The sequence below is a fragment of the Candidatus Marsarchaeota archaeon genome (assembly GCA_023485295.1).
Classification (GTDB): domain Archaea; phylum Micrarchaeota; class Micrarchaeia; order Micrarchaeales; family Micrarchaeaceae; genus Micrarchaeum_A.
Window position 1 is genome coordinate 57672 of sequence record JAMCZQ010000001.1, and the last position, 57671, is coordinate 115342.

Sequence of the window (57671 nt, forward strand, 5' to 3'; positions counted from 1 at the left end):
TTAAAGTGATTAATCCATTTAAGAAGCAGGCAATTTGAATTAATAATATAGTTTTAGAATTTCTATGAAAGTATTAGAATAGATAATCTGCAGGATGTTTGCTAAAAATAATTCTCTCGAAGGCTTAAACTAGCTCGATTGCCAAACGATTCGTATCATTTTCCATAAAAATAAAATATCATGTGCAATGGATGGCAAAAATTGTAATTCCATTTTTTTGCAACAAAAACACGGTTTGGAAAAAGCTTGCATTTCAGATTTATGGAAAACTGGCCATCCTGGTTAAGCAATGGGTATTGCGCGCCAAACTTGTTTAAAAAATTGTACTTTTCCTCGAGAGGCATTTTTTAGCTCAAAAATATGAAATAAAAATAACGGTTTTCGTTTTTATGGAAGCACATATTTTTGGCATAGGAACACACAAAAATACAGGTTTTTGGCAAGGTTTCATTGAAAAAATGCCCTCTTATTTAACGCATAACGTTATAAAAAAGGCCTTCCCATGCAATTATATTGGCGAAGGCCGCAAGCGATTATAAGCAAAAATTAAGCGATTTATAGAATACCTAACATAATATTAGATATTCTAATAATTAGTTAGGTATATTATGCCGGGCTATGGCTTTTCATGCCTGTTTGTTGGCATTATCCTTCTTACCGTATAGCACGGTATCTGCCTCATGCATGTCACCTATAATCCTCGTGAAGTGTACTGCATATGCCGCAACGGCCCCGGTATCCAAAAGCTTCTTGGGAATCTGGCTTATCACTTCGTTCTGTGTGGGCTTGAAGAAGCCTTCGTAGCCGTAGGGATAGTATGTTGTAATTCTTCCGATTTCGACTAAGCCTTCAGCAACTGCTGTAGGTTTTGGGGCCCAGCCGAATGCATTAGTGGATGGATCTCCGGCCTTTATGTAATAGAGTTTTCTGTCTTCTTCAGATGTAGTTATTCTTTCGAATGTATAGGTTTCGCTGCCGTCTTCTTCCACGCGCAGCTTTACTGGCCTGACAGCAGTTTTATCAGACACAAACTGCTTGCCGTGCAGGAACTCTGCAAGAACCTTGGCGTCTATGTCGCTGCCGAGCATCACTGGCATTACCCTGTCGTACAGCTCCGTTGTCTTGCTTTTTCCAATAGACTTTTCGTTCGCCATCGTATCGCCTATAAATTTGCAATGCTTTATCGCCTTTTATAATATTTAATGCTTTGCTGCGCCAGTTTTTCATAGAATATGTTAGATATTCTAACAATTATTTAGGCATAGCCCGTATGCCATTAATCAATAGAATAAAGCCTCTACTAGAGTCGTATTAGGTAAATTTGCAGCGCATCGCCATTGGCCAAAGACAACACAGAATGCAATACGTGGAATTAGATGTCCGCCTTTTATTACCTTTTCTTTTTGTTGCCTTTAAAGGCGTAAGTGACTACTGCAGCTATTATTATGATAATTAACACCACAAGAATACCTATTGTTGAATTTGAAGATGGTACCTTCTGCGGTATTGTTGTTGGAATGGTCGTAGTTACTGGTGCTACTTTATTTGTAGCATTTTCGTAAAGTGCTATTATAGGGTCTGAGCTGACTTCGAAGTTTATGGTGCATGACAATGGATATACGGTATAGTTGGTTATCTCTACCGGTGTTCCGTTCCTAAAGATGTACGGGGCCACAGCGTAGTGTGAACTGCAGTTGTAATGCATCGTTATGTTTGCTGTTATTGTTGCGTTGCTTGTGAAGTTTAGCATTAGTGCTTTGTAGAGTATATGGCCAGGGAAATACGGAAGCGTTTTAGTATAGTTGGATATGGTAAAGTTCGCCTTGACTGTGCTGTTGGATTTTGAGACAAACTTTATGAATATTCCTTCGTTGTTGAAGCTGATGTTGTAAGGTGCTTTGTTCGAAATGCCAAAATTTCCTGAATACGAATTATCTGATGGGCTTATGTTCAATATCCTCTGAGGTATGGTTGTAGTCACTACGCTGGTTGGAGGTATTGTGGAATATGGTGCCGTTGTGGTAACAGTAGTAGTTGTTGAAGTTGAAGAACTGCTTCCGGAACTTGGGCTGTGTATGTTATACGGGTATGATATCGAATAGGCAGAGTAATTCTCGTTTCCAGTAGTGTTGAATACGATATAATACGTGTTTATCGCGTTTGAACCTGTGTATGTTATGGTGTTGGAAGTGCTTCCTACAAGCGTGCCGTTTACGTAGAGCCTTGCGGTTATCTGGCTGTTGTATGTATCGATAGATGCAATGGTGTTGCATGAGAATCCATCAACAGTATAGCTGCTGCATGACTGCGGGAACGACATTGTCGGAGTTGCTTTATATATCGAATAATTCCCAATTGAGAATCCTTCACCGTATAAGACGTTTGCAGTGTTGTAGAACTCGAAAGAATAGTTGCCTGCAACAGCTGGCGCATTGAACGTAATGGCGTTTGAAGAATAGGTTGTTGAGTCTACCTTAACATAATTCCCGCTGTCAACGGACATGTATAGGTTGCCTATCGCGTTCGAAGGCGATATTGAAGCGGTTATAATGGCATTCGATCCGTTATATGCGAAGCTGTGCGGCACAGAAATGGAAGTATGCGCAGCGGCGCCAGATATCACAAAGCTCTCCATAACATTTGCAGATGTGTAGTTTGCGTTTCCAGTAGTTTCGAATTCAAGGACGTAGTTGCCAAGGCTTATCGCGTTGATTGGCACCGTCTGCACATGGCCCAATGCATTGGCAGCATATGTTGCAATAACGTTGCCATTCAGCGTAAGCGTTCCGCTGAGAGGTTGCATGGTGTTTGATATTGAGAATGTTGCAGTTGCATTTATGGAGTTGCCGCTGTATATGAAACTCGGGGCTATGCCTGACAGGTGCATGTCTGGCGTTGCCTTTGATATCGTGTATATGTCATTTGCAACGCCTATTCCCGTGTAGTTTGAATCTGTAGTCTGGAAGTCTAGCGTGTAGGCACCTGCAGCTGCAGGAAGAGAATATTCAGTTTCAGGTTTTATTGGGTTTATTGCTACAATCGTATAGTTATTTGGCTCGCTTTCGTATCCATAAGGCCCTATAAGGTAAACTGTCCCGTTTTTGCCAGTAAAAGCGTAGTAAGGATCTTCGTAGAACGGCACTCCCTGAAGACCAAAAACTTGCGTGTTGGTTGTTGTGTTCAAAACCGTTACGCCGTATGCGTATGCTCCATCATATCCTTTATAATACGGGTAATAGCTGAAAAGGTAAGCATTGCCTCCAGATACGGCAGAAATATATGGATAATATATAGAAATATACTTTACAGGCGATCTGGTGATGGTATTGTACATCTCGACATATTCAGAGTCGTATACAGGTATATACAGATATTCACCATTGGACGATACAGACATTTCGCCAGTATAATCGTTTGTAGGTGTTGTTATTTTGTATTGCAATGCGTCTGTAGTTGTGTTTATTACTGAAACGTTATCGTAGTATCCTGAAACATAGAGATGCCTTCCGCTGGGCGAAAGTACCATATATTCGGGATAGGAATCAGAACCAAGGCCTATCTGTGTTATTGCATTCGTGACAAGGTTTATGGCGTCTATGCTGTTTGTACCATAGTTTGACACGTAAAGAACGGAATCATTCTTGCTAAGAAGGTCGTAATAAATTTCAGATTCGCTGTATGGGAGCATTATGCTGTTTAGCAGCGTGTTGGTTGCAAGATCGAAGACCTGTATCGTATTGCCTTCATATTGTGATATATAAGCATAGTCAGTGGCATTTGATATCGCGATGCCGTAAGATTCAAAACCGCCGGGCAGGTATATTATGTCGTTGCCGAAGGTCGAATCTGGAGGGTAATAATAGACAGTATTGGAATCCGTAGTGAAATATGCAGTTCCATTTTTGCTCTCTGCACCTGCGTAGAAATCCAAGGTTGTTATTCCGTTTGGCTGAAGAGAGGGCACCTTGGCTATTATATTTCCGTTTAGGGTTGCACTGAGGCCCAATTTCATCGCGTTGGAATTATACTCCGTTACAGTAAAGTTCGCTCCGTCATAAACGGAGTTTGACGGCAAGGCACTCAATGCTTTGAGAGGCACAGGCGATATGGTGAGCGTAGACACAGCATTTGACGTAACGTAATTGCCAGATATAACGGGAACCGCTTTCAGGGAATAGGTGCCGGCTGCTGCAGGCCCTGTGTAATAGAAGTTGAACTTTGCAGGAGCTGATGTGTCTTTTATTATATTGATATTTTTAAGCTCGGTTATATTATATTCATAGTTAATTAGGTATATATTGCTGCCGACCGCAATGGAATATTTGGCTTCATATGAGCCTGTGTGAATCGATCCTATCAGGCTTCCAGAATAACCGTTTACAACATAGGTAATGCTACTTGTATAGTCGTTGCTTATGTATAAATATCCTCCCAGTTCAGAAATTGCAATCATTCCATCTGGAATTCCGGATACGCCGCTTACTGCGCCAGTAGTTGTATTGTATATAACAACTCCTGTGCTGCCCTCATATGCAGGTATGTATAGATTAGAACCGACAAATGCCATCTCTGAACCTGCATGTGTTAGGTAGGGGTAAAGCGATACAGTTGTTACTGCATAGGTGCTCGTGTTTATCAAATACAGCGAGCTGGTTTCACTTCCCACATATATGGTATTTCCGTTCTGGGACAGCGCTATTGAGTATGGGCCCGATGCGCCTTGAAGCTGCACGGTTTTTATTACAGTGTCTGTGCTTGTGCTTACAACTGATATGTTGGCAGTGCCTGAGTCAGTTATATATAACAATTTCCCATTTGGCGAAGCGGCTATGTAATATGGCTTTATTGAAGAAAGCATTAAAGAATTGGCGCTTAACGGTATGTCCTTTTCAACAGTTCCTGTAGATAGGTTAAACACTGCCAGAGTGCCGTTAAGGTAGTTGGTTATGTATGCATTGCCTGTGTTGTTTGGAATTACGATTCCAGTGGGCCCGTTCAGAAGATTTGTGCTAACGTTTTTTACAATTGCACCGGTCTTAGTGTCGACTATTGATATTAAATTATCATAATATGATGGGGCGTACAGGTATGTGCCGTTTTGCGATACTGCAGCGCCATAATAGCCGTAGTAGCTGCCTATGCTTATGTTCTTTAGCTGCACATTTACTAGATTTTCGGTGCTGCTTTGCACTAGGGCGTTGTTCACGTAGAGGTTCATTCCGATGGTGTTGCTGTAATATGTTGTAAGGCTGTAGTTTATTATTGCGTTTGAGCCGTCGTACGCGAAGCTGTCGGACGGAAGAACTGAAATGCTGGGCTGCGGGTTGTACTGGCTTATTATGTAGTTTGCAGTGGTTGTTCCAGCACCATAGATTGAGTTTGCATCGGTAGCAAGGGTAAACGAATACGAACCTGCACTTGCAGGGGCGTTATAAGTCAGCGTATTTGATGTAGACGTAAGCGCAGCTACATCTACTCCAGTGCCTCCATTTACAGACATTATCAGATTGCCAGTAAGGCCTAGCGGGTACACCGATGCAGTTACAGTCGCATTTGCACCGTTGTAGGTGAAACTTGAAGGCACATCAAGTGCCAATATGGGGGATATCTTGCTTATCAAAAATGCGTTTGATGAATAAACTGTAACTGCAGGGGACGCGCTGTCTGTAAGTATCACGTTTGCAAAGTAGGAGCCAGGAGCAAGAACGTTCGTAGGATATGATGCAATGTTGTTTGCTGCAGTCAGCGATATGGAGTTGCTTTCGACAACAGACCCTGTGGCCTGATTGACTATGTTTATTGTAACGGAATATGGAGATATTCCATTCGCAACCTGCAGGTTAATAGTTGGGTAATTTGGGTATGTCAATGAGTTCGATGAAAGAGTTTCTGTTATTTCGGGGCCTGCAGCTATTATGAAGTTGCCTGATACAGCTGAATTCGTTTCGGAACCAGTGCCGCTTGAATCCGTTACTGCCGCCTCCAGGTAATAAGTTCCCGGCATGAGCTCATTGCTCTGTATTGGAATGTTTGCAGTATCGGAAGAAATTCCGCTAATGCCAAGGCCTGTGAGGCCAGTTACTAGCGCATTCGATGTTGCATTATAAACGTAAACGTTGGCGGTATACGGCTCCGTGCCGCCGGTCCACGACAGCGATGCGCTGAAAGGCTGGCCCTGCTCAACTCTGCTTGAGCTCAGGGATATTGATGGAACTGACAATGTTGGGTTTACTGTGTATTGGATGCTATCCGGACTGCCTGAAGACTCAAACGTGTAGGGATTTGTGCCGCCATTGTTCGTTTCCTCATCTATCACTTTTACATAATAGTCGTAGCTGCCTGTAGTATCTGGCACGTTAAATGTAAAGCTGCCCGATGAGCCTGGCGAATCCAATGTCAAGGTGTTCCCTATTTCGGAGCCGTTTGACGCGGATATTAGAGATACGTCAAACGGGCCCATACCGTTATTAATGGCGAATCCGAAGGTAGCTGGCTGGCCTTGATCATAATTAAAATAATCGACTGACAATCTTATTGTTGGCGTTGCCGCAACATAGAGAGGCATTATAGTAGAATTTTTAGTTTGTGCGCTGTCATAAGAGCTGTCAGTCACAACTGCACAATAATATATAGTGCCTGTAGTGGTAGGAGCCACAGTAAACGATTTTGAGTAAGTAGTTATGTCATTTGATGAATCTACAAGTGTAGCGCCCGATCCCCCACAGGAGCTTGTGGAGCTTGAATACAATTTAACTGTGAATGGAGGAGTTCCTGTAGGTAATGGATAATTAAGATACTCCCAGTTGACATTCATAGTAACTGATTGGCCAACATCCAATGCGTTTGTGGAAAGAGAGAGTGTTGGAGTTGCAAGATTGTAATTTACATTATATATTGCGTTGGCAGATGCGATTTCTTCGCCATTACCGGTGTCGTTGTATGTAGTGAATGTTATATTATATGGGCCGTAAAGGGGTGCAAATGTCAAAAATCCGTTATCCTGACAACCACTACTTAAAGTTCCGTTAGATGTTAGATTATAAGCATATGATTGATTGTTTTTTTCAGATGTTACGCTAATAAAACATTCGCCACCAAGACTTGTTTGGGCTTTTATTTGTATATTGTATGCCATGGTTGGCGTTCCGCTTTCATTGGGAAGGAGGCCGACCCCACTCCCTGTAAATGTGAAGGTGGTTATTGTGGGGTGTGCGATGCTTCTGGTATCCACACTGACGTTCTGGGGGCTTATTGTGGCAGTTCCTGCATGGGCTGCACCACTGACAAGCAATACCAAAAACAGGAATACTGCCATATTTCTCATTGGAGAGACTGATTTATGCGCCATATTACAGCACTTTATTAAAAGTGGTTAAACATTTTTCCAAAAAGTATATCAGTATGAACCTAGTATACTGCGATATACTTTTGTTTAAAATATAACAAATATATTTAAAAACCTTATTATTTTGCACTATTTTTCCATAAATATGGATATAAATCTACAAAGCGCTCTGTAGTTATATTCTAGTTTACTTTTTTCATCTAATATTTATCAACTTACAAAAGGAAAGCGTAAAGTTGATCAAAAGTAGTTTAGAATCGGCTACAGCCATTCATGCTTTTATCTTTATAAGGAACTTTTGACCGGATTCCAAAAGGTCTTTGTCTAGCATTTTCATATATGCTTCAAACTTTCTTTTGTCGAGCCTTTTTGATATTTCTGGATAAAGCTCTTCCCTTATCGGAACCTTCAGATATAACATGTCTATAACAGTCTTTTCCAGGTCAGATACAGGCACCATGAAACCACCCACTCTCATTGTGCTAAAACCGAAAAGAAGCTCGCTTTTTATCCTAAGTATCTTGTAGTTCCTGCCTTGAAAAGATCTTATTCCTGTCCTTACGTTTCTTGTAGTCATGACTATGTTGTTTGAGGCCTGAGTCGATACGCCAAGGATGCTCAAGGCGCTTTCAAGCCCATAATAAAATGGCTGGAATGCAAAGCCTGCGACTATTGCATCATCGTGAAACGTGTATACCCCCTTTGTTATGCGTTTTATCCTCCCGGAAGCATAATACTTGTGCATCATTAGCCTCAAGTACCTGGCAGTTATCCCTTTTTTCTTGAGCGCAAGCTCTGCATCCCTGAACGTAAAGACCGGATAATCTATGCTGTTGAATGTGCTTTCCAGCATTTCTTTATATTTCATTTTATCTCGTCTTTTATGTAATTGACAATTGTATCGAAAGTAGGTGCAACGCCTTCGTATATAAGCTCTTTGAGCTGTTTTTCGTCTTTAGGAGGGGTCATCGATTTTAAGAATGCTGCTAGCTTTTTCTTTGTGCTCTTGTCCGGCTTTTCATGTAATGACAATAAGTGGTATATATCGTAAAGGTCCCTTGCATAGCCCCTGCTTTTGTAAGCTTTTATTTTTTCTGCTATGAAGTCTGTCTCGGAAAGCGTATTGATAAACATTTTTGTTCCGTCAGCTCTCGCGTATTCCTTCTGGACGCTTCGCTTGCCTGCGGGCTTTTTGAGAATTTCGAGCTTTACGGAAGCCTGGGCATTATGTACGCCTATAACACGTTCTGCCGAATGCTGGTAATCCATGGTTATCCCCCTCTTGCTGAATTCCCAGGTCAAATTTCTGGTCAATTTTTTAAGCTGATTATCGGAAGCGTATAAATCTAAATCAAACGAGAATCTCTTGCCGCCAAAGCATCTCCATATAGCAGTGCCTCCGTGAAGGATTGCCCCTTTTTCTATGGCTAGGACTGCATCCATGGCAAGATCCTGGAGCCTTGCTATCGCTACCTGCTTTTCCGACTTTAAGCTTTTTTCTATCGGTTCCAATTAATTACCTAAGTTATATTATAGTATAACATAGGTAAAATATAAAAGGATATCGATTGCAAACAATAGTTTGCCTTTTAAAAATGAGATAGCCATTGATTCTTACGTTAATGTGCTGCCCTATTTGCCGCCTCCATCATCGTTTTTATATCGGGCTCTCTTCCTGTAAAAAGCTTGAACGCTACTGCCTGATTGTAAACCAATAGTTCCAAACCGTTTATTGTTATGCATCCCTTCCTTTTTGCGTCAGACAAGAACTTATTGTTCAAAGGAACATAGTTCGCGTCGAAAACCACCATGTCCTTTCTAAGGAGCTTTGCAGGAACAGGCGTGTTTTTGCTGTTTTCCAGGGTAATATTCGTAGCGTTAAATATGTACTTTGAGTTCTTTATTGCAATCTCGGCCCTTTCGGATCCAAGCTTTGCGGTTTCTATATTCATCTTCGGAAAGTGCTTCTGCAGGTCGGATTTAAGCTCTTCCGCATGCTCCAAGGTCCTGTTTATTATGTGCAAGGATTTTACGCCTTTATGAGCAAGGCCGAACGCTATAGCTCTTGCTGCTCCTCCTGCCCCGAACAAAGCACAGCCTGCCTCTATGTCCAATCCGTGCTTTTCCAGGGACATGATTGAGCCTGGCTCATCGGTATTGTAGCCATAAAACTTGTCGTTTTTTATCACTATTCCATTTACTGCCCCGAGCTCTTTCGCAAGCGGGTCTATGTGGTCCATGTATTTCATGACCTCCTGCTTGTGCGGACTAGTAAGCGTCATTCCCCTTATGCCATATGCCTTCATCCCGTATATTGCTGCCTTGAGCTCTTCAGGAGCCACGTCAAACGCCAGGAAAACGGCATCCATTCCGAGCTTTTTGTACATCGCGTTGTGTATTGTAGGAGAGAGCGAATGATGGGCGGGCATGCCAATTATGCAATATAACAACGTATTCCCAGTTATTGCTTTTTCATGCACCATAATACCACGCACATATAATAAATCACGATAGAATATTGTCTCCTGCGGGATTTAAGGCTTTGCTGATTGTTCTGTCACCATCAATTCGTGGGATTTTGGGTATTCGAAATCGATAATATCCTTTATCGCCTTTTTGAGCGCATTTTCATCGACAGTTAACCTCTCTTTTTTAAAGCCGTCTTCATATATTTCAAAATTGTTTCCTGCTCTTTTTATTGTAACAATCCTGTCTTTCTTGAAGCTTTTCACAGTAATTGAATAGCCGTCATTCATTTTCATGGCCATTTTGTATAAGTGCTTGTCGACGCTTCTTATTAGAATCCATGGCATTTTATCGCTGGAATAATAACGCAATATAGCCTAAAACTTGCGTACGCACGCTATGCCTTTGCCTTCCGTAAGCGTATTCATGCCGTTTTTGTATTCTATGCCTGACTCGAATGGCTGCTCCTTCAAGAACTGGAATCCGTCAAGGTCGTAGAACATTACGTTTTTTGAAGAGAGTGCAACCGCAAGGCTTGCTGCTATCCCGAGCTTGCTTTCTATCATGCATCCGACCATGGCCTTTATCCCATATGCCTGTGCAGTGAAAAGCGTCTTGAGCGCCTGCCTAATGCCTCCGCTTTTTGTCAGCTTTACGTTTACGTAATCAGCAGCATCAGCCATTATTGCATCTATTACGCTTCTTGGGCTGACTATGCTTTCGTCAAGCATTATCGGGATTCCGGTTTGTTTTCGCAAATATGCCATTTTTCTAAGGTCCCTGTAGTCCATAGGCTGTTCGAAGAATGCAGCACCTACGTCGTTAAGCACCTTGCCGACCTTTATGGCATCCTGCAACGAATATCCCTGGTTTGCATCGACATAAAATTTTTCGCCTTTGAGCCTTTCCGACACCGCTCTTATTCTGGCCATGTCGAGATTGGCGTCAACACCTATCTTCATCTTTATGTCCTTCGGCTTCTTCTTCTGTATCGATTCCAATTGCTTTAATGCATCATTAACGCTGCCGAGCGTTATTGTCACGCTGGTCTCTGCAGGCTTCATTGAGCCTCCAAGCAGCTTGGTAACATGGATAGAATTGGATCTTGCGTACAGGTCATGGGCAGCCATCTCTATTGCATTCTTTACTGCATTGCTCCCGTGTATTATCTTTGTAATGCTCTCCGAAAAGTCTTCAAGGCTCTCATAAGCCTTGCCGTTTATGGATAGAATTATACTCTGCGCTGTTTCCATGGCTGCACCAGTATACTCGCCTGTTATTTCGGGTATGGTGCTGCATTCGCCATAGCCCTTTTCTGATTCTCCATCAAGCTCTACGAAAAGGCCGTCAAAGTCATACTGCGTGCCCAGAGATATCGAGAAAGGCTCGATCATAGGAGCGCTGACCCTGTATAGCGATGCACCTTTTACCTTGACGTCCCCTATCGAAAACGCACATTTTAGGATCTTTTTAGTATTATTCATGCTATTCGCCCAATACTTCCGCAATCTTATCTATTCCCTCGTCCAATATCCTTTCTTCTATATATGGAGGAGGAGTTATCTTTATTATATTGCTTTTCGCACCTACCAGCGAGCATACTACGCCTTTCTTCAGGAGCTCTGATCTTAGCTCGTATGAATAATCAGTCAAAGGCTTGCCTGACTTTGTAAGTTCAACTCCTATCATAAAGCCTATCCCCCTTACGGACTTTATTTTCTCGTTGGTTATTGAGCCCAAGCGTTTTACTATCTCCCTGCCCTTTCTCCTAACGAAAGAAAGCCTTTTCTCTGTAAGGCCGTCAATTGTTTTAACGGCAGCCCTTGAACATAGCATGTTTCCGGACTGCATGCCGAAAGCGCCGTTGTAGGATATATTCCAATCGCCATCATACAGGACTGCTGACAGGGGCAGCCCTGCAGCCATGCCTTTGCCGATGCATATCATCTCTGGCTTCAATCCCTTTTTTACTGATAGCAGCACCTCACCGCTCCTTCCCATGCCGGTATACACTTCGTCTATTGCCACGTGCATATGGTGCGCAGATGCAATCTTTTTCAAGCCGCTTATAAAATCGTCGGATAGGACATTTACACCGCCGTCGGACTGGACAAGCTCAAATATAATTGTAGAGCCGTCAACCTCAAACGATTTAGACGCCTTCCTGATCAGGTCTTCGTTAAGGCTTTGCACATTATCGTCTTCCAAAGAATCCTGTGGAACCCTTAGGTGCACAATCCTGTTTTTTGCGTCTATCCCTGTGCCGTTCGAAGCCCTATATGTTAGATATCCCTTCCCATGGTACGCGTTCTCCAATGCAATTATCGGTTTTTTATATCTTGAAAGCGCAGTCTCGCACGCTTCGGTTCCAGAGGTGCAGTATACGACATTGCCCTTCCCTGAAACGAGCTTTAGCCTTTTTGTAAGCCTTTCGTTCCATGCGCTCCTGAATACCAAGGTGCTTACTGGCGATATAAAATCCTCTTTATCCAGGAAATCGTAGCCAGTTGTCATTGCTGAGCCTGAGAAATCTAGATACTTCCTGCTTCCAGCCACTACGTAAAAGCGGTCTGTGCCGGTGACGATGAAAGGAAAGCCTCTGAACTCCGGCACTACCATTTCACTTACCTTATGCTGTCAGTAGGATGTGCCTTCGTAAGCAGCGGCTCCATTTTCACCTTATCGCGCCTTACATATATCACTGCAAGAGATATTATTATCCATGCGGGAATCATTACCAGCACTGCCTCAAGCGGTCCGGTGAGTCCCTGCAGCGAATAGTATATCGCCACAGCCATTATAATCGAGCCAAGTGTCGGAGCCACAATGTGGCTCACTATGTTCATGTGCTTCAGCCTGTGCATCATTATTGGCAGCGATTCGTTTGTGGCTATGTGGTATATCAGGGTGAATATCGTTATTGCGGTTCCCCATATTACAAACGAGTCAAACAGGCCGTTCGACTCGCCGTATAATGCCACAAGTGGAACCATAGTCACGATGACGCCTATTACAACGACCGCAAATACGGCAAAAACCGACATGTATGGGCTGCCATATTTTGGATGCACTTTTGTAAGGGATTTTGGAAGAAGCCCGTCCCTTGACAAGGCAAATATCGTCCTGGCTGCGCTGTTTCCGAACAGCACAGGGGACATTAGCTGGGCTATCTCAACTATCGCGAACGCTATTAGCGTCAACGCTATCCCGAAGTAGGCCTTCGTAAGGTAAAGCCCAGGTGCGAAGAACTGCAATGCCGTCCCAAGGTTGGGGCCCGAAGCAGCTTCGAGTGCATACACTACGAAAGTATCAAAAGCAACCATTATGAGCAATGCGGTTACTATTGCCTTCTTCAGCGTATGCTTGGGGAGCTTGGCCTCTTCTCCGAATGACACTATCGAGCCGTAGCCGCCATATGCCAGGAATGCGCCTACTACCATAGCCAGGAAGAACCCGTAAAGACCATTGGTAGAGTTTCCTATGTTGAAGTACTGCGCTCCGTTGTACGGAGCCTTGACTATTAGGGCTATTGCCAGAAGCAGGAAGAACGCTATCTGTATTATTCCGAATATAAGGGCGAGCTTCTGGCTCACTTTTATTGAGAAGAATCCTACGAGCAGGTATATTATTGGGGTTATGAATGCTATAAGAAGTACGGCAATCAACGGCAGCGAATAGCCGGTAAGAGTCACGAGCCCGGTCCAGAGGAACCATCCCACTATTATGCTGGCAGCTATCATGTCTCCTATTACCCAGAAGAGCTGGTAGAGCCCCATGCTTTTTGAAAGGTATTTGTTGTGGACGCTGGATTCAACGTATTTGTAGTAGCCTCCTGCGTTCGAAACCTTGGAACTGAATATGTATATTGCTATTATCGCAAGGAAAAGCGTAGCCCCGCCTATCAAGAAAGCAAGCGGCGCTGTTTTACCCGCATATGTCATTGCCGTAACGCCTGTAACCGCGAACGCACCCGCAGGAAATATTACGCTAACTGCGTAAAATACAAGACCCCAGAAACCAAGAGAACCCGACTTAAGCTTCATGCCTGCCATTTTAAAACCCTCTCATTTTATTCCACTATTCAATACTAACATATAAATAGGTTATTTTGATTTTGATAGGGAAACTCGCAAGTTTATTCTATGGCTTTTAGTTTTATTGCCATCCTGATTATTATTTGAAGAGCTTTGAAGTCAAGACTCGAAAAAGGCCGAAGCTTCCCTGGGCAACTGCAAGCTTCTGGCCGATGAGGCAGGCCTTGGTATGCTTCCTTGTAACACTTCCTCTCCCAAAAATTTCTTCAGAGAGGCCAGTGCTTTTGCGCTCCTGGAAAAGAACACCAGGCTAGGCCCTGTATCTGCGCTCATGAACACGCGATTATCAGTTTCCTTGAAATCCATGAATTTCTTGATCCTTTGCAGGCTCCTGTCATTATGCACGAACATTCCTCCTGACATTAGTACTGCATCTAGCCTGAACGTGTCCCTCTCAGCTGCTTCCAGCAGCTGATCTATGCCAGAGAATTCAACCTCGTCGAGAAATCTAGAAAATTTGCCAAATACCCAATGCTTGTAAAAATCGGATTTCTTTGCGGCGTCGTGTGCGCCTATCGTTTCTATTTTTGATTTCTCAGGAATTGCAAAAAAGTTAATATTATTTTGCTTTTCATTCAGCCGCTCTGCATAGCATTGGCTGCTTTTTATGCCTGGATAAGACAGCCACATCGAAACGCCCCCTGAAGAAGACCTTGTGCCTGAACCCGAAACCAGCCTTGCATACATAGAAACAAGCCTCCTGTCTTTTGAAGCTTCTTCTCCGTAAACGCATTTTACCAGAGCTTCTGAAGCTGCCGATGCAACAGAAGCCGACTCTCCGAGCCCCTTGGCATCCTTATACCTTTTCTTCCTTGCTATGTAGAACCTGAACGAGCCGCTTATTCTGTTTTCCTTCTTGAAAAAGCCCAGGGCCTTTTCCATCCTTTTTGTGTACTTGTCGCTTGAAATTCCGTCAAGCACCACCTCATCCTTGCCGCTGCGCAGATACTGGCAGAAAGCCTCTGCCATGCTGAAATCTGTGGTGAGCGATATCGATGGATTATACGCTATGTTCATGCTGCTATCGTAATAGCCAAGGAATTTTTCTATGCCAATTATCGGATATCCTGTGCCGTTTGTTATCCTGCCTTCTTCCAAGCCCTTTTCGTGCTTTTTGACCTCTTTGAACATGCCCTTTTTGTCAAGCTTGGAATGCACCTCCCTGCCGAGCTGCGAGAGCTTCAGGATATCAGATTTTGTCATTTCCATAGAATCTCCCCACAGAATCTATTATCTTTTTTGCGGTTTCTTGAAAATCAAGATTGTCGAATGTGTCTATGCCTTTTTCCCTTGCTAAATCAGTTGAATATTCCATTATTGCGCCATAGACATCAAGCTGTGCAGAAAGCCTCTGCCCCGGGGAATTGAAATGGGTGTACAGCTGTCGCTCGTTCAGCCTCTTTGTATGCGTAGCAAAATCCGAAATGTAGATGTACGCCGCACAGACCCCCTTCTGCTTTATGGTTTCGGCCAATGGCCCGTTGAAGTACAGGGATTCTATTATGAGGTTTTCGCCATTTTTCACTGCCCTTTCTATTGCAGCATTTATTCCGCCGCATATGTAATCAGATTGCTTGAGATAGCCTTTTATGATATTTTCATTGCTCTTTTCTCCGAACTTTCTCCATGCTTCGTATACGCTAACTGAAAGTATATCGCGTGCGTCCTCATCCTTTACCAACGGCCTTACAAACTCCCTCAGGTAATCGGTAGAAAGCATTATGTCTATGCCAAATTCCCTAGCCAGCATTCCGGATATGCTGGTTTTCCCAACCCCTGGAACTCCGCCTATGAATATTATTTTATTTCTCTGCACGGGACCACAACTTGATTTTTCAGCTTTTAGATTTTATCCTTGCGGCTGGAGCTACCTTATACTCGATCGGCTTTTGGCCCCTTTCTTTTAATGCCTCAAGCACTTTATCGCCATAAGGCTCCCATGAGAAGGCGTTTATTATTTTTCCGCCTCCAGCAGTCCAATATACCGGAAGGCCTGACGCCCTTATCTCTTCCACGTCTATAACTGCATTCATCATTTCCTTTTTCCTTGCCCTTGCGCCGGAACTCTCTATTAGATAATGCGCGTTTGAGCAGTTGTCTTCAGCATTTGAAAATACCATGTTCCAGTCCTTTCTCAAAAGTCCAAGCTTTATTTTTGCTTCCCATTGCGGCAGCATCTTCAGCCTGTATTCGTAGAATGGGTTGCTTCTGGTGAGCTGGAAAATCTCAGCGGCGGAAAGCCTGGAGTCATATTCAAAACCCATGGCAAATATCCTTATGTCCTTCAAATCTTCTTCGGAGGCAAGCTGCTTTCCATACGGTGCTCCTGGGCCTTCCACAACAAGTGTATTCAGCCCTCCATATACCGCCCTTATTGCAGATTCGGATATCGAGTTTGCAAGCATCGCTATCTGCCCTGTCTGGAGTTTTGCATTAAAGAGTTCGTTGAGCCCTTTTACGTAAGCTGCGGCCCCTGCATCGCTGCTCCCTGAAAACACCTTGTAATTATTCGATTCCGCAGATACCCCGTAACTTTTGCCAGTCTCCCTTATAAAGAATTCCAACACTTCATTCATCGAAGCAAGGCGCTCCTCAGGCAGTTTCTCGCCGTTGAGAAGAAATCTGTCTATTTTCCCAGATTCAGTGAGCGTAATTTCAGTCTCAACTCTGGTCTCGTTGTTCTTGTCCGTTACAGAAAGGCCCATCGAGTTATGCAAAGGCAGCCTGTTGTCCCTGGAACTTGATACGAATATTATAGGAATTGTTGGGTAGGCTTCAGCCACCACAGTGTTATAGTCTGTTTTTTCTACTGCCTCCATTTTAAGACCTTTTTACATTTAACTGCAGACCTTATAGTTCATTGCAGCAATGAAAGCTGCAATAGGTCAATCCTCAGACCGCTTATTGTTTGAATATAGGTTATTTAAAGATAACAATAGCTATTGACAAAAGACGAATGCAAGGATAGCATTCCGGGATTCAGGTTTGGGCGGGGCATTGACGCAATCAGTAGGATCGGCATGCGTTGCTAATGCTCTTTTATGGTTATTGAAACGCCGTCTTCATCAGCCCTTATCTTGGCTGTGCCGCCTATCGGGAACGTTGCAATAGGCGTTGTGTGCCCAAAGTCTGCATTGCTTATGATTGGTATGCCATCAAGCTCTTTCTTGGTCTTTATTATTTTCCTTAAGAGAGCATCGCTCATTTGGGTTTTGAGCTGGAACCTCCCTATTACTATGCCTTTTACGCCTTCAAACCCTGGCTGATGTATTACGGACTGCAAGTCCCTTGCAAAGTTTGCCGGAGTGGTTTCATCGTCGTCCTCCAGAAATAATATTGAATCTTTAAGGTTTGGCATGTACTCGGTCCCTTGCAGCAGATTGAAGGTGCAGAGGTTGCCTCCTAGCACGGTGCCTTCAGCAGAGCCGGAATTTATGGCCCTGCAACCCTCATTCCTAAGGAATTTCCTGTTCTCTTGGTCCTTATACCATGAGTCGTCGCTCCATTCCTTTGATTGGACGATATCATATGGCTCTTTTGACATCAGGCATTTTTTGAAATATTCGATTGTATATTCGTTTCCCTTCAGCATGCCGAAAGTGGAGAAGTGTGGACCGTAGTAAGTAACTAGCCCTGCTTTTGCAAATATTGAATTGTTTAGTATTGTTGCATCGGAAAAGCCGCACAATGGCTTTGGATTTTTTCTTATAAGACCAAAATCTATGTAGCTAAGCATTTCATTGCTGTTGAAGCCCCCTATTACAGTAAGTATTCCCTCTATATTCTTGCTGGAAAAAGCCCATTCCAAATCTTCGATCCTTGATTTTACCGAAGATGAAGAAAATTCGTCGATTTCTGCTGCATGCTTGGCTATTTCGACCTCAAGGCCAAGCCTTCTAAGGCTATTGATGGCGTATTGCTGCGTTTCGCTGCTTATCAGGGACAGGCTCCTTGAAGGAGCTATAACTGCTATCTTATCCCCTGGCTCAAGCTTTTTTGGGATTGTCACAATAGGCACCGCTATATCTATGCATTAAGCTATATTTATCGCTTTCGTACAGATGTTGCCAATAGCATAAAAACCAAAAATAGGAGAATAGGATGAAAAAGAGAACGATTAATCGTTCTCCGCAAATATCTCTTCTGCGAGCTCTTCCTTTGCGTCCTCGTACTCCTTGTTCGCTATTATGTCGCTGGCGCTGTCGCTCTTTACAAGCGCATACTTTATGCTTCCCTGCGACATCATGTAAGAGCCGGGGCACATTACGCCTTCCTTTACTGCTATTACGTCAGGAGCTTCCCTCAGGACCATGGACATCGTAGCCTCCTTGCTGCCGTATCCAGGGTTCTCGTTCTCGACTATGCTCTTATCCTCGTCATTGTAGAGCACTATGAGCTCTGCCTGGTCCAATGGAACAAGCATCTTTTCCTTATTGCAAGGTATTGCCACTTTCATGCATATCACACTCGTTTATCCATTTATAAGATATTTAATATGCTTGGTAGTATGCATTGACATTTGTAAATTATCTGCGGTTTTTTCCCTTGGATTCGGTGTTTACTGCCATTTTAGGGATGCCATCCCTCAAAAGCGTTTTAAGCTCCGAGGCGCGCTCACTTGTGAAATAGTCAATAGGAAAATCCGCGGCGTAGATCAAGAATTCCGCATCCCTAAATCCACTTACCTTAGGTACGTTTCGGCTTACGAAGTTCTTCTTTTCCTCATCCGAGCGCCAGCTTATTAGGTTTAGCACATTCGGAAGCATTTCAGCTACTGGAATATTACCGTCGTCGTCTAGGACGAGGCCAAGATATTTTTTTGCCATTTCTTTCAATGCGCATTGCACCTCCGCATCTTTCAGGTATTTTTTGTACTTTTCCCTGACCACATAACTTCCGTTTATTTCCACTGTCGAAAGATATTCCTCTTCGTCCCGGTAGTAGTTCCACGGTTCGTTATTCGCCGTTATGTGGCGCTCTAGCTCGAATAGGATTATCGGAAGCGCGAGTTTTGACGCATTGACAAAGTCCAGTTTTGGTTCTGCCTTCTCGAAAGCAGCAATGTAGCCAGATGAAACCCATTTGTAGCCGCTAACTCTACGACTGCCTTCAAATACCTCTCCAGTGCTTGAAAGGTCCAGATAAACGCGAAAGTAGCTGGAAAAATTCCGCATACTGTTTATGTAACTCTGTGAAAGAGGCGGCTCATAGTCCATAATTTCCCAAAAAGCCCTTGTTGTTATTTTTGCGAGAAGGTCTTCATTAATCACGTCGCGGAGTTTGCCTTCGTAGTGCATTTGCAGGACGGTAAAGAACGGGTGTGAGTAACCTGGAGCCGAAAAACCGTTTTTCTTGTATCTGTCTGCCCTAGCAGCAGTTTCGATCACGAGCTTTTTTGCAGTCTGCATTTCTTCAGTTGAAAAAAGGTATTCAAGATCCTCCTCCCTATCTAGGGCATGCCAGAAGCAGCCTTCTTCCACAAGGTTGCGGTATAAGCTCAATTCAGGGTGCTTCATGGTTTCCGAGGAGTAGATTAAATAGGATGCTTTTTCTCTAGTTCCGAATTTCCTGCCTTCCGACAGTGCACGGCGTTCAGCGCTTGCGTACGTTTCGTCGCCGCTTTTAAGCTGCGACCACAGATCGTCCACGAGCTTCGAATACTTAACGCTCATCTTCGATATCTCAAGCTCGTAATCGATATCTGTAAACGCCATCTAAACCACGTTTCGGCTATGTCTTGTTCTTATATTTATAACGTTCGGCATGTGGACATACCGAAATCATCAGCCTTTTCCCTCCACCATGCCAGTGCTCCTGAAGCCCCTTCCGCCCCTGGAACTTTGCTGTGCTGTGGATCCTAAAGCTTTCTTGTACCCGTGCTTGTAAGCGGCATGCACCATTATGGCGGCTATCAACGCGGCCAATAGCACTATCATGAGGCCATTGCCCTGGCTTCTCCTGCCTGTGCGCCTTATCACGCTTAGGGATTCCCTGAAAGAAGTAACGTATATGTAGATATCAAAAGCGATTGCAAAAGAATTGTAAAGTGCTATGAGTATGCTCCACACACTCCTGCGCTTGGCCGCTATTATTATAGACTGTATTGTTATTATGAAGCCGAATCCTATTATCAGAATTCCAAGGAATATGAAGTCAAAGCTCAGGACGAATTCCAGGGTTGAGAGCGATATGTAAGCCAGATAATAAGCTATGAAGCCTATGACTATTGCCATCACGTATGTCGCGCCAACGAGCCCCAGGCCAACCGCAGCATAAGCGGATACCTTCCTGAACTTTGAAGGATCCCCGTTTTTCTTCATCATTCCCAGGCTGTAGCCCCCGGCATAGGCATCCCACATTGATATCAGGAAGTCGAAAGCTATGATTATTATCGTTATTATTAAGCCCAATCCCAAGCAAATCATCAAAGCGTCAATCTTATACTGTAGATTTTGAGCCTAAAGAATATTAGCGTTACCGCAACTCTTCACTTTTTGCTTGCGGATTTTGTAAACGTATAAAAACGATTTTATGAAAAGGCTAAATATTAAAAACGCAGATATTGGCATCATGAGAAAAGAGCTGGAAATGACCATAGAAGGGCAGTATTCCTATGATGGCGCTGGGGTAAAGCTCAGGAGGATTTTCGGAGGGCAGAACGCCGCAAGGTACACAGACCCGTTCCTGCTTCTTGACAATTTCGGGTCCAAGGACCCGAAGGACTATGAAAAAGGCTTCCCATGGCACCCGCATAGGGGCATAGAAACCGTAACCTACGTATTGGAGGGCAAGGTCAAGCACAGGGACAGCACAGGCGTTTCTGGAGTTATAGGCAGCGGCGAGCTCCAGTGGATGACCGCTGGAAGCGGCATATTCCACGAGGAGATGCCGCAGGTGGAGAAAGATGGCAACAGCGGGCTGCAGCTCTGGGTAAACCTGCCGAAGGAGCGCAAGATGACGCCGCCAAAATACAGGAACCTAAAGGACAAAAACATGCCCACAGTAACAGACAGCTACGGGAACAGGATAAAAGTCATAGCAGGCAGGCGTGCCGATGCCATAGGGCCGATAAGCGACCTATCCATACCAATAAGCTATTATGTAGTCGACATGAAGAAAGATTCGCAATTCGTGCAGGACGTCCCGGAAGGCCATACTGCCATAGCTTACGTGCTCAAAGGCAGCCTGAACGTTGGAAAAGACGCAGATATAGAAGAGGGCTCAGCTGCAATTTACAAGCGCAGCGGCGACTCCGTAGCTGTAAGCACAGGGAGGGAAGCTGCAAAGTTCATGCTGATCTCAGGGAAGCCCCTTAATGAGCCCATTGCTTGGTACGGGCCCATAGTCATGAACTACAGGCAGGAGCTGGTAAAGGCTTACGAGGAGCTTGAGAATGGCACGTTCATAAAGGAAAGCGCTGACGTACAGGATCTTTGAATGCCAGCACATTTGCTGGTGCATCTGCATGCTTATTTTTCCCTCCAGCGCATTAGCTTTATCCCTATAAGCGAGAATATTATTATCTCTATTATAAGCACCGGTATGGCGTAGTATGCCATTGGCGCAAGCCCGAATGAGCCCTGCGCAAGCATTGCAACAGAAGTTATCGGAGATATCATGAATACGTATAGCAGCGCCTTCGGAAGTATCGTGTATGGATAAAACGTCGGTGGGAGCACAGTGAGCAGTATGCTTACTATGCCGGCTATGCCCCAGATGTTCCTTACGTGCTTTATGAATCCGAATATGGTGAACGAAATTGCCATCGTGCCCAGAAGCACAGCCAAAAGAAGCACTATAAATGCAAGGGTGCTCGCTACTCCGAATATGCCCAATAGCGCGCCTATCACGGCATACACCGCAAGACCAGGGAGCGATGATGCCAGATAGCTTAGGCCCATTGCCAGCATGTAATCCGCAGGGCCTATGCCAGTCGCAACGAAGAGATCCTGCGTCCTGAGCTGCAACCTTTGGAATGCCATGTCGCTTCCGCTGTATATGGCGTTCATCGATACTATGGATATGAAGCCGCCTATGACTGCGTAGTCAATGTATTTGCCTGCAGAGAATATCGTAATCAGGAACAGGAATACTAGAGGGTAAAGTATCGAGGATATTATGTATGACGGGCCCCTCTTTATGGACCTTATCCCGTAGTACCAAGTGAACGTTCCTATGAATTTAAGATTCAATGTCAACACCCTGCATTATGAAAAGGTCGTCAAGCGTTATGGGCTTTATTGCATAGCCTTCCTTTGCGTATTTCTCGGCTTCCGAGAGCTTTATGTACGTTATCCTTGTATTGCCTATGACGTACTTTGACTTTGCGCCTTTTGAAGTTGTCTCTGCCCTGACCATTCCCTTGAAGCGCTTTAGAAGCGAGCTTTCTGTGCCCCTTGCCAGCACCTTACCGGATTCGACCATTATGACATCTTCGGAAAGCTCAGCGGCCTCTTCCATATAATGGGTGGTAAGCACTATGTTGCCCCTCAGCATCTTTATGGCTGACCACACCTCTATCCTTGAAAGAGGGTCCAGTCCGGTAGTAGGTTCGTCTAGGAAGATCGTATCTGCGTTTGCCGCAAGCGCCATGGCTACGAATATCTTGCGCTTCATGCCTCCGCTGAGCATGTCTGCGGGAGTGTCCCTTGCATGCCAGAGCTCAAGCTCCCTCAGCGCTCTGGAAGCTTCTATGGTGGAATCTCCAAGCGACATTCCCCTGGCGCACAGGTACATCTTAAGGTGCTCCATCGGAGTAAGGTATCCTATCGGGCTTGCCTCCTGCGGTATGCTCACTATCCTTTTCCTTATCTCCTTTGCGTCGGCTATGTTGTCAAGGCCGTCTATCCTTACTGTGCCTGAGCTCTGCAGCAACTGGGTTGAGAGTATCCTCATTAGTGTGGTCTTTCCCGCGCCGTTCCTGCCTATTACCGTAGTCAGCCTTTTGTCGATGTCAAAGCTAATGCCCTTGAGCGCATGGTTGCCATCGGCATATGTTTTTTCAAGCTTTTTTATCTCTATCATTGTAGTGTTTTTTTACTTACTGGTTTATAACCTGTGCGGTTTGCATGCTGCGCATTGTATATAAGCTTGCCGAAGATCTTTTATGAAGCTAAATTTTTTAGAGAGAGCTAAATCGCATTTATAGAAAGCTTTAAACAGGCTCCCGAATTAATAAGCATGTGATTTTATGCCAAACGCAAAAGAGCAAATAGTAGAGAAGGGCGACACAATAGAGGTTTTTTACACAGGCACGCTTGACGATGGAACCGTGTTTGACTCAAACGTGGGTAATGAGCCATTGGGCTTTACTGTAGGCTCAGGCGAACTCATAAAGGGGTTCGACGAGGGAGTGATTGGAATGAAGCTTAACGAGACCAAAAAGATAGCCATAAAGGCAGCAGAAGCTTATGGCGAAAGGCGAAGCGAGCTGGTGGTAAACGTACCGTCAGAAAATTTTGGCGAAGCAGACATAAAAGAAGGCATGGGCGTCAGGACAGAAGACGGACATGAAGGCACGATAGTGAGCATCGGCGAGAATGCGGTAAAAGTCGATTTCAATCCACAGCTTGCCGGAAAGGACCTCAACTTCGAGATAAAGGTTGTAAAGATAAAAAAGCGCGCATGATGGCGCTTCATTTCTTTAGGGCGTATTTGTGCATATAATGGATTTCAAGCTCTGCTGAAGCCGCAAGCTTGAACCCGGCTTTCTTTAGCATGGATTCAAGCTCACGCTCTGAAATGCGAATGTGGACCGGCGGCCCGAACTCTGCATCCTTTTTGAACTCTATGAATATGGCTTCCGAGCCGCTTTTCATGGAATCGGACATGCGCTTGAGCAGCTCGTCCCTGCACTCAAGGTCGTGAAAAACATTTGAAAAGAAAACCTTGTCGTAGGGACCGTATTCGCGTACATTGCATGCGTTCTCTTCTATGACCTTTATGTTCTTTATGCCAGAAGCAGAAACCTGCTTCTTTATCATAGCCGAGCCGTTGCGGCCAGATTCAAGCGCAGTTATTTTGGAATCGGGATTGGCTGATGCAAAGGCGATAGCGTATGAGCCATCGCCTGCGCCCACATCTATCAGGCTCTGGCCGTTTTTCAAGTTTACAAAGGACTTCACAGCATCTATTGGTACGAACCTTTCCCGCATTTCCTTGGTTCTTGAATAGTCGAAATCATCCCATTCCATACCATCACCGTATTGCAAACGCTCCTGGCCTTAATACTTCTCGATTGGGATTAATAATTGTTTCGGGCAATAGAGAAATGCTAAAAGCCTGTTGCAACATAATCGTTATTGTGGTTATTATGGCAAGCCAGGAAAGCGTTGCCGCAGGAACGGAAGGGATCGCTAGCGTGACCGCTGACAATATCAGGCTTATAGAGAAGTTTGGCGCAGGCAGGATATCAGACCTTGACGAGATACCTGATTTTTACACATTTAAAAACGGCCTGATATATTCGCACAGGGATTTTGACAGGTATATGTCGAGCCTGAAGGGGAAAAAGAAATGTGCGATAGTATCGGGCTTCAACGCCAGCGGGCTGCCGCATCTCGGCCACATACCTGTATTTGACACAAACCTTTTCTTCCAAAGGGAATACGGGGTAAATATTTTCATGCCGATTTCCGACGATGAGAGCTATGTATCAGGAAAGGTTAAGACCCAGGAGGAGGCGATAAAGAATTCGTTCATGCTTGTAAGGACCATGATAGCGTATGGCTTCGACCCTTCAAAAACAAAGTTCATAATAGACCATATCTACACAAACATTTACAACTTGGCAATAAGGCTTTCCAGGGGTTTAACGCTGTCTGAAGTAAAGGCAGTCTATGGCTACACGGCAGACCAGAACATAGGGCTTCAATTCTATCCTGTTGTGCAGTCGGCCCACATAACGTATCCGCTTACGATAGGCTACGACGACGTTATGGTGCCGATAGGCTCTGACGAGGATTCCCATATGCGGGTCTGCAGGGACCTTGCAGGCAAGTTTGGCATGGTAAAGCCCGCAGCCTTGCATTCCATATTCATGCCTGGCCTTGACGGCGAAAAGATGTCCAAATCCAGGAACAACGGCATATTCCTGAACGAAAGCGAAAAGGAGGTGAAGCGCAAGATCATGTCAGCTTTCAGCGGAGGCCAGGTCAGCGTTGAGGAGCACAGGAAGCACGGGGGAAACCCTGATGTTGACATGGCTTACTTCTACCTTAAAAGCTACTTCCTTGACAAAAAGGAAGCCGAGGGGCTTGCAGAAGAGTACAGAAAAGGCAGGGTCCTCAGCGGAGAAATGAAAAACATGCTTTTTGAAAAGGTTATGGACCGCATCAGCAGGCTAAAGGCAGCTTACTTGAAGGTAAGCGAAAAGGATATGGAAAAGGGGATAATGCTTGACGAAGGGATAGACCTGCGCAGCATGATGGAAAAATATAATGTCTTTGAGTGAAGGCATGGAAAAGCTACTTATAGGCACAAGAGGGAGCGCGCTTTCTATCGCGCAAACGAATATAGTGGTAAAAAAGATTGCCTATGCCTATCCGGAAATCGAATGCGAATTGGTAAGGATAAAGACAATGAATGAGAAGATAGACAGGACTAAGGAAAAGGCAACAGACAAAGACATATACACTAAGGAGATAGACGCTGCGCTCTTAGACGGGTCAATCGACATTGCAGTCCACAGCTTAAAGGACTTGAAAAACGAACTCGACAAGGGCATTGCGCTGGCAGCAGTCCCAGACAGGGCAAGCCCGTTCGATTTCCTGGCAATAAGGAAAGGCATTGATGAAAATGCGGTTACAAAAGTCGGAACTAGCAGCATGCGAAGAGCTGTACAAATAAAAAATATTCTGAAAAATGCAGCGGTGGAGGAGATGCACGGGAATGTGGATACAAGGCTGAAAGCTTTGGAAAGCGGAAGGGTTGACGCATTAGTACTAGCTTCAGCGGGAATTGCAAGGCTTGGCTACGAAATCAAAGGCAGGGAGCTCGGCATTGGAGAGATGGTTTCAGCCATAGGCCAGGGCGCGCTAGCGATAACCGCAAGGAGTGCAGACAAGGATGCCATTAGAATTGCCAAGGGAATAAATGATCCGAAGGCCGAAGCAGAGGCAAAGGCAGAACGTGCTTTTGGAATGGTATTTGGAATAGGATGCAACGTGCCTATAGGGGCGCTTGCCTTGTCTGGCAATGACACGATTGCCATTACTGGGTTCCTATCCGATATGCGCGGCAGGATGCAGATAAAGAAAAGCATTAGCGGCCCGGCAGCCGATCCTGAAGCGCTTGGAAGAAGGCTCGGAAAGCTGATGGCTGAAGATGGAGGGAATGACATAATCGCCGAAAGCGGCAAATGACTGCAACCTGCTTTTTCACAGCGCTCAGTTTATTAATTTTGGCTTGCATTACTTATCAGCGAGGTGCGCGAATGCCATTGGAAAAAGCAGACATGGAGCAGGAGCACAAGTGCCTGCTGTGCGGCCATTCGATGTTAAGGATGCAGGCATGCCACCTCAAATGCCCGAATTGCGGAGCTGAGATGGACTGCTCTGACAAGGGCTTCATCTGGTAATGCTATTCGTCAGAAGAATCGCCCATGCCTTCGCCAACCTTTGCGCCCTCTGGGATATTGCTGTCGCCTTGCTTCTGGGCTTGCTGCTTCTTTTTCTGCTTGGGCTGCTGCATGTCAGGCTGGCTCTTTTGCTGGGGCTTTGGCGCCTGAGGCTGCTGCGGCTTGGCGCTCTGCTCATTTGGCGTGCTGCTGCCTTCTGCATTTCCAGTATCTCCTATTCCAACCAGTTTGTCAATCCCTAGGACGCCGATCGGCGTTGGTATGCCCAAGCCGCGCGATTCCGTCGGTATGAAGATAAGATGGTTCCTTCCGCTTATGCCTATTTCATAAAGCATGTTAAGCGCCCTTAGCTGCATTGCGTAGATGTTTGAGTTGTATGTTTGGGCTGCTGCGACCATGTTTGCAGCTGCAAGCTTTTCCGATTCAGCCAATATTACCCTTGCATCGCGTTCCCTTGAGGCTATGGCTATCTTGGCCATCGCATCCTGCAGGTCGTCAGGTATCTTCACGTCCCTTATCTCTACGGATATGACATTGACGCCCCAGGGCGTGACCCTTTGGTCTATCAATTCCTTCACGCTTGCAGCTATTTCATTCCTGCCCACTATCATCTGGCTTAAGTTTACCTTTCCTATCACGTCCCTCAGAGCGGTCTGGGCTGCCAGCGACACCGATTGGTCGACATCGTTTACCTGCAATGCAGTGTTCTCAGGGTTTTCTATCCTTGTGAACATTATGGCTTCTACATCCACGCCGACGTTGTCCTGCGTAAGCGTTTTTTCAGCAGAGAAAACTGTCGAGAATGTCCTGAGGTCGAATTTATACGGCATGCTCTGTATCAATGGTATTATGAAAAAGAGCCCAGGGCCGTATGTGCCTTTGTATTTTCCGAGAGTGAGTATCGGCGCGCGCTTCCATTCCTGGAGCACCTTTACGCTTAGCGCAAGATATATCAGCAGCACCACTATGAAAACCGCTGCGCCTACAATAGCGCTAAGCGAAGCGTAATACCCCAGCACAAAAAACAGCGCAGCTATTATTATCCCTATTATCAAGGCCAGCACTGAATTTCCATGCATGCCCTGCGTGCTTTTATATGAATATAACTGTGCAGCCATTCATTCGCCCCCGTGCATATGCGCCAGGCATTGGCGCATTGATATGCATATATGTCATATAATCTCTCGCAAGGTTTAATATCATTTGCAATGCTGCGCATGTTTTGGCGCACATCCGTTATTGCCAGATTAAACATTTTGTTTTTAGCCTTTTTGTATGATAAAAATATGCGACCTTCATGTACTACAGCGAAATTATGCGGATAAAGAGAATAGAAAACATGCTCAGCAAGCTGGCATACTTTTCAGTGCTTCTCGACATGCTGGTCGCAGTCGGCTCTTTCCTAGCGCTGCACAATCTCAAATACGCGAGCACAATGCTTACGGTGAGCGATTATGCAATAAGCGCGGAGATAATCCTAGCATGCGTGCTATTTGCGCATATAGTTGCGTTGAAGCACTTCAACAACCTTTTCCAGGCATTGGAGATAAACGCATTTAAAAGCGCGCAAGCCAGAAAGTCCGGAATTGCAAGGCTTAAGCCTTCAGTCCACTAGGTTTTGCAGCATAACTGTTGCATGATAGCGGTTACTGGATTGCCTTTTTGCCTTCTTGCAAGCGCATCGACCATTTGGCAAGGCTTTCCACAAGCTCCTTTATCATGCCGCTTGTAGCCTCTTCGATTATGACGCCGTTTGCTATCTTTTCAGATGCGCCTGCGATGAAGAGCATTGGCCTTTCGAGAGGGTGCGCGTTCAAAAACGCAAATATCTGGCGAAGGTGAAGCTGCGCCGCAGAGGTGCCTACAAGCGAGCCGCCAGTGGCTCCGAAGGTAGCAACAGGCTTGTCCTCGAAGGAATTGTCGCCGTATGGGCGCGATGCCCAGTCTATTGCGTTTTTCAGTACGCCTGGAATTGAGCGGTTGTATTCCGGGGTTGCTATGAGCACAGCATCCGCTTCTTTTATCTTCTGCTTGAACTTTTTAACCGATTCAGGCATTTTTGCCTCTTCGTCCTGGTTGTACAGCGGTATCTGCGATATGTCAAGTATCTCTACTTCAACGTTTTCAGGGGCCACGCGCTTCGCCGTGTTTACCAACGCCTTGTTGTACGAGTCGCGCCTAAGGCTTCCGGCAAATGCGGCTATCTTTATTTTTTTAGTTTCTCCGTTCATGGGTTTACACCTGCTTCTAAGTTTAAAAACGATGCAGCAAATTATGCATAAAGTTTTTTTTATTTGTTTTGCTTTTAAGTGTGTAGGCAACTACAGCATTTTTCACACGCACGCCAGTCCTGCATGCCTATTGATGCTGCCTCTTTATGCTTCTGAGCAGCTCCATCAGCTCCTGGAAGTTCTGCACTGCATAATCACTGCTTTTGAACTTTGTGCCGTACGATACCGTAAGCATGCCTGCAAGCTTTGCGCCATCAATCTCATATTTTTGGCTAGCTATGAATACTGCATTCTCCGGCTCGGCCTTGTAATAGTCTAGCACGGCCCTGTAAGCTCCGATGTCTGGCTTGGCATATCCTGTCTCGCTTGGCACGAAGACCATGTCGAATATTCCATCAAGGCCAGTCTGGCGCAGTATGGCTTCGATGTCGCTGTGCGAATGCATCGTATTTGTTAGGACTGCCATGTAGAACCCTAGCCTTTTCACCTTTTGAAGGGCGATCCTCTCGTTCTGCTCTACCATGGAATAATGGCTGTAAGACTTCTCGCATATCCTTTCATAGCTGCCAAGGAGCGAAATCGGGATGTGCAGCCTGCTGAAAAGCTTAGCGTGGTAGGAGCGAGCGTCTGCTGCGGCGGAATCGGTGCTGTTGATGGCCTTTTCCAGCTCCTTCTCAAAATCTTTTCTCGTTATTTTTAGGCCGTTTTCGGAAAAAAGCCTTGCTGCTTCTTTGCTTATGTAGTCTGCTGCCGGCTGCGGGTCAACCAGCATGCCCTCAAAATCAAAAACCGCTATATACAACTGCATGAATCCCGGTAAGGATTTGTTGCATACCTATTAATGCCTTTTGAGCCGTTATTCGCTCCTCAACGCAATTATCGGGTCGACCTTCGAGGCTTTCCACGCAGGATAAAGCCCTGCGGCAACGCTTATCAGTATTGCTATCCCAAATGCAAGCAGCAAAGTCTGGATGGTTATCACAGGCGAAAAGCTCACCGAAGAAGATGATGAGCTGAGGCCGGAACCGCCAGCGCTAAAACCGCCAGACGCACTTCCAAATGATCTGTGTGCAGCGAAGCCGCTGCGGGCTGCGGTTGGGGCTGAAGATCCTGAAAAGCTTGAGCTGTGCGAAGAAAGAACTGCAGGCAGAACGTAAGAACCGGCAGCACCTGCAGCCATGCCAACCATGCCTCCTATGACGCCGATCATCATCGCCTCCGAAAGGAACAGCAGCATTACGTCGCGCTGCTTGAAGCCTATCGACTTCAATATTCCTATTTCCTTTGTCCTTTCAGATACCGAGACCATCATTATGCTGAGTATGCCTATCCCTGCAACTATAAGCGAGATCCCGCCTATCGAGCCCAGAAGCAGGCTCAGCGTGCCAGTTATGGATGATACCGTTGAAGTGATGCTCTGGACGGACAATATGATTGCGCTGTTGCCGAATATGTCGCTCAGGAGCGTAGAAAGCGCAGACGTGGAATTTAGGCTTGTTGCCTTTATTACAAGGACATTGTATGAATATTTGTCAATAATGCCCTCTGCCTGCGTAAGGGGCATAAATATGCTTGTATCAGGGTCTACGAAAAACGACGTCCCGTATTCCCCAAGAACGCCCGTCGGGACTATTGGAACTGTTTTCACTCCGGTAGAAGTCCTTATGCCTGAAAGGTATAGCGGCTGGTCGAGCTCTATGCTTGGGGGCGTGCCAGAAGTCGGATTCACTATGCTGTAGCCCAGGTCTGCCTGGCTAAGCCCGGAATCCGAGTACAATGACCCAGAAGCAAAATCGAGCTTGCCCAAAACTGAGCCTAGGCTGGAATTCTCTATGCCCAAGACTGTCGCAGAGCTCGAGCCTGTGCTGGTGGTTATGTTGGCACTGAACCTGAGCATTGGTATTACTGAGCTTACGTTGGGCAGCGACTCTATCTCGCTTATCTGGGCGTTTGTGAAAATCCCATCTGGCCCTGAAGCTGACATGTATATTGTGGTCGGGCCTATGGTGTCTAATGACTGCGTTATGCTGGCAGTGACTCCAGCTACAAGCGATATGAGAGCGATTATTGTTGCTACGCCGATCATTACAGTAAGTACCGTCAGGCCCGTTCTCAGCTTGCGCTGTGACATTCCCTGTATGCTGAGTTTTATCACGTCTTTAGGGTTCATCGGCTGCGCCTGCTATTTTGCCTGCCTTGTTCTTTTTGCATGATGCTTGCGCCTATAGAACAATCCGCCAATGACTGCAAGTACAACGATTATCGCGATTACGTAAAGCAGCGTGCTGCTGCCGTGCCTGTACTTTGCTGCGATGGGATACCCGCCAGCAGTAAAGGCCGTCGAATTTGCAGCAGAAACCGCGAGAGGCAGCTCCAAAAGCGCGCTCTCCTTCTGGTTAAGGTTGTTTATGTATGCAACAGTTACTGGAATTTCATATGCGCCGGGCTTTATGCTCCTGCTAAGCGTAACGCTTATTGTGAATGCTGTCGGCGAATACGTGCCTATGCTCCCAAGAAATGTGGAGTTCTGCCCAAGCACTTCTACGCCATTGGTCGAATGGGTTATAAGCGTAACGGCGCTTGCCGGTATTGAGCCCGTATTGAGCAGCGTGCCAGTAAGCGAAACGACAGAACCAGGGGTAGCTACGTCCGGAAGCTGCGTTGTACCTGTATTTGTTATGTTCACGTAACCTGGCGACAGAAGGCTCAGTGACCTGCTTACGGAATACGGCTGGCCGTTGAGCACATAGCTTAGCTGCGCATCCAGGGTTGCAACGTTTGTGGAAGATGTGATGTACAGGCTAACCGGCACTGAAAAGCTTTTCATTGGCCCTATAGAGCCTATTGAGTAATAGCCGTCGCTGCCTATTATCGTCAATGGCGACGTGGCCGTCAGCTGCAAGGAAACATTGGATATGTTTGAGCTGTCGTTGTTTATTATGTACAGCGAATCGTTCTGCAGCTGCCCTATTGTTATCTCGTTCGATGAAAGCCCTATCGACACCTTATTCGGAGGCGATACGGCGTACATCCCAAAAGTCACTGGCATTGTCTCGTTGTAGCCGTACGCATTCACATATGACACATCAAAAGTCACAGGCACTGTCGTAGACGCAGCGGACGGCGATACGTAAACCGGAACAGTTACTGTTGCGGTAGAATTTGGCAACAGCGTGCCTATCGATGTTGCAGGCCCTGCCTGGCTGACGTAAGTGGTCGTTTCAACCGAAGGCTTTATCGCATATCCGTAGCCGGAGCCCTCATTGCTTACATTAAGCGTTATATAATTTACCTTGCCTGCGGTAAGCTGCTGCGTGGTGTTGAGGTAAAGCTCTGTTGAGCCTTTCAGAGGCACGAAAAACTGCGTGCTGTATTCATAGCCCTCATTGCTGTTTGTATAGTTCCAATACAGGTTGAGCTTTTCATAGGTGCCGCCACTAGGGCCTACGGGCGTGCTGTTGGCTATGTCGAGGTAGTACACGACATTGAAGAAGGAATACGGCTGCACGCTCTGGATGTTGTCGACTGCATATGAAGTGGAGCCGTTCTGGGCAGTGAAATAGCCTACAAGTGGCATGCTTGCCTGCACGTCAACGAGCTCGCAGTTGTTATTGTTGTCTACGGTTATTGTCAAAGGCACATCCTTCTGCCCAGGCCCGGCAGATATGGAACTTATTTGCGATGATTGGTTCTGCTGGTTCAGTTGCGAGGGATAACCCCATTTCACTCCCACTATGTTGAAGCTTGACACAGTATTTGGATTCACGCATGATGAATTTGTAGGGGAAGCCCCAGACATGCCAGAGGCCATTAGCAAGACGGCAAGGCCGAATACTGCCATTGCAGCATATTTTCGCATTATTAACACCTATAGCATGACAAATTTAATTAACACTTCATTGCAGCTGACTGCTTGGCTACAGCTTTTTGACATCGCTAAGCTTTGCCATCATATTTTCCTTTGTTATTAATCCGTCCCTTATGAATATACGCCTTTTTGCAAATATGCCCACTTCCGGATCATGCGTACTGAGCACGATCGTTGTTCCTAATTCCTTGTTGATCCTTTCAAGTATCTGCAGCACAGATATTGCAGACTTCGTGTCCAGGTTCCCTGTGGGTTCATCAGCAAGAATAACCTTTGGATTGTTTACCAAAGCCCTTACCACGGCAACCCTTTGCTGCTCGCCGCCGCTGAGCTCGTTTGGCTTTTTTTCAAGCTTATTGCCCAGGCCGACTTCTTCCATGAACTTAATGGCATTTGCCATTGCCTGCTTGACGTTGCCCTTTGATACCATTGTCGGCAGCATGACATTCTGTATGGCAGAAAGGTAAGACACCAGGTTGTAGGACTGGAAGACGAATCCTATTTCCATATTCCTTAGGTCGGCAAGCTCAGAGCTGCTCATTTCATTGACCTTTCTGCCGGCTATCGTTATTATGCCTGATGTTGGCGAGTCCAAAGTGCCTATGAGGTCAAGAACTGTAGTCTTTCCGGATCCTGAAGGGCCCATAATCGCAACAAACTCGCCTTTTTTAATCTCAAAGCTCACGCCCCTTAGCGCCACGTACGCCATGCCTGACTTGTTCGTATAAACTTTCTGCACGTTCTCGAAGCTTATTATTGTTTCGTTTTTTGTTGCCATTGACAAACGCCTTGAAAATCATCCACACCCGGTTGCATTCCTCTCATTGTAGTATACGGCAATGCCTTTGGAGGTAAATGCTATAATTCTATAATTGCCATTCTTTGATACGGCATTGAGCGCCTGGCCCTGAATCGAATTTGAACTTGTAGAGTACGTGAACGTAGATTCGGAATGCGGAGCCATTTGGTAGCCCTTATTTTCACGGATTGCAGGCATTTCCCACATCGCAGGGCTAAGGCTGCCGTTTTCAAGAACTCCGAAGGAAAGCCCGAAAACCTCCTCTGGCTCATACATTTCAGGAGTCTGCTCAAGCCCGTACGATCCGTGTATTATTACAATCCTGCTTATTCTGTGTGTAACATTTATTTGCATGCGCTTTTGGCTCCAGTTCATGCCATTGTATAACTTTGACACATTTATGGTTAATGTTCCATCGCTGGAATTGTACTCTTCCGCTTCTGCAGAATTGTTTGCTTCGCTGAGATTTGCCTGCATAGCAACCCTCGGACCAAAAATGCATGACAACACTGCAATCCCTTCAAGCGATATTGTGCCATTCCCTGTATTTATCAATGAGGCTTCGAATCCCATAACGCCCTTGTTTGAAGCTATGGATGTATTTTCAATCATTACGCTAGGCCGCCTGAAAAGATATATTATATTCTTGCCGAATAGGCCTATTGGCATTGTGCCATTTGCCATGCTGCTGTTTTCCAAATTTTTCAAAGATGCGTCTTCTGCATGCCTGCTGTTTATGCTGCCCAGCACGCTTGACAGCTTTGGAAGGAATGCGAACGATTCTGCACCTGTAGAGTTCGCAGAAAAATATGGGACGACAACGCTTGACAGATCGATGAGTATTGAAGTTGAAGAGTTCACATTTCCGTTACCTATAACGCTTGTGTAGAAGTGCTTTACCGGTATGGTAAGCTGGTATGTTGCATTTCCTATTTGTATCGAACCTGAGCTTATGTTTATTGAAACGCCCTTTATAACTGCCCCGCTTCTTATTTTTGCCATGGCTATGATTCTTGTCACGTTCACAAGGCTAAGAGCATTTATTGTGCCTGAAGAATTAAGCGTTGCTGTCATGTTAACCCTGTTGTATGTGTAATTTATTATTATTGAAGAATAGTTAAGCAAAACGGAATTAGTTCCTGCGGGAATATAGGGCGGGTCGGTTATGCTGACTGGAACAGACTCAACGCTTCCGGCTGCATGAAGGTACATCAGTAGACCAGCTATTGCAACAATAGAGGCCAGCAAGAAACTTATATACTTTGCCTTTTTATACTTCATATTGCTTGTTGCAACTGTTTCTGGACCCGATACCTTTGCTACATCTGTCAAGGTGTAATGCTTCCATTTTTTGGCATAATCGCTATCCACGAGCCTTATGATGCCCATTTCCGAAAGCTCTTTGAGGTGCTTGTTTATTGTTGAAGGTGCAAGGCCCAGCGCCCTGCTTATTTCGCTAAGCGTATCGCGCCGCTCCCTGATAAGGCTTATTATCTCGCTTTTCGTTTTTCCATACTGCGACATGAAATACAGGGATTAGTTTGTTTTTAATCTTTATATGACTTCCGCAAAGCTTCGCTTTTTATTTCACTTTTTATTTCACTTTTTATTTTGCACAGAAGAGAATTAGAAAGGTATTGTTTTGCTTTTGATGCAGTTATTTCGTCGTATATTTTGAATTTTTACACTAAATATGTTATTTAGCTTTTTATATCACTTTGCATTTTGCACTGCAAGCCTTTAAGCCTGTTTTGATGCCTATTCGGCAGCATTCTTCAGGCTTTCTATTACCTGGTTGATAAAGTTTTGCGCTGCATTTTTTATCATCTGACTCCCAAACGTGGCAGCCATGCCCCCAACATTCACCACAGCTTTCCATGAAATCTCAGAGCTTGCCTTTGTTATGGCTTTTATGTCAAATGTTGCGGTAAAGTCTATTGAGCTTCCAGCACCTGAGCCTGAGCCCTTCAACTCTACATGCGACGGATTATCCAGCTTTAGTGGCTTTAGCTTTACTTTGAATTTTCCCTTTATGAATGACAGCCCAACCATTACATCCATTTTTATTTCATTATTTTCAATCGAATAGTTTTGCATTCCGGGGATTAAGCTTGCCATTTTCTGCGGAGCAGACAAATATTCAAAGATTTTTTCCCTAGGGCTATTCACGTCTATTTTTCCTGAAAATTCCATTCATCCACACCCTTATGCTTATTTTACAATGCCTATCTAATAATCAAACAACAGCTTAAATATGTTTTTCAATAAATCATATATGGATCTGCAGGGTGTGCGTGTGTTTCCTAAAAAATTTGATTATTATTCGCCAAAAACGATAAGCGAAGCAATTGGTCTTATTGATGAATTAAAAGACGCAAAAGTCTTAGCAGGCGGACAGAGTCTTTTGCCTATGATGAAGCTTAGGCTGGCCACGCCTGCTGCCTTAATTGATTTGTCTAATATAAATGGCGAGCTTGGCAGCATAGTGCAAGATAAGTCCTCAGTTGAAATAGGGGCCATGGCGAGGATAGCTGAATTGGCCAAGTCAAAGGCGGTGCAAAAGAGCCTGCCCGCACTGTATGACGCTTCTTTGGTTATTGCAGACACGCAGGTAAGGAACATGGGCACCATAGGAGGAAACCTTGCCAATGCAGACCCTAACAATGACATGCCAGTGGTAGCGCTTGCATTAAACGCCAAAATGGAAGTACGTAATAAAAATGGCAAAAGGCTTGAAAGCGCAGACGGCTTTTTTGTAGGGCCGTATACTACAAAAATAGCTGAAAACGAACTGCTGACAAAAATAATCTTTCCTGTAGAGCATGGCAGATTCGGCAGCGCGTATTCGCGCATAGAGCGCAGGATAGGCGATTATGCGCTGGCTGCTGCAGCCACGTCGATAAAGCTTGAAAGCTCGGGCAAGGTAACCGATGCAAGAATTGCAGTTGCAGGCATATCGATGAATGCAATAAGGCTTGAAGCGGTAGAAAAGGCACTTATAGGAGCAAAGCCGGATCAAAAAACTACAAATGAAATAACGCTGAAAACCGTGAAGGACATTGATGTAGAAGACAGCTACTATGCCACGGCTTCTACAAAACGCATGGCTGTTGCTTATGCTGTGCAAAAATCTTTGGACAAGGTATATGAACGTGCAAAGGCGAAAAAATGAAGGACATAGAAGTTTCGATAAGAATAAACGGATCGCTATACAAGAAGCGCATAGAGCCAAGGCTGCTGCTTGCGCATTTCATACGCAACAAGGTCGGCCTTACGGGAACCCATATAGGATGCGATACGACAAACTGCGGCGCATGCACTGTGCTTCTAGACGGGAAGCCAGTGAAATCCTGCACTGTTCTTGCTGCGCAGGCAAATGGGCATTCGATTACAACGATTGAAGGCCTTTCAAAAACCAAATCATTGACAAAGCTCCAGAACGAGTTCGTTAAGGAGCAAGGCCTTCAGTGCGGATTCTGCACTCCTGGAATGATAATGGAGGGCACTTACATAATAAATGAGTACAAGCATCCAACAGAAGAACAGATAAAAGAGGGCTTGTCAGGCAATCTGTGCAGATGCACAGGCTATGAAAGCATAATCAAGGCCATAAAAAATGCATCTGGCTCGGCAGGTCGAAAAAGGTGAGATATTGGAAAGGCTAGAGCGTTTTGTTGCAGGAGAAGGAAATTATGTAGATGACATATATGTTGAAAAGCCTTTGTACATGGCTGTCCTGCGAAGCCCATATGGAAGGGCAAAGATAAACAGCATAAAAGGCGGGATGAATTTTCACGACATCGACAAGGTGCTGATGTCTGTCGGTGAGGGCGCATCAGAAGGCAGAAAGGCCATAATGCACCCAGTATTTGCAAAAAGCACTGTCAATTATGTCGGCCAACCGGTTGCTGCGGTTTTTGCAGAGGATCCTTACGAGGCCGAGGACATGCTTGAGACTGTAGAAGTGGACTACGAGCCTTTGGATGCTGTCGTAGATCCTGAAGCGGCCATAAAGGCAAAACCCATACACGAAGGAATGAAAAGCAATGTGCTGTCCGACAGATATATAGGCAAAAAGTTCAACATAGACGCAGATATTGTATTGGAGGACCGCTTGGAGAACCACAGGATAGCGACAAATGCAATCGAGCCGCGCGGCATACTTGTCAACTACGTATCCGGCAATCTGGTTATATATGCCTCAACGCAATCAGTGTTCAGCATGAAAAATGGCATATGCGGCACGCTTGGGCTCGATGGCGACAAGGTAAGGGTGATACAGGCAGACACTGGCGGCGGCTTTGGGCTAAAAGGAGGCGTGCAACCGGAATACCCTATCGCGGCTTATGCTGCGCTGCATTATAAAAGGTCGGTCAAGTGGATAGAAACGAGGAGCGAACACCTTATGGCGGCTAATCAGGGCCGTGGCGCAATAGGCAAGATGAAGCTTTATGCAAACAAAGATGGACGCATGCTCGGCATAGAGGGCGAGATCGTAGTAGACGCTGGCGCATATGCCGGAGGCATGGCCGAATTCGGGCCTGGCTTCATAGCAATGCAGCTTACTGGCCAGTATGGGATAGAAAATGGCTATGTGCATGCGATTAGCGTGCTTACTAACAAGGTGCCATACGGCCCTTACAGGGGTGCAGGAAGGCCTGAAGCGGCATTCTTCATGGAGCGCATGGTCGACATGCTTGCAGACAAGATTGGCATGGACGATGCAAGGATCAGGCTGCTTAACTCTACCAGGACACAGTTCAAATCTCCATTGGGGCTTGAGATAGATGCATCAAAGCCATTCATGGAAAAAGCCATAAAAAAGCTGGGCTACTCAAAAAGCGGCAATAAAAACGCAGGCCTGAGCTTATTTGTTCTTGTGCCTGGAGCAGCTCCTGGAGAAAGCGCGAGGATTGCAGTACAGGATGGAGCCGTGCATGTCTGGCTCGGGAGCAATCCACACGGACAGGGGCACGAATTCTTTGTGAAGAACCTGCTCAGCAAGGAATTCGGCATTCCAAAATCAAAGATAACGCTTGAAGTAACCGACACGGAAAAGATAAAGAGCGGCATAGGCACTTGGGGAAGCAGATCCGCAATGGTCGGCGGCGCAGCTGCAGTTACTGTTGCAAGGGCCATAAAAGAGGAAGTTGCCAAGAGGAATGGCAGATACTCGCCAAAAGCGCTTCTGGCAGGCGATTACGACCATTTCGAATTTTACAAGTACAATGGCAGCATAAACGCTTTCGGTGCTAACCTTGCGTTCGCGCATGTGGAAAGCATAGGCAGAGTGCGCGTTGACGAGGTGAGGGCGTTCTATGATGTAGGCAATGCGCTTGACATGGGCATGGTAAAAGGCCAGATAAGCGGTGGCATTGTACAGGGTGTTGGCCAAGTGGCAGGTGAAGAGGTCATATACGATTCTAACGGCCAGCTTCTCACGTCAAGCATTTCTGCTGCGGGACTTGTAAGGGCTGCCGCAATACCAAAAATGCGCATAGCAGTGGACCAAAATCCATCAAGCCTTCCGCACAAGGCCAGGGGTCTCGGCGAAGCGCCTACCATAGGCACGCCTGCGGCAGTAGTCAGATCAATTGAAAAGGCATCGGGCAGGCGCATAAGGGAAACGCCGATTACTGAAGACGCATTACTTTAATCCTGCATCCTTGAGCAGCTCTTTCAGGTAGCCTGCATCTACGGAAAATGAGCCGATAGCCAGAAGCCTGTATTTCCTGCCTGCTCTTGCTATGACAGTAACGGCAGCATTCTTAGTCGTGATGCCTTTGCCTGAAAATGCGTCATAGCCTATTATGCTTCTTGCAAAATAGCTTATTGTAGATTCATGGCTCACTATCAGTGACGTGGTGCCTTCTGGAACAGATTCTGCAAATGAGCCTACCCTGTGCACCATCGAATCAAACGACTCGATGTAGCTGGCAAATTTGCGCTTCTCGAGCATTGGCAGTTCCCATGCGCCGTCGTTGGCATTTTTTCCTTCAAGCTTACCGAAGCCGCGCTCAGTAAGCCTTTTGTCCACATTTATTTGAAGGCCATGGTATCTGTTGAGTATGCGTGCAGTTTCAAGCGCACGCCTGATCGGGCTGGAATAGAGCACGTCGAAATGCACATCCTTAAGCATCTTTGCAGTCCTGAGCGCCTGAGCCTTGCCAGAATCTGTCAATGGATAGCCTTCGGTAGTTGAAGCGAGAATGTCCCTAGCATTGCTTTCTGCTTGTGCATGCCTTACAAAAACCAAGACTCTCATAAAAGCACTTTTGCAATCTCATCTATTTGCTCTCTTCTTTTTCTTCCGTGTCATCGTCCCTGCTTCCGAAGAATACAAGCTTGTTGACGAAGTTAAGCCCTGGCCAATACCTTTCCTCCTTGTTGTAGTCCCCGCGCATGTTGTAGCCGCGCTTCTCCCAAAATCCAGGCTTGTTTTCTTGCATTACCTCTATGCCGTCCAGCCATTTGGTGCTCTTCCATAAATACAGCGTCGGTATAAATGCCCGCACAGGGCCACCATGGTCCTTCTCCAGTGGAAGACCGTTGAATTTGAATGCCACCATGCATTCATCGTTTACGTACTCCGTAGGCACGTTTGCAGAGTAGCCCACATACGAAGAGCGCAGCATCAGGAATTTCCCTTTCGGCTCTGCCATGCTTAGTATATATTTAAGCTGAATGCCCTCCCACTCATCGCCAATCCTTGACCACCTCGTGACACAGTGTATATCGACAGTCTTCTTTATCATCGGCATTGACATGAGCTGCTCCCAGCTGAAAGAGAGCTCATTCTTCACTGCTCCGTATACCCTGAGCCTGTAGGACTTGAGGTCTATGCTTGGGGCCACGCTTGCGCTGAGCACAGGGAAGTTTTTTGTCAGTATTTGGCCGTGTGGAAGGCTTGGCATTGCAACATCAGCTATCATTTTTGTTTACGCGATTTTCGCTTGACATGCTTTTGCTTATGCACCGCTTATTTATCGCACAAGAAATTATAATAGCCTGCTTATTTTTATTTTTGTGCAAGTAACAGATATTGCTTTAATTCTTCCTTTTATTATAATAAATCGATATTGATGCGTGCGGCTATTCTTGCATTGACCTTAGTCTTGCTTATGCTTGGAAGCACTGGCCATTATAGCTATGCTGCTGCATCAAATTCAAACTTGGATGCTAGCGTCAATGTGCAATGCCCATTCGCGCTAAAGCTCGGGACGCAGGGAGTTTACGCTACCGCGGTGGCAGAAGCGAATTTCACAATTGCGACACTGTACAACTGCACCATAAGCGATATCACCGGGAATTTTTCCATACTCTACCCAAACGGCACTGCCGTATACAGCCTTTACACAAAGGGCATAAATGCAAGCGAAGAGCCCACCCTGTATAAGTTTTATTTCAATGCTTCAAAAATCCCCTCAGGCACATACAATGCTGAGATTTCATTTTCCCTTGCAAATTTCACAAACACTTCTTCTACAAAGATCCTGATAAACAGGCCAGCGAATGTGACGATAACAAATTTTTCCACAAGCAGCCTGGTAACCCAGCATGGCATACAGTATTTTGACATAGGCATAAAAAATAACGGAGGCTTCGCAATATCCAATGCCATAAGCTGGCGCATCAGGGTTGTCGAGCCTTCCAACGCCACCATAGGCTCAGTATCGAACTATTCATTATCACCGCTCCAGAACCTCAGCATCAGGGTAGCTGCCGCCAATACCACCGCCCTGCCTGGCGTGTACAAAGCGTTGCTGAATGTCAGCTACAGCGTAAACGGAGTGCTCCACAGCAAGCTCTTTTCGCTTAATTATACTGTTAGAGCTTTGCCTACGCCTGCGCCGCCGAAAGTTTCAGTGACTGTGCTGCCTGAATTCTCAGTGATGTCCTATCCTTTCGCGGTATCGCTGTACAACGGCGGCTCCCAAAGCTATCTGATAGACATGAGGAACAACGCCAACGTTACGGAATATTTCAATCTGAGCGTTCCTACACCTGATGGCAAATTCATCAACCTTTCGGCTTACAAGATTGCGATACTGCCGAAGCAGACTGTAGGCATAAGCGCGCTTATAAGCGCACCCTCAGATGCAAGCCCCGGCCAGTATGAAATACCTATCAATATAACGGCTTATATAAATCACACCTATGCGCACGAGCTGCTTTTCACCACGTTGAATATATTAAACTACTCGACCGGGCTGCCAGCAGTCAGCATAACCCTGTCGAATAACACTAATGATGCATCTGGCGTAGTTGAGATAACCAACCCAACTGGAAGCAACATGACTAACGCAGTGGTAAAGACAATGCTGCCTAAGCCGATAGCGCACATGCAGCAGCAGATAAGCGCGTACGGCCTGCCATACAGCATAGGGACTGAAAACGGCAGCTATGTCATAACGTGGTACGTGAGCTCGCTGCCTAAGCTGTCAAGCACATACGGGTACTTTTCCATAAGCAACATAACGAGCCAGACGCTCCTGACCCAGGTGTCTGGCATTGTGTCTGTACCAAGCGTTCCAACTTCGACAAGCCTGCTCAGGATAATCGACATAAATGTACCTGAATTCTATGCCAACAGCACTAACCTCATAAGTGCAACGATATTCTATTCTGGAACAGCAACACAGCAGATAAGCGCATACATGAGCGGGCAGGCAGGAGTAAGGATATACAATGCTTCGCAGTACGCCAACGCCACGCCGAACAGCGCAGTGCAATTCAATTTCCCAGTGCGCATAAGCGAAGCGGGCACACAGCTGCTAGGCTTTCGTGCATCTACAAGCGGCGCAAACATAACAGAGAGCATACCAGTGGTGGTGCTGCCTAAGCAGGTGAGCACAACAGTGCCGCCAACAGTAACCACGGTAAAGCCTTCTATAGTCACGGCAAAAAACATTGCCAGCTATGTGGAGATTGCAGCAATAATACTAATAATAGCTATAATTATAATAGGCATAGGAATGCTTATGAATAGGCCAAGGTATAACAAAGACAGGGCTGAAAAGCTAAGGACCATAAAGAATGCAATAAAAAGGGAGTAATATGTCGCCGTATATGATAAGGATTTCTTCGCAGAAGGGCGGCGTGGGGAAAACTACAATAGCGGTAAACCTCGCAGTTGCACTGCAGCTCATGGGCTACGACACGCTGCTTGTTGACGGCGATACCGTAAACCCGTCAATAGGCTTCCATCTTGGCTTGGAGGACGTGAACCAGGGCACTTGGAACCTGCTCAACGGCAGTGCAAAGCTCGTGCAGGTGAGGGTTACGCACCAGCCAAGCGGCCTGCACGTTGTGCCAGGGGCGCTGACCCAGCAGGAGTATATTGTGGATGACAAAATGCTTTCTAGATTTCACTCGGTAATAGAGCCCACAAGCTACAAGTTTGTCATAGTAGATACAATGCCAGGCTACACGTCAGAGCACATGGGAAATTATTACGATGAGGCTCTGCTTGTGTCGACTCCGGAAATGGCGAGCGTAGCAAACATAATAAGGCTGTCCACGTGGTTTGACAAGATGCACCTTAAGCACAGCCTTGTCCTCAACAAGATAAAGAACAAGCGCTACGAGCTCAGCGTCAGGGAGATAGAAGAGATGTACGAGAACAAGATTTATGCAAAGCTTCCTGACGATGACGTTGTGCCGCTAAGCATAGAGGAGCACATACCTGCATACATGTTCAAGAAGAGGTGCAAGTTCTCCAGCGCAGTAGGCAGCCTTGCTGGATTCTACGCCGCAAAAGTCAGCGATCAGGTTAGTTCAGGCGCAGTAAAAAGGCGCCGACGTATCTTCGGCTTGCGCCCAGGCTAAGTTTATGAGTGTATGCTGTTTAGAGCCTCGGCAGCATATTCCTGGTACGGATTCAAATTGTCAGTTAGCGGTTCGTATCCGCTTGCGTTAACGTTTTTGTACAAAAGGCCTTCAAGTGCATAAATCGTCTTCTGTGTGGAGTTGGTAGAATTTGCGAACAGCGCAGGAAGATTGCTTGGTATGTTCAGAACGCTATGGTTGCTCGCTATAATCACAATTGTCTGGTATGCGGAAAGATTGCCTTCCGGATTTAGCGGGAAAACGTATAGATACGGGAATACTGCATTGTAAGTTTGATAAACTGCCTTGAAAGGCGCAGAGTATGGGCCCGCAACAGGGCTCTCGAGCACCTGAATTACAGAACCGTTCTTCGTAAGGTGAGCCTTCATCTCCTGCACGGCCTGAATGCTTGCCAGCTGGAACGGCATTGAGATCGAAGAGCCGAATGCATCCATTATTATAAGGTTGTATTTTTCTTTATTTGTCCTTAGAAAATAGCGTGCATCTTCAGTGTAAATCTTTATCCTGCTGCTGTGGGGCAGGTCAAAATATTTGTACGCCAGGCGCACTATGTCAGGATCTATCTCGACGGCAGTTATGTTCGCATTCGTGTCCCTGTATAGGTTTAGCACGTCGGAACCGCCTCCGAGGCCGAGCACAAGCGCGTTTCCGTCATGATTGGGCCACTTGTCATATATCAATTGCGTGTATTCCTCATAAACGCCCGTGGACGTATAGTTGCTTATATAGTCTATCGTCTGGAGTGCAGTGTCGGCCCTAAGCGCTATTAGCGTGTTGTTTCCTGAATTGTACTTAAGGACCTGCAGGTAATAATAGGGGGAATATCCCGAATAGAGAACGCCAGCGCCTGCCGGCTGCGCAAAAACCACCTGAAGTGCCACTATGACGATGGCTGCAGCTATGATTGGAGCAGCTTTGCGCCCAAATATGATTATGCCTACCAGCACCAGGATTATGCCTCCGGAGAAAAAGCTCGTATTCAGGCCTATGCTTGGGACAAGGAAGTATCCTGTCAGGAACGCTCCGAGTATGCTTCCGACAGTTTCTATGGCCGCCACGTCGCCAGCGTTTCCTCCGACCTTTTCTACTTTGGTTGTCTTTAGCCTTATGGCATAAGGCAGAACGGCCCCTAGAAGAAAGTTTGGAGCTGCGAACAGGACGATCGAAGCCAAAAGCGCACCGTACTCGTAGCCCACACCAATGCTGTAGCCTAGCACACTGCCCGAGAATGACGGAAGCAGGCACATATATATACCGGATACTATTAGGAATAGGCTCAGGTGCCTCTTGTCCGGGCCCCTGTCAGCAAGCCAGCCACCGAAGTAATATCCTATCGCAATGCTTGCCAAAACAACGACTATCATGTCGGTCCAACTGTATAGCGTGTCGCCAAGATACGGTGCGATAGCCCTTACCCCTGCTATCTCTATGAACATTATCATAAATCCTGCAATAAATACGGCCACTTCCAGCTTTCCAAATTTCATGCCATCATCAAGAATCTTCGCATAGGTTTTATAATATTTTGAAGCAAGTGCTACTGTTTTTTACGAATATATGCACTTATCAGATTAAGAACTTTTCTGTAATGCATGCGCTTTGATGTGCTACCGATATGCGCTGGCAATCCTGTTATAACTCCGTTAGGGTTATTCAGACCTATTAAGGAATCGGGTCTTGTGCAGGGTTGGCCTTAGATATCCTTTTATACTTTTTTTGCCTTCTATAAAGCAGGTCAATATGTCAGGAATTTCATCTGGCGTGCTGGCGCTTCTAGCGTTAGCTGTTCTAGTATCTGCAGCCATGCTTGTAGCTATGTTGCCAGATATGAACGGCCAAGCATCAAATGCCAGGTTGAATTACGCAAGCTTTTCAGGTTCCAACGAAACTAGCTCTTCAAACACTCTATCACAAAATACCCCAGCAAACGCGTTAACCACGTCTGCAACAACGTCCACTTCGACCACAACAACGATTCCGCAAGCAAACCTGTATGCAATCACATTCAACACTATCCCTGCAACAGGCAGCATTGTTTTCAATAGCAATACGTACACTAACGGAAACACCATACAAGTGGCAGCAGGCAGCTACAATGCCAATGCAATTGCACCTGCTAACTTCACATTCAGCGATTGGTCATATACTGGCAATCTGACAGTTGCGAGCCCTACAGAACCGAATGCAATTTTTTCTGTTTCAGGAAACGGGATAATCACTGCAACTTTTAACGCTTTGACTACTTCTACATCTTCAACCTCTACTATTGTCTCTACAGTTCCACCTACAACTTCCAACACGAATTCGAACCAGCAAACGGCCAACACTATAAATATGCAAACCGTAAACTTTTCTATTTCACCTACAACCGGCAAACTGGTGCTAAATACAACCATAACCGGTCCAAAGGTGGAGCTTAACTCAAAAACCGGCGTTGTACGCAGCCTGGTAGTGGCTCTTAAAAGCAACGGAATAAGCGTAGGGATAACGCTGACGAACCAAAGCGCACTGCCCCAGCAGCTGCCAGAGCTGCCAAAGCCTTACTATGAGTATATACACGTGAACGGCACTGTAATAAAAGGGCCCACTGGCGTTGCTGCTTCTGCAGTTTCAGGATTTCCAAAAGAGAACGACATCGATGCATACATAGCCAATGTAACATATAATTTTATTGTACCTGCATCGTGGCTTGAAAAATACAATATAAGCCCAGGCAGCGTCGTACTTTTCAAATATTTTGGCAATACCAGTCAGTGGAAGGTTCTGCCTACCGAACTTACCGGCAGCAATGGAATAGATTACTCTTATTCTGCCCTATCTGATTCATTTTCCTCATACGTGGTGGGCTTTACCACGAACAGCAGCACTTCAACTACAGGGCGTTCGCTCTCTTTGAATGTAGTTGGCAAGTACAGGACATACCTCTGGGCCGGCGCCGGCCTTACTGAGGCTACTGGCGGTCCTATGTCTGTGCTAACATGCGGCACATGGTCCATAAACGCGACCGCAATTGTCCATTCGGAACTGTGTGCTCCTTCGGCTATGACACCGATGGCAAACGTTACAGTCATTGCGAATTCGACTTCACACGTGGGAACATTCACTGGCGATTCCGACACTGGCGGAGCCGATAACTACACCGTATTGGCAGGCATTGGCGCCAATGTCATAATGGCGTATAAGGCGTTCGAGACTACTACAAATACATCGGATTCACTGAGCTTCACAACGACCGCTGCGAACAGCGTCGTATTCCTGCTGTTTGGCACATCAGGATTTGACTCTGAAATATCAAGCCTGACTCTGCCTACAGGATGCAAACAGCAGGTCCTAACAACAGTGGCCAGCACTGACGGAAGCGCGGCGATAGCAAACTGCTCAATTGCTACTGCGGGGACCTACACTGCAAGCGCAACGTGGGCAGGCACGACCACACTTGACGTGATATCTTCTGCAGCTATAGGTTTTGCACCATACTCTGTGACATTCGACAGCTCTCCTTCATCAGGCACGATAACGGCTGAAGGCCAAACATATACCAATGGCGAGTCAAATAACATAATAGGCACAGGCACCATAACTGCAAATCCGCCTACTGGATACAAGTTTGCCAAGTGGCTTGCAAGCAATTCAAACATCACATTTGGCAGCAACACATCTGGCTCCACAACGTTCACTGTGGAAGGCAACGGCATAATAACTGCAGTGTCTTTCGAACCGGCCCCGGTGTCAGTTACTTTCAACGACTCTCCAACAACCGGGTACATGGTGGTAAACGGCACAAAAAGGACAAATGGAGCGGTTGGGACCTTGACAACCGGCACACAGTATACCGCAAACGCTGTTGCGCCCTCAGGATTCAACTTTGCAAGGTGGGTCTTTTATCCTAGCGCAAACGCCACGATAAGCAATTCCATATCGGCAAATACTTCGATAATTATATATGGCACAGGTACGTTGAAGGCGTTTTTCAGCCCTCCTGGGATTGACCTTGGCGTTCCATTAACTACTAGCAGCACAACTTCTACTACGGGGTCTTCGCTCTCTTTGAATGTAGGCGGCAATTATAGAACATACTTATGGGGCGGAAGCGGATTAAACATTGACCAAAATGGCCCTATGTCTACGTTAACATGCGGCACATGGTCCATAAACGCGACCGCAATTGTCCATTCGGAACTGTGTGCTCCTTCGGCTATGACACCGATGGCAAACGTTACAGTCATTGCGAATTCGACTTCACACGTGGGAACATTCACTGGAGATTCCGACATTGGCGGAGATACTTATAATTATTCAGTATTGGCTGGCATGGGTGCAAACGTATTAATGGCCAATAAGGCGTTCGAGGCAACTACAAAAACCTCTCCATCAATAAACTTCACAACGACCGCTGCGAACAGCGTTGTATTCCTGCTGTTTGGCACATCCGGCACAGGCTCTGAAATATCAAGCCTGACTCTGCCTACAGGATGCAAACAGCAGGTCCTAACAACAGTCACAGTGAACGGAAGCGATGCGATAGCAAACTGCTCCATTGCTACTGCGGGGACCTACACTGCAAGTGCAACGTGGGCAGGCACGACCACACTTGACGTGATATCTTCTGCAGCTATAGGTTTTGCACCTTATGGAGTTACACTAGATGATAGTCCGTCTGGCGGTACTATAAGCGTAGCTGGCTCAACCTATTCATCAGGAATTATTGCACCGATAATAGGCACAGGCACCATAACTGCAAATCCGCCTACGACAGGCAATTGGTCTTTTGGTTCATGGAGCACTAGTAATTCTAATCTTACAGTATTAAGTGACACTTCAAATCCAACAGGATTAACTGTTATGGGTAGCGGAGTGATTACTGCGACGTGGAATGGATTGGCGAAATTCATAGAAAGCGGCTTGCCCAGCGCAACAACATGGAATGTGATATACGACAGCATATTGAATTCTTCAAGTACAAACACAATTTTGTTTTCAGTAGCGCCGGGAACATATTCCTTTTCTGTGGCTAACCAAGTGGTCAACGGTGCGACGTATATACCAACCCCTTCAACAGGCACACTATACTCCACTAACGCAATAGCCATAAATTTCGTCTCCACAACATCTACTACCACCACTACTACAACATCTACTTCAACAACTTCCACATCCACAACGTCTACAACATCCACTTCGACAACAAGTACAAGCACAACTAGCTCTGTGACTACAACAATCTATTCGAATGAATACGTCACATATGCAAATGAAATATCATCGTCTAACTCGTCATTGGACCTTCCCCCAGGCTACAAGACATATTTTTACCAGATTGCATTAGGGACTTCGGATTTAATAAATTATAATTTAAATGCAAAAATTAATTGGACGACGATTGAGAATTATACTACGACATACACAATACAATTTACGCTAGCAGAGCCATCGAAATTCATGCCTGTACGAGCAAGTACATTTGCAGATTACTCTAAAGAGCTGCAATTTCTAACTAGCCAGGTCACATACTACTTTAATTACACAAATATAGGGGATAGCACAGAACACGTAGGCACGGCCACGGAAGGTTTTACAAGCGGCGAAAGCCGTTATACCTCTCTTAGCGGAATAGGCATAGATCTGCTTCCTCAGAACGGCCAGCTGTTCGATACAAGCGGGCCTTCGTCTACATCGCCAACATTGAGCTTTACGGTTTCCAAAAATAACAGCTTTGCAATATTGATGTATTCTGCAGCTTATAACAGATCATTTTCTATAACCTATCCCGCAGGATGTTCGTTGATAGACAATGTCAGTGACAGCACTGGAATCGGCACAACGGCAATAAGCCTGTGCAGGCTTAATGCGGGATCGTATTCCACTTCAATGCATCCAAAAACGAATGACACATATTCTATGGTCTCATATGTATTCCCTCCGTATAGCGTGACTTTCAACGATAATCCAACCAGTGGCAGCATAAAATTGAATGGCACGCAATATTCAAGCGGCAGCACTGAAGAGCTGCTTGGCAGTTATAATATTACTGCGGTTGCACCATCGGGCTATTCGTTCAGCAACTGGTCAGTCAGCAATTCAATAAATTTGACAGTTACAAACCCGACTTCATCTGTAACTACATTGATCGTAGCCGGCAACGGCATAGTGACTGCAAACTATAAGACCACAGTTACTGAAACATGCACCATATCGCTTTCAGCCAACTCGATAAGCTTCGGAACGCTAGATGCAAATGCCAGCGTTGCAACGGATTATGACGTGACTGACACCAACCTTGGCAACAATGCCGCATACATGCTTGTTTACGGAGGCAACTGGATCGGCACGGGAACTTTTGGAGTCAGCAATACCCTATGGTCGCCTTTAGAAGGCATTCCTTTTACAACAGCAAACGGGCTTGAATTAACTCCAGTGAATACATCAATAACAGTGCCAGCAAGCACTAGCAACTCCATATATTTTGGCCTAAAAGTTCCTGGAGGCGCACGTCCTGGGCCTTACACTCAGAACATAATCATAGAAAACAGCTGCTGATTCGTTACTGAGCCCGTAAAAAGGTTTATATAGCTATGTTATGAAAGCTTAATGGGCGATTATATATGAAAGCCATATACGGCGCTACAGTTTCCATACTCATAGCGGTTGCGGTATTAGCAATGTCGCTTTTTGCAATAAACTTTGCAAATGCACAGAGCAGCAGCAACAGCCTGACTGCAAACGTCAATGTAGGCAATGTGATATATCTTACAGTAAAGAACGCAACAAGCGGAAACATAATAAGCTTTGGCTCTATATTTCCGGGCAGCTCTTATGATACGAACGTTCTGGTAACAGACACTGATAATGGAGGGAACATAGGGGCAAACGTCTTGGTTGCTGGAAGCAACTGGCTTAATGCATCTACAAGCAACTCTTTTGGCGTAAGCAACACGCTGTGGAGCGCATCTTCATTAAGCACGCCTGGCGGCACTGGCCTAACAGGCGCTTTTGCAAATACTGGAGTATTCATAAGTGCGCCGAGCTTATCTACGCCTTCGGAATCCAACACTGTATATTTTGGCATTACTGTTCCTGATGGCACGGCTCCTGGAAACTACATACAGACCATATCCTTCGAGAATGAGAACGTATCACAAGGCATATACAACAAAAGCTCAACCGCTAATGCGATTACTGCAAAGGTTAACGTCCAAGGCACTTGCTATATATCATTATCTCCGAACACCATAAGCTTCGGGTCGATACCTGCATCTGCAAACGTTCCTACTAATGTGCTGGTCACTGATTCCGATACTGGCGGGAACGTGGCTTCTAAGCTGCTGGTCGAAGGAAACAACTGGGCCCAGACTACAAATGACCTTGTTACATTCGGGGTAAGCAACACGCTTTGGAACCCTACTTCGCTTACTGTTTATTCAGGAAACGCCCTTTCGAACACCTTGTTTGACACAGGCATAATAATACCTGCACCTAGCGCTGCACAAACAACGACAAGCAATTCCATATACTTCGGCTTGGGCATACCTGGCGGAACGCCTGCAGGGACTTATGAGCAGACGATAACAATAGAGAACAGCTGTTAAGTGTTGAGATGGATTTAAAACATGCAGCATTGGCATTAGTGGTTTTACTTTTCGCTCTTAGTACAGTGTCATACGCGCAGCTGGGCGAGCAGGCAGGCGAGCCCTTCTTCAACATAAGCGTAGGAAGCAGCTCAACATTCAACTACTCAATCCTGAATTCTGGCTCGACTCCGATAAATTACACAGTCATACTGCCTAAGCTTAATACAATACCGCACAATGCCACGCCTACGGTCACGGTAACGCCCATGAATGGCACGCTTGGCCCCAGTTCCCAGCAGGTAATAAGCATAAGGGTGAGCATACCTTCAAGCGACAAGCCCCACCTTAAATGGCAGGGCATCCTGTCAGTTGTCGAGACATCCGCTGCAACAAACATAACAAGCGGTGCAGGAGCGGTGATAAGGGCAGGTGTTGCGAAGATCGTTACAATAGAATCTGAGCCATCCAAAGGCCTTCCGCTGATATACTATATGGTAGCAATACTGGCTGTGATAATAGTAGTCGTAGTTGCAGTGTATGCCAAGTTCTCGGTGCGCAGGTCTCGTGCAGCACAAGCCAGGCATGCAGCCAAGGCTGCTGAGGTAAAGGCAAAGATCAAAGGCACTGCCCATGTTGCGAAGAAATCCACACGCAGGAAGACCAGAAGGAAAACGTCAGGGAAACCGCGCCGCACGGGTGCGAACGCCAGGAAGAGGAAGAGAGCAAAGCCTGCGACGCGAAGAAGTAGACGAAGACGCTGATTATGCATAGGCTTCAAAGCCTATTCCTTATAACTCTGCAATTTAGCGAAAGCATTAAATTGCTTTCCAGCTCATTATGGAAGGGCACTCGGCCTCTCTCCATTATAGGCAAAAAGGTGGAAAGATGGCCAAAAAGGAGCTAGTGTGGAAAGACATAAAATCGCCAGGAGGCGATGCAGATCTCTTTGTATTGGAAGGCAGAAAATACCGTATTGCGGAATCGCTGAAAGAAGACCAAGGTTATGGCGAATGCAAGCGCCTATGCAGGGTATCTGATCTGGATTCCAGTGGCAAGGACGAATTTGCAGTGATTTCAGCCTTCATCAGGACTGAAAATGGCGCATTCGTGCGGGGCAGAGCAATACTGTCAAAACCGGTCAGCGACATAGGCTCTGCAATTGAAATGTTCGAAAGCACAAGGTAATCAGCGTAAATGGGCTCAGGCACACATTGCAGCAACAGGCACTGCTTTAAGCGCATTTTCTGAAATCGTGAACATCGCCATTGTCTAATCTCTTGCCTTTTCAGTCCCTGCAGGCAAAGTCCCAAAATTGCCAGTAACTATTTTATTAGTTGTTTGAGAATAAGGGCTTACTAGAATAATAGGCATAAGCATGGAGCGAAGCGGGTCAATGCAATCTGCATGCTTATGTTGGGGGTCCGCTAGCTTTTGTGAAGAATGGGGATTATATATCGATAGACTGCGATAGGGGCACGCTTGAGCTAGAAGTAGACAAAAATGGAATGAACCTAAGGCGCAGTAGGTGGAAACAGCCTGAGCTAAAGCACAAATCGGGGCTATTGGCCCAATATGCTATGCTGGTATCTGGCGCTTCGGAAGGGGCTGTGCTGAATCCATAAATACTGTGATACCTGGCAAAATTATAAGCCACATGAAACAATAAATTGCGTTGGTTTAAGGCAATGATATTAATACATGCATTTGCTGCTATTGTGACTACGGGCTTCGCTGCATAGACAACACAATATTATCTTGCTGCAAATCACAGTTCAATGAACAGACAGACTGCAGTAGTTTGAATATTATGTGCGTTGCCACGCCAAAAAAAGCATAAAATAAACGCATTTTTCAGTAAAACTTAAAACATGTGTCAATTAAATTAATCTGCAATTATAGCATTTGCAATCGCAGGCCGGCATAACCAGCATAAAACATGCCAAAAGGTGCATTATGAACGCCACCAGAGAAAACATGATACTTGCAGTAGTGGTAATAGGAACGCTGATGGCTTCCATTGACTCTACGATAGTGCTTCTGGCATTTCCTGCTATGACTCAGGCGCTGCATTCCACAATAGCCACTATAATATGGGTCATACTAATCTACATGATAGTGGTCGCGGTCTTTTCTACACAGTTAGGCAGGATAGGCGACATATACGGAAGGAGCAGGATGTTCAATCTCGGCTTCGTTATTTTTACAATAGCATCTTTCCTGTGCGGCATTGCCCCAACAGACATAAGCCTTATAGCCTTCAGGGCCATACAGGCAGTTGGCGGAGCACTTATATCCTCAAACAGCAGCGCCATAATTGCAGATACGTTCGAGAGGCATAGGATAGGAAGGGCTTATGGCTACACGTCGATGAGCTGGAACATAGGTGCGCTACTAGGCATACTCCTTGGCGGCATAATAACCACGTTTATAGGCTACAGGTACATATTCTTTATAAACGTGCCTATAGGCATTGCCGCAGTTGCGCTCGGATTAAAGTATATAAAGGACAACAACAAGTCTGCAGATAGGGTAGACCTGCCAGGCATGGTTGCACTTGGAATCGCAATTGCCTTGATAGCTTATGCCGGCATAAACTACGCTTCAGTTGGGGTCAGCTCCCTGAATATATCAATGCTTGTTTTGGGCATAATCGCAGCAATCGCATTTGCAATCATAGACAAGAGAGTCAAGATGCCAACAATAAATTTCAGCATGTTCAGGAACAGGGTTTTCAGGAACTCATTGTTTGCATCGCTATTCCAGGGCTTGGGCTTCATGGGCGTGACGTTCCTTTTGATAATGTACCTGCAGGGCGTGCGAGGGTATTCGCCATTGTATGCATCGCTCGTGCTTTTCCCAGGGTATGTGGTAAGCGGAGTTCTTGCCCCGTACATGGGCAAATATTCAGACAAGTTCGGGGCTAGGCCCATAGCAACAGCAGGCATACTATTCATGATTGCAGGGGTGCTATTCTACATATTCGTGCTTGGAGTGAATACGCCAATTTACTATGTTGTTTTAGGGACTATAATAACAGGGTTCGGAGGGGCAATGTTCTGGCCTTCAAACAACAGCGCAGTCATGGCAAACGTCACTGGCGAGCTGCGCGGCGCTGCATCAGGCACGCTAAGGCTTTTCAGCAGCCTTGGCTTGATAGGCAGCTTCGTAATAGCATTCGTCGCAGCTGCTTCTGCAGTGTCAAGGGCTCAGGCGTTTGAGATTTTTGCAGGCACTTCAAAAGTCATCGGAGGCATTGGCGACAGCTTCGTAAGGGGCATGCACGTGGCATTTATAGCGCTTGTAATAATGCTTGCATGTGCAGGCATATTCTCGTTTGTAAGAGGCAAGGAGAACAGGAGCGAAAAATTCGAGAAGCACCAGAAAGCAGATTAAAGCTCGTAGGAACCGCCGCGCCAGGTAATCGTATGCATGCGCGATGCTGCAATCAGATTGTAAAGGTATATGAAATTCGTAAATATGTATATGAGCCAAAGGTCTGGATAGGCTTTTCCTGCGCGCATATAGCTCTTAGCTATTCCTATAACGAACGGGGCAAATAGTATTATAAGTGCAGGCGAAACGTATATTGAAAGCGCTATAGATGATGCTATAAGCAGTATGTCTGCAGAATATATCACCACGCCGTATTGGAATATTTTTCTGCTGCCGCTTATTGACAATGCGGTTTGCCGGTTGGCCCACTCCATGAACCTGCTGAAATTGTCATTGGTGTTTACCTGCATAAGCCTTTCTTTGACATAATGTATCTTCAGTTTTTTGTCCTTAGCGGACCTTGCTATTGCAATATCGTCAGATACTGATTCCTTAAAGGCCTTGAAATGTTCCGCGTCCAAAAGGTCCTTCCTGAATGCCAGTGAGCCGCCCCATGCAAATCTTGTCAATTCAGATTCCATGAGGCCGTTTCCGACAAAGCCCCACGCCATTTTGACCCTTGACCAAAAGCCGCCAATAGGATTGAAAAGGGGGTATGCTGTTGAAATGCCTATTTTGCCGTCTTGCAGCGGCTCAATGAGCTTAGAAAGCAGGGAAGGGCTTGCCTCTACATCAGAGTCTACTATTACGTATACTTCGTAGTCATCGAAAGTCTCCATTGCAGTAGCAATGGCTCTCACCTTGCCGCTGCACCGCGAGCATTGCGCTGATGATATTATGTAATCGACATTTTGCTCTTCCAGCACTTTTACTGCAGGATCATCTTCCGAATCGACTATCCCTATGAGAAAGAAATTTTTGTATTCCTGCTTTTTTAAGGAGCTGATATTTTTTGAAAGTGTAAGGTCCAAGCCTTTGCACGGAAGCATTACGAGGGCTTTTGGAGAATAGCCCTCATGCCCTTTTTCATAAGCGTAGCCCTTTTTTGATGCACCTGCAACATTCACAAGCATAAGCCCGAGCCATATCAGAAAAAGAAACGCTATAAATATATCAAGAAGCAATCCCATTTCAAACACTTCAGGCATCAAGGCCGTTTGCCTTCCTGAATTTTATGTTAACGCCGATTCGCTCTGATGTTTTTGCAAGAGTCTTCTTTATGTCCTGGCGGGCATTGCTTGGGCTTGCAAAAAACGATTTGAAGCGCTTATAGTCGTTTGCAGTATATGCTACACTAAAGTTATCTACGTACCTTTCTAGCATGTGGGTGCCTATGTCATATTTTTTCATTAATGTCTTCCACTCTGCGTACGTCCATTTGAAAACGTGTTGCATTGCCTCTGGATTCGACATCATTATTGCAGGTATAACAAAAGCGTCCTGGAGCCGTATGTCAGGGCTGGAAAGCGACAGGCGCAAAGCCTCATTTATTTCATTTTTGCTCCTGAAAAACGCAAGGGACTGGAGAAGGCGGCGCTTTTCCTCAGGATTCGACTCGTTCTTGTACAACTGCAGGATTTTCCCAAAGAGATAGCTTGAGCCGTACCATGCGGAAGTATAATAGATTGGAGAACGCATGTCAGGATCTGGCTTCTTGCCAGTTTTTAAGTATTTGGCCATTTCTGCTACCATTTTTTGCTCAACCTTCTTATAGCCCAAGCGACCAAGCGCCTGAAGGGCTGAAGAGCGCAGCATTGTTGTAGTGGGATCCTCGTTTTGTTTCTTTGACCATCCGAACCTTTCCACGATGTCTGAACTGAACTTCGTACTTACCCTAACCAGATCCGGATACAAAAATGTATCATAGAGCATGGCTTCAAGCCAGCCCAGATGCGATATTATATTGGAATTGGCAGGATAGCCAACGCCTATAAAGTATTCCTCTACAAATTCCAGATAAGAGACTGCCCTGATCTGACCCGTCCTAGCCATGACAAAAAGGTCGTTCTCGATGCCCCATGCATCTGTCCCGAGCATGGATCTTGACCTCACTGCTTCACAGAGCTTTTTTAGCATCGGCATGTCGTATGCAACCCTGTAAAGGTAGTCCTGGCCATAATTCAGCTTGACATAGCCTTTTTGACTAGCTTTGAGCTCTGCAGTGCCGGAATCCATGAAGATGGATTTTTCATTTTTGCCCTCTTCGATGTATTTTATCTTTATCGGCCATTTTGACTTAATATTGTTCGACATATTGGAAAGCATGAACCTGCTTTGCCTTATATGCAAAGCTTCGTGAGAGGCAGCAGTTTTCAGTATGGGGTACCCTGGCTTGTCCAGCCAGTAGTCGGCAAATTCCCTGATATGCGATGCGTTGCCTGTTCGTAGCTTTTTTGCAGTGTCGCTTATCGCATTCCAAAGGTCAAATTTTGTTGCATTTGAATATGCGTGCGCTTCTAGATATGCATGCAGTCCCTTCCGGAATACTTCTGGAGTGGCGAAATCCTCAAGCATGTGCAAAAACGTGCCGCCTTTCTCATAGCTTATCTCGTCGAATATCTCATTTATCTCCTCAGGGGTTGAGACGTTGACGCTTATGGGGTGCGTGTTTTTTAATGCATCTGCAGTAAAAGCGGTTGCTATTACCTCGTCAAAATATTTCTTTTCAACATCCCATTCTGGGAAGACTGCTTCCATTGCCTTGAAGCTCATGAATGTTGCGAAGCTTTCGTTAAGCCACAGGTCATTCCACCACTTCATTGTTACAAGGTCGCCAAACCATTGATGCGCCAATTCGTGCGCCACGGTTTCTGCTATCTGCTGCTTAGTGCCGATTGATGAGTGCTTTTCATCTCCAAGCAAAGCAACCTCCCTGAAAGTTATGCTTCCCCAGTTTTCCATTGCTCCTGCAGCAAAATCAGGTATTGCTATAAGGTCGACCTTTGGCAGCGGGTATTTGATTCCGAAGTATTTTTCGTAGAATGCAATAAACTTTTTGGCATAATTCAAGGCCATGGGACATAGCTTCTTCTTTCCTGGCGTTGCATAAACGTTGATTTTCAGTTTGCCCAGGTTCCCGCTTATGCTTTCAAAATGGCCTACGCCAAGGTAAAGCAGATATGTGGACATTCGTGGAGTTGTTTGGAATGTGACAACCTTTCTTTTCCCTGAGGGCTCCTCCCTTTTTATAGGCATGTTTGATAGTGCCGTCATGTCACGCGGTATTGCAATGCTTACGTCAAACGTAGCCTTGAATTCAGGCTCGTCAAAGCACGGAAATGCAGCCCTGGCATCTGCAGCCTCAAATTGCGATGAAAGCAGGTATTCGGTATTCCCGCGAAGGCCTTTGTAGCTGCTCCTATAGAATCCGTACATTGCATCGTTGTTGATTCCTATGAACTTGATTTCAAGCTTTGCCTCTCCGGATACTCCCGTTTTAAAGCTTATTGTTGCAATCTTGTTCTTTTTGTCAAGCTTGATCCTGCAAGCTTGCTCAATACTTCCAGAAATCAGCTTTACTGACATGATATCAAGCTGGTTT

50 protein-coding genes (2 of these 50 cut by a window edge) are annotated in these 57671 nt (G+C 45.7%); 18 read left to right on the forward strand and 32 right to left on the reverse strand.

The features are described 5' to 3' along the window. Positions 1 to 38, forward strand: partial view of a PIN domain-containing protein gene (locus M1125_00265; protein MCL5404263.1) — the 3' end only. The gene continues 403 nt to the left of window position 1, outside the view; 38 of the gene's 441 nt are visible here — the last part of the coding sequence; its start codon lies beyond the left edge, outside the window; it ends in the stop codon at positions 36 to 38. 588 nt (positions 39 to 626) lie between these two features. Here the strand turns inward: M1125_00265 and M1125_00270 are convergent. The 16 genes from M1125_00270 to M1125_00345 form a co-directional block, all read right to left on the reverse strand. After that, the gene (locus tag M1125_00270; GenBank protein ID MCL5404264.1) at positions 627 to 1154 is read right to left on the reverse strand and encodes a hypothetical protein; all 528 of its coding nucleotides are present in this window, start codon (positions 1152 to 1154) and stop codon (positions 627 to 629) included. A gap of 236 nt (positions 1155 to 1390) precedes the next feature. Further along, on the reverse strand, positions 1391 to 7348 hold the full coding sequence (locus M1125_00275; GenBank protein ID MCL5404265.1) for a hypothetical protein: 5958 nt from the start codon (positions 7346 to 7348) through the stop codon (positions 1391 to 1393). A 268-nt stretch (positions 7349 to 7616) separates the two neighbouring features. Further along, entirely contained in the window at positions 7617 to 8213 is a 597-nt protein-coding gene (locus M1125_00280) for a hypothetical protein (protein ID MCL5404266.1), read from the reverse strand. Continuing rightward, positions 8210 to 8857 carry a nucleotidyl transferase AbiEii/AbiGii toxin family protein gene (locus M1125_00285; protein ID MCL5404267.1) on the reverse strand — a complete coding sequence of 216 codons (648 nt, stop codon included), beginning with the start codon at positions 8855 to 8857 and terminating at the stop codon, positions 8210 to 8212. Before M1125_00285 ends, M1125_00280 begins: the two co-directional genes overlap by 4 nt. Positions 8858 to 8964: 107 nt before the next feature. Further along, positions 8965 to 9828, reverse strand: coding sequence for a shikimate dehydrogenase (locus tag M1125_00290; GenBank protein MCL5404268.1), 864 nt, complete (start codon positions 9826 to 9828; stop codon positions 8965 to 8967). Between the two features lie 51 nt (positions 9829 to 9879). After that, on the reverse strand, positions 9880 to 10158 hold the full coding sequence (locus tag M1125_00295; protein ID MCL5404269.1) for a hypothetical protein: 279 nt from the start codon (positions 10156 to 10158) through the stop codon (positions 9880 to 9882). Between the two features lie 30 nt (positions 10159 to 10188). Next, complete coding sequence (locus tag M1125_00300) at positions 10189 to 11295, reverse strand: dipeptide epimerase (protein ID MCL5404270.1); 1107 nt, start codon at positions 11293 to 11295, stop codon at positions 10189 to 10191. 1 nt (position 11296) lies between these two features. After that, positions 11297 to 12430: an aminotransferase class III-fold pyridoxal phosphate-dependent enzyme gene (locus M1125_00305; protein ID MCL5404271.1), complete on the reverse strand. Its 1134-nt coding sequence runs from the start codon at positions 12428 to 12430 to the stop codon at positions 11297 to 11299. A 5-nt stretch (positions 12431 to 12435) separates the two neighbouring features. Next, positions 12436 to 13863, reverse strand: coding sequence for an APC family permease (locus M1125_00310; protein MCL5404272.1), 1428 nt, complete (start codon positions 13861 to 13863; stop codon positions 12436 to 12438). 141 nt (positions 13864 to 14004) lie between these two features. Next, entirely contained in the window at positions 14005 to 15114 is a 1110-nt protein-coding gene (locus tag M1125_00315) for a mevalonate pyrophosphate decarboxylase (protein MCL5404273.1), read from the reverse strand. Then, positions 15095 to 15721 carry a 2-phosphoglycerate kinase gene (locus tag M1125_00320; protein ID MCL5404274.1) on the reverse strand — a complete coding sequence of 209 codons (627 nt, stop codon included), beginning with the start codon at positions 15719 to 15721 and terminating at the stop codon, positions 15095 to 15097. Before M1125_00320 ends, M1125_00315 begins: the two co-directional genes overlap by 20 nt. Positions 15722 to 15740: 19 nt before the next feature. Further along, positions 15741 to 16724 (reverse strand): hypothetical protein, encoded by a 984-nt coding sequence (locus M1125_00325; GenBank protein ID MCL5404275.1) that lies wholly within the window; start codon positions 16722 to 16724, stop codon positions 15741 to 15743. A gap of 209 nt (positions 16725 to 16933) precedes the next feature. Continuing rightward, the gene (locus tag M1125_00330; GenBank protein MCL5404276.1) at positions 16934 to 17914 is read right to left on the reverse strand and encodes an LD-carboxypeptidase; all 981 of its coding nucleotides are present in this window, start codon (positions 17912 to 17914) and stop codon (positions 16934 to 16936) included. 108 nt (positions 17915 to 18022) lie between these two features. Continuing rightward, entirely contained in the window at positions 18023 to 18361 is a 339-nt protein-coding gene (locus M1125_00335; protein ID MCL5404277.1) for a hypothetical protein, read from the reverse strand. 70 nt (positions 18362 to 18431) lie between these two features. Continuing rightward, a complete protein-coding gene (locus M1125_00340; GenBank protein MCL5404278.1) occupies positions 18432 to 19619 on the reverse strand; it encodes a hypothetical protein in 1188 nt (395 codons plus the stop codon). 69 nt (positions 19620 to 19688) lie between these two features. Beyond that, entirely contained in the window at positions 19689 to 20321 is a 633-nt protein-coding gene (locus tag M1125_00345) for a hypothetical protein (protein MCL5404279.1), read from the reverse strand. Positions 20322 to 20475: 154 nt separating this feature from the next. Between M1125_00345 and M1125_00350 the strand changes: the two genes are divergently transcribed. Continuing rightward, positions 20476 to 21342, forward strand: a complete 867-nt coding sequence (locus M1125_00350) for a pirin family protein (GenBank protein MCL5404280.1) — start codon at positions 20476 to 20478, stop codon at positions 21340 to 21342. A gap of 32 nt (positions 21343 to 21374) precedes the next feature. Here the strand turns inward: M1125_00350 and M1125_00355 are convergent, their stop codons facing one another. Beyond that, a complete protein-coding gene (locus M1125_00355; protein MCL5404281.1) occupies positions 21375 to 22097 on the reverse strand; it encodes an ABC transporter permease in 723 nt (240 codons plus the stop codon). Then, on the reverse strand, positions 22087 to 22929 hold the full coding sequence (locus tag M1125_00360) for an ABC transporter ATP-binding protein (GenBank protein MCL5404282.1): 843 nt from the start codon (positions 22927 to 22929) through the stop codon (positions 22087 to 22089). Before M1125_00360 ends, M1125_00355 begins: the two co-directional genes overlap by 11 nt. Before the next feature lie 166 nt (positions 22930 to 23095). Here M1125_00360 and M1125_00365 point away from each other — a divergent pair, with 166 nt between their 5' ends. Continuing rightward, positions 23096 to 23533, forward strand: coding sequence for an FKBP-type peptidyl-prolyl cis-trans isomerase (locus M1125_00365; GenBank protein ID MCL5404283.1), 438 nt, complete (start codon positions 23096 to 23098; stop codon positions 23531 to 23533). A 7-nt stretch (positions 23534 to 23540) separates the two neighbouring features. Here M1125_00365 and M1125_00370 read toward each other — a convergent pair whose 3' ends face one another. Continuing rightward, positions 23541 to 24098: a class I SAM-dependent methyltransferase gene (locus M1125_00370; protein ID MCL5404284.1), complete on the reverse strand. Its 558-nt coding sequence runs from the start codon at positions 24096 to 24098 to the stop codon at positions 23541 to 23543. A 119-nt stretch (positions 24099 to 24217) separates the two neighbouring features. Here M1125_00370 and trpS point away from each other — a divergent pair, with 119 nt between their 5' ends. The 3 genes from trpS to M1125_00385 all read left to right on the forward strand — a co-directional run bounded on the left by trpS (position 24218) and on the right by M1125_00385 (position 26482). Beyond that, positions 24218 to 25357, forward strand: a complete 1140-nt coding sequence (trpS, locus tag M1125_00375; protein MCL5404285.1) for a tryptophan--tRNA ligase — start codon at positions 24218 to 24220, stop codon at positions 25355 to 25357. Positions 25358 to 25361: 4 nt separating this feature from the next. Further along, on the forward strand, positions 25362 to 26267 hold the full coding sequence (gene hemC / locus M1125_00380; GenBank protein ID MCL5404286.1) for a hydroxymethylbilane synthase: 906 nt from the start codon (positions 25362 to 25364) through the stop codon (positions 26265 to 26267). 71 nt (positions 26268 to 26338) lie between these two features. Then, positions 26339 to 26482, forward strand: a complete 144-nt coding sequence (locus M1125_00385) for a hypothetical protein (protein MCL5404287.1) — start codon at positions 26339 to 26341, stop codon at positions 26480 to 26482. A gap of 2 nt (positions 26483 to 26484) precedes the next feature. Here the strand turns inward: M1125_00385 and M1125_00390 are convergent, their stop codons facing one another. Then, the gene (locus M1125_00390; GenBank protein ID MCL5404288.1) at positions 26485 to 27600 is read right to left on the reverse strand and encodes an SPFH domain-containing protein; all 1116 of its coding nucleotides are present in this window, start codon (positions 27598 to 27600) and stop codon (positions 26485 to 26487) included. Between the two features lie 197 nt (positions 27601 to 27797). Between M1125_00390 and M1125_00395 the strand changes: the two genes are divergently transcribed. Then, the gene (locus M1125_00395; protein ID MCL5404289.1) at positions 27798 to 28097 is read left to right on the forward strand and encodes a hypothetical protein; all 300 of its coding nucleotides are present in this window, start codon (positions 27798 to 27800) and stop codon (positions 28095 to 28097) included. Between the two features lie 31 nt (positions 28098 to 28128). On the opposite strand, the gene M1125_00400 is transcribed toward M1125_00395, so the two are convergent. The 7 genes from M1125_00400 to M1125_00430 form a co-directional block, all read right to left on the reverse strand. Beyond that, positions 28129 to 28713 (reverse strand): NAD(P)H-dependent oxidoreductase, encoded by a 585-nt coding sequence (locus tag M1125_00400; protein ID MCL5404290.1) that lies wholly within the window; start codon positions 28711 to 28713, stop codon positions 28129 to 28131. 127 nt (positions 28714 to 28840) lie between these two features. Beyond that, positions 28841 to 29521, reverse strand: coding sequence for an HAD family hydrolase (locus M1125_00405; protein MCL5404291.1), 681 nt, complete (start codon positions 29519 to 29521; stop codon positions 28841 to 28843). A 48-nt stretch (positions 29522 to 29569) separates the two neighbouring features. Continuing rightward, positions 29570 to 30883: an ABC transporter permease gene (locus M1125_00410; protein ID MCL5404292.1), complete on the reverse strand. Its 1314-nt coding sequence runs from the start codon at positions 30881 to 30883 to the stop codon at positions 29570 to 29572. Positions 30884 to 30895: 12 nt separating this feature from the next. Continuing rightward, positions 30896 to 32572, reverse strand: coding sequence for a hypothetical protein (locus M1125_00415; protein MCL5404293.1), 1677 nt, complete (start codon positions 32570 to 32572; stop codon positions 30896 to 30898). 58 nt (positions 32573 to 32630) lie between these two features. Continuing rightward, positions 32631 to 33359, reverse strand: coding sequence for an ABC transporter ATP-binding protein (locus M1125_00420; protein ID MCL5404294.1), 729 nt, complete (start codon positions 33357 to 33359; stop codon positions 32631 to 32633). Between the two features lie 18 nt (positions 33360 to 33377). After that, positions 33378 to 34904 carry a winged helix-turn-helix domain-containing protein gene (locus M1125_00425; GenBank protein ID MCL5404295.1) on the reverse strand — a complete coding sequence of 509 codons (1527 nt, stop codon included), beginning with the start codon at positions 34902 to 34904 and terminating at the stop codon, positions 33378 to 33380. A 234-nt stretch (positions 34905 to 35138) separates the two neighbouring features. After that, positions 35139 to 35573 (reverse strand): SRPBCC domain-containing protein, encoded by a 435-nt coding sequence (locus M1125_00430; GenBank protein MCL5404296.1) that lies wholly within the window; start codon positions 35571 to 35573, stop codon positions 35139 to 35141. 103 nt (positions 35574 to 35676) lie between these two features. On the opposite strand from M1125_00430, the gene M1125_00435 reads away from it, so the two are divergent. Genes M1125_00435 through M1125_00445 form a run of 3 tightly spaced genes read left to right on the forward strand, consistent with a single transcriptional unit; the run spans position 35677 to position 39036 of the window. Continuing rightward, positions 35677 to 36552, forward strand: coding sequence for a xanthine dehydrogenase family protein subunit M (locus M1125_00435; protein ID MCL5404297.1), 876 nt, complete (start codon positions 35677 to 35679; stop codon positions 36550 to 36552). Continuing rightward, positions 36549 to 37028, forward strand: coding sequence for a (2Fe-2S)-binding protein (locus M1125_00440; GenBank protein ID MCL5404298.1), 480 nt, complete (start codon positions 36549 to 36551; stop codon positions 37026 to 37028). Before M1125_00435 ends, M1125_00440 begins: the two co-directional genes overlap by 4 nt. A gap of 4 nt (positions 37029 to 37032) precedes the next feature. Then, a complete protein-coding gene (locus tag M1125_00445) occupies positions 37033 to 39036 on the forward strand; it encodes a xanthine dehydrogenase family protein molybdopterin-binding subunit (GenBank protein MCL5404299.1) in 2004 nt (667 codons plus the stop codon). Here the strand turns inward: M1125_00445 and M1125_00450 are convergent. Beyond that, positions 39028 to 39645, reverse strand: coding sequence for a histidine phosphatase family protein (locus M1125_00450; GenBank protein ID MCL5404300.1), 618 nt, complete (start codon positions 39643 to 39645; stop codon positions 39028 to 39030). The two genes, M1125_00445 and M1125_00450, sit on opposite strands and share 9 nt — an antisense overlap. A 22-nt stretch (positions 39646 to 39667) precedes the next feature. After that, positions 39668 to 40294, reverse strand: coding sequence for a molybdopterin-dependent oxidoreductase (locus tag M1125_00455; protein ID MCL5404301.1), 627 nt, complete (start codon positions 40292 to 40294; stop codon positions 39668 to 39670). Positions 40295 to 40501: 207 nt separating this feature from the next. Here M1125_00455 and M1125_00460 point away from each other — a divergent pair, with 207 nt between their 5' ends. Next, a complete protein-coding gene (locus M1125_00460; protein ID MCL5404302.1) occupies positions 40502 to 42436 on the forward strand; it encodes a hypothetical protein in 1935 nt (644 codons plus the stop codon). Position 42437: 1 nt separating this feature from the next. Then, entirely contained in the window at positions 42438 to 43208 is a 771-nt protein-coding gene (locus M1125_00465) for a MinD/ParA family protein (GenBank protein MCL5404303.1), read from the forward strand. 2 nt (positions 43209 to 43210) lie between these two features. Here the strand turns inward: M1125_00465 and M1125_00470 are convergent, their stop codons facing one another. Then, complete coding sequence (locus M1125_00470) at positions 43211 to 44716, reverse strand: fused MFS/spermidine synthase (protein MCL5404304.1); 1506 nt, start codon at positions 44714 to 44716, stop codon at positions 43211 to 43213. 340 nt (positions 44717 to 45056) lie between these two features. On the opposite strand from M1125_00470, the gene M1125_00475 reads away from it, so the two are divergent. The 6 genes from M1125_00475 (at position 45057) to M1125_00500 (ending at position 54190) form a co-directional block, all read left to right on the forward strand. Then, the gene (locus M1125_00475) at positions 45057 to 49766 is read left to right on the forward strand and encodes a PGF-pre-PGF domain-containing protein (protein ID MCL5404305.1); all 4710 of its coding nucleotides are present in this window, start codon (positions 45057 to 45059) and stop codon (positions 49764 to 49766) included. 65 nt (positions 49767 to 49831) lie between these two features. After that, the gene (locus M1125_00480) at positions 49832 to 50815 is read left to right on the forward strand and encodes a hypothetical protein (GenBank protein ID MCL5404306.1); all 984 of its coding nucleotides are present in this window, start codon (positions 49832 to 49834) and stop codon (positions 50813 to 50815) included. Between the two features lie 8 nt (positions 50816 to 50823). Continuing rightward, entirely contained in the window at positions 50824 to 51558 is a 735-nt protein-coding gene (locus tag M1125_00485; protein ID MCL5404307.1) for a hypothetical protein, read from the forward strand. Positions 51559 to 51682: 124 nt separating this feature from the next. Further along, positions 51683 to 51982, forward strand: a complete 300-nt coding sequence (locus M1125_00490) for a hypothetical protein (GenBank protein ID MCL5404308.1) — start codon at positions 51683 to 51685, stop codon at positions 51980 to 51982. A 248-nt stretch (positions 51983 to 52230) separates the two neighbouring features. Beyond that, positions 52231 to 52419 (forward strand): dihydroxy-acid dehydratase, encoded by a 189-nt coding sequence (locus M1125_00495; GenBank protein MCL5404309.1) that lies wholly within the window; start codon positions 52231 to 52233, stop codon positions 52417 to 52419. 331 nt (positions 52420 to 52750) lie between these two features. Further along, positions 52751 to 54190, forward strand: coding sequence for an MFS transporter (locus M1125_00500; GenBank protein MCL5404310.1), 1440 nt, complete (start codon positions 52751 to 52753; stop codon positions 54188 to 54190). On the opposite strand, the gene M1125_00505 is transcribed toward M1125_00500, so the two are convergent. Together M1125_00505 and M1125_00510 are read right to left on the reverse strand one after the other, a co-directional pair. Continuing rightward, positions 54187 to 55260, reverse strand: coding sequence for a glycosyltransferase family 2 protein (locus tag M1125_00505; protein MCL5404311.1), 1074 nt, complete (start codon positions 55258 to 55260; stop codon positions 54187 to 54189). The genes M1125_00500 and M1125_00505 overlap by 4 nt on opposite strands. A 10-nt stretch (positions 55261 to 55270) precedes the next feature. After that, a protein-coding gene (locus M1125_00510; protein ID MCL5404312.1) for a M1 family metallopeptidase crosses the window boundary here: on the reverse strand, positions 55271 to 57671 show its 3' portion. It continues 170 nt past the right edge of the window; the window shows 2401 of its 2571 coding nt (coding positions 171–2571); the start codon falls outside the window, past its right edge — the gene reads right to left on this strand; it ends in the stop codon at positions 55271 to 55273.

Excerpts from the sequence above, each read along its gene's own strand:
- M1125_00270 (MCL5404264.1), bottom strand. The coding sequence starts at position 1,154 with ATGGCGAACGAAAAGTCTATTGGAAAAAGCAAGACAACGGAGCTGTAC.
- M1125_00275 (MCL5404265.1), bottom strand. The coding sequence starts at position 7,348 with ATGGCGCATAAATCAGTCTCTCCAATGAGAAATATGGCAGTATTCCTG.
- M1125_00280 (MCL5404266.1), bottom strand. The coding sequence starts at position 8,213 with ATGAAATATAAAGAAATGCTGGAAAGCACATTCAACAGCATAGATTAT.
- M1125_00290 (MCL5404268.1), bottom strand. The coding sequence starts at position 9,828 with ATGGTGCATGAAAAAGCAATAACTGGGAATACGTTGTTATATTGCATA.
- M1125_00295 (MCL5404269.1), bottom strand. The coding sequence starts at position 10,158 with ATGCCATGGATTCTAATAAGAAGCGTCGACAAGCACTTATACAAAATG.
- M1125_00300 (MCL5404270.1), bottom strand. The coding sequence starts at position 11,295 with ATGAATAATACTAAAAAGATCCTAAAATGTGCGTTTTCGATAGGGGAC.
- M1125_00305 (MCL5404271.1), bottom strand. The coding sequence starts at position 12,430 with ATGGTAGTGCCGGAGTTCAGAGGCTTTCCTTTCATCGTCACCGGCACA.
- M1125_00310 (MCL5404272.1), bottom strand. The coding sequence starts at position 13,863 with ATGGCAGGCATGAAGCTTAAGTCGGGTTCTCTTGGTTTCTGGGGTCTT.
- M1125_00315 (MCL5404273.1), bottom strand. The coding sequence starts at position 15,114 with ATGGAAATGACAAAATCTGATATCCTGAAGCTCTCGCAGCTCGGCAGG.
- M1125_00325 (MCL5404275.1), bottom strand. The coding sequence starts at position 16,724 with ATGGAGGCAGTAGAAAAAACAGACTATAACACTGTGGTGGCTGAAGCC.
- M1125_00335 (MCL5404277.1), bottom strand. The coding sequence starts at position 18,361 with ATGAAAGTGGCAATACCTTGCAATAAGGAAAAGATGCTTGTTCCATTG.
- M1125_00340 (MCL5404278.1), bottom strand. The coding sequence starts at position 19,619 with ATGGCGTTTACAGATATCGATTACGAGCTTGAGATATCGAAGATGAGC.
- M1125_00350 (MCL5404280.1), top strand. The coding sequence starts at position 20,476 with ATGAGAAAAGAGCTGGAAATGACCATAGAAGGGCAGTATTCCTATGAT.
- M1125_00360 (MCL5404282.1), bottom strand. The coding sequence starts at position 22,929 with ATGATAGAGATAAAAAAGCTTGAAAAAACATATGCCGATGGCAACCAT.
- M1125_00365 (MCL5404283.1), top strand. The coding sequence starts at position 23,096 with ATGCCAAACGCAAAAGAGCAAATAGTAGAGAAGGGCGACACAATAGAG.
- M1125_00370 (MCL5404284.1), bottom strand. The coding sequence starts at position 24,098 with ATGGAATGGGATGATTTCGACTATTCAAGAACCAAGGAAATGCGGGAA.
- trpS (MCL5404285.1), top strand. The coding sequence starts at position 24,218 with ATGGCAAGCCAGGAAAGCGTTGCCGCAGGAACGGAAGGGATCGCTAGC.
- hemC (MCL5404286.1), top strand. The coding sequence starts at position 25,362 with ATGGAAAAGCTACTTATAGGCACAAGAGGGAGCGCGCTTTCTATCGCG.
- M1125_00385 (MCL5404287.1), top strand. The coding sequence starts at position 26,339 with ATGCCATTGGAAAAAGCAGACATGGAGCAGGAGCACAAGTGCCTGCTG.
- M1125_00390 (MCL5404288.1), bottom strand. The coding sequence starts at position 27,600 with ATGGCTGCACAGTTATATTCATATAAAAGCACGCAGGGCATGCATGGA.
- M1125_00395 (MCL5404289.1), top strand. The coding sequence starts at position 27,798 with ATGCGGATAAAGAGAATAGAAAACATGCTCAGCAAGCTGGCATACTTT.
- M1125_00400 (MCL5404290.1), bottom strand. The coding sequence starts at position 28,713 with ATGAACGGAGAAACTAAAAAAATAAAGATAGCCGCATTTGCCGGAAGC.
- M1125_00405 (MCL5404291.1), bottom strand. The coding sequence starts at position 29,521 with ATGCAGTTGTATATAGCGGTTTTTGATTTTGAGGGCATGCTGGTTGAC.
- M1125_00410 (MCL5404292.1), bottom strand. The coding sequence starts at position 30,883 with ATGAACCCTAAAGACGTGATAAAACTCAGCATACAGGGAATGTCACAG.
- M1125_00415 (MCL5404293.1), bottom strand. The coding sequence starts at position 32,572 with ATGCGAAAATATGCTGCAATGGCAGTATTCGGCCTTGCCGTCTTGCTA.
- M1125_00420 (MCL5404294.1), bottom strand. The coding sequence starts at position 33,359 with ATGGCAACAAAAAACGAAACAATAATAAGCTTCGAGAACGTGCAGAAA.
- M1125_00425 (MCL5404295.1), bottom strand. The coding sequence starts at position 34,904 with ATGTCGCAGTATGGAAAAACGAAAAGCGAGATAATAAGCCTTATCAGG.
- M1125_00430 (MCL5404296.1), bottom strand. The coding sequence starts at position 35,573 with ATGGAATTTTCAGGAAAAATAGACGTGAATAGCCCTAGGGAAAAAATC.
- M1125_00440 (MCL5404298.1), top strand. The coding sequence starts at position 36,549 with ATGAAGGACATAGAAGTTTCGATAAGAATAAACGGATCGCTATACAAG.
- M1125_00450 (MCL5404300.1), bottom strand. The coding sequence starts at position 39,645 with ATGAGAGTCTTGGTTTTTGTAAGGCATGCACAAGCAGAAAGCAATGCT.
- M1125_00455 (MCL5404301.1), bottom strand. The coding sequence starts at position 40,294 with ATGCCAAGCCTTCCACACGGCCAAATACTGACAAAAAACTTCCCTGTG.
- M1125_00460 (MCL5404302.1), top strand. The coding sequence starts at position 40,502 with ATGCTTGGAAGCACTGGCCATTATAGCTATGCTGCTGCATCAAATTCA.
- M1125_00465 (MCL5404303.1), top strand. The coding sequence starts at position 42,438 with ATGTCGCCGTATATGATAAGGATTTCTTCGCAGAAGGGCGGCGTGGGG.
- M1125_00470 (MCL5404304.1), bottom strand. The coding sequence starts at position 44,716 with ATGAAATTTGGAAAGCTGGAAGTGGCCGTATTTATTGCAGGATTTATG.
- M1125_00475 (MCL5404305.1), top strand. The coding sequence starts at position 45,057 with ATGAACGGCCAAGCATCAAATGCCAGGTTGAATTACGCAAGCTTTTCA.
- M1125_00480 (MCL5404306.1), top strand. The coding sequence starts at position 49,832 with ATGAAAGCCATATACGGCGCTACAGTTTCCATACTCATAGCGGTTGCG.
- M1125_00485 (MCL5404307.1), top strand. The coding sequence starts at position 50,824 with ATGGATTTAAAACATGCAGCATTGGCATTAGTGGTTTTACTTTTCGCT.
- M1125_00490 (MCL5404308.1), top strand. The coding sequence starts at position 51,683 with ATGGCCAAAAAGGAGCTAGTGTGGAAAGACATAAAATCGCCAGGAGGC.
- M1125_00500 (MCL5404310.1), top strand. The coding sequence starts at position 52,751 with ATGAACGCCACCAGAGAAAACATGATACTTGCAGTAGTGGTAATAGGA.
- M1125_00505 (MCL5404311.1), bottom strand. The coding sequence starts at position 55,260 with ATGGGATTGCTTCTTGATATATTTATAGCGTTTCTTTTTCTGATATGG.